Origin of the sequence: Dickeya oryzae (assembly GCF_020406815.2) — a bacterium.
Taxonomy (GTDB): domain Bacteria; phylum Pseudomonadota; class Gammaproteobacteria; order Enterobacterales; family Enterobacteriaceae; genus Dickeya; species Dickeya oryzae.
The window spans coordinates 576,715-634,385 of the sequence record NZ_CP162670.1; the positions used below are offsets into that span (position 1 = coordinate 576,715).

A 57,671-nucleotide genomic window follows, 5' to 3' on the forward strand; every position below is an offset into this window, starting at 1 on the left:
CCTCCTTTACCTGGAAGGTTAGCGATGGCACGGTGTTGTCCGGCAATACCGGGACGATGACCCTTAACGTCACGCCGGTTAACGACGCGCCGGTCATCAGCAATACGTCGGTCAGCAAAACCTTCAATGAGGATAACGCCCAGACCTTTAGCGCCGCGGATTTTGGTTTTAGCGACGTGGACAGCGGCGACACCCTGCAATCCATTACCATCGTCACCGGGCCGAGCGCCGGTGAGTTGTTTATTGACGCCAACAACGACGGTGTACGTGGCGGCGGCGATACCTTACTGGGCAATGGATCGGTGGTCAGCGCGGCTGATATCGGCAAACTGACCTTCCGCCCGACGGCGAATGCCAACGGTACGGGTTATGCCTCCTTTACCTGGAAGGTCAGCGATGGCACGGCGTTGTCCGCTAATATGGGAACGATGACCCTCAACGTAACGCCGGTTAACGATGCGCCAACGCTATCCGGCGGTGCGACCGTTACTCTGACATCCACGACGGAGGATGCGACCTCGTCTTCTACCACGGTGTCGTCGTTGCTCAGCAACGCGGGCTATGGGGATGTTGACAGCGGTGCCGCCAGCGGTATCGCCATTACCTCGACGGCAGGGAATGGTGGCTGGCAGTATTCCACCGATAGCGGGGCTAACTGGTTCAATATCGGGACGGTATCCGGCTCATCGGCACTGCTGCTCGGGTCGACGGCGCAGTTGCGTTATGTGCCGGACAGCGCCAATGGTGAAACTGCAACCCTGAGTTTCAGGGCGTGGGATCAAACCAGTGGTAGTGCGACGGCAGGTAGCAGCAAAGGTCTGGCAGACACCTCGACCACTGGCGGCAGCAGTGCGTTCTCCACCAATAGCGCGCAGGCATCGCTGGTGGTAACCAGCGTGAATGATGCACCTACCGTGGGAAGCACGGTCAGTACCCAAAGCGCCACCAAAGACACTGCGTTCAGTTTCACCGTACCTGGCGGTACCTTTGTCGATGTGGATAGCGGCGATACCTTGACGCTGACTGCGACACAGTCAGACGGCTCGGCACTGCCGACCTGGCTGAGCTTTAACCCATCCACCCGTACCTTCTCCGGCACCCCGGGTCACAGCGATGTAGGTAACCTGACGATTCGGGTCACCGCGACGGACAGCAGTAATGCCTCGGTCAGCACCACCTTTGGCTTGACGGTCAATAACAGTAATCTCCCGCCGGTGGTGTCCAACCCGGTAATCGATCAGTCCATCGCACAAAACGGCGGTTTCAGCTTCACTGTTCCGGCCGGGACCTTTACCGACCCGGATACCGGCGACACGCTGACGCTGAGCGCGACACGGGCGGACGGCTCGGCATTGCCGGGCTGGCTGAGCTTTAACCCGGCCACCCGTACCTTCTCCGGTACGCCGGGCAATGGCGATGTCGGTAATCTGACCATTCGCGTGACGGCAACCGACAGCAGCAACGCGTCGGTCAGTACCACCTTCGGGCTGGTCGTCACCAACGTGAATGATGCGCCGGTAGTTTCCGGCACGTTGGGTACCCAAACAGCGACACAAAGCGGCGGTTTCAGCTTCACCGTCCCGGCAGGGGTCTTCACCGACCCGGATAGCGGCGACACGCTGACGCTGAGCGCGACGCAGGCGGATGGCTCGGCACTGCCGGGCTGGCTGAGCTTTAACCCGGCTACCCGCACCTTCTCCGGTACACCGGGCAATAGCGATGTGGCCAATTTGACCATTCGGGTGACGGCAACTGATGGCAGCAACGCGTCGGTCAGCACGACCTTTGGGTTGGTCGTCACTGGCAGCAGTGTGGATAACGGCGATCCGGAATTTAGGATCAATGGCGGCACGACGGCGCAACCTGCCGCGACGCCCGTGCCCGTGGTGACGTTGGCACCTGCCGCACCAGTCACGTTAGGCGCGTTGTTCGCCCCGACATCGCTTGGTGCGCTGAATGCGACCAGCACGGCGGATAACGCTACTGCGGCATCAACCATCTTTCAGGCGGCTCAACGCGCGCCACAAGTCAGTAACGCACCGGTCGGCCAGATAGCCAGTGCGTTTGTTCAGGGGGCCGTTTCCAGCAGTGCCAGTCTGTTTGAAAGTTCGCTGGGGTCATTCCCCAGTTTCAATTCCGGTGGCGCGCTGGGGGGGAGTTCTTCGCTGGCGGGTGTGTTCTCTGGCATGAGTTTGCCTTCTCTGTCGCCGATGGCGGTGTTCACTGGCGGTAGCTGGCGCGACATCAATACCAGCAGTACCAATACCGCTCGGGTGACGACCCCGGTGGGCGGTGTAGCGATGCAGTTTGCCCCCGGTCTGGAACGGCAGTTACAACACATTGGGAACGATACGCAGCAGCGGCTGGCGGCGATTGAGCAGGCATTGCTCGATATCGGCCAGATCACCTACGAACAACAACAAGGGTAATGGTGACCTCGGGGTAAGGTGTTTATGACAATAACAACAAGGGTCAGGAGTGGAATCGTGGTAAAGGGTCGGAAACTTTTCAGTCTTAGCCTCATCGTGGTGGCAATGAGCGGCTGTGCCGTCACCAGTCAGCCCATTTCGAAGGAGCAAGGCGAGCAGCGTATTCGGCAGGATAAGGTCGCGATGTTCAGTAAACAGGAGCCGGTGACGGCACCGATCACACTGTACGATGCGATGGCCAGAGCGCTTAAATATAACCTGGAAGCCCGGCTGAAAGTGATGGAGCAGGCGTTATCGCAACAGCAACTGGAGCTGGCCCGCTATGACATGTTGCCGCAGATGGCGATGTCGGCAGGGTATGTCGGGCGCAGCAACACCAGTGCATCCAGTAGTCGTAGTATTCAAACCGGGCGGCAATCACTGGAGCCTTCCACCTCGCTTGACCAAAACCGTGATGTCGCCGACCTGACGATGGTCTGGAACGTGCTGGATTTCGGTGTCAGTTATGTCAACGCCAAACAGAGAGCCGACCAACGCTGGATTGCTGATGAACGCAAACGCAAGGTCGTCCACACCATCATTCAGGATGTGCGTTCCGCGTACTGGCGTGCGGTAGCCGCTGAGCGGCTGTTGGGCCGTATCGACAGCCTGATCGATAGGGTAAATCAGGCGCGCGAAGCCAGCGAACACATGAGTACGCAGCAAGTGGGTGACCCGGTGGAGGCGCTCAGTTATCGCCGTGCGTTGATTGATGCTGTGCGCCAACTGGAAGAGCAACGCCGGGCGTTGTCATTGGCGAAGACCGAACTGGCGACATTGATGAACCTGCCGCTGGATACCCCGTATACGCTGGCACTGCCGGATAATCGCGAGATGCCGGTGCCGCAACTGAATGTCGACTTCACTACCCTGGAGCAGACGGCGCTGCTGAGCCGCCCGGAACTGAAAGAGCAGGATTATCAGGTGCGCATTCATGCCGCAGAAACCCGCAAGTCGTTGCTGCGTATGCTGCCGGGGCTGGAGGTGAGCGCCGGTGGTCACTACGACAGCAACTCTTTTATGGTGAACCAAAGCTGGGCGGATGTGGGCGTGAAGGTGACCTGGAACCTGTTTAATCTGCTATCAGGTCCTGCGGCGTATAAAACGGCACAGGCGAATGAAAGCGTGTCGGAAGTGCAGCGTCAGGCCATGTCGCTGGCTATCATGGCGCAGTTGTACATTGCACGGGCCAACTTCAATGAAGCGGTGCGTCAGTATAAAACCAGTGTTGAACTGCGCGATCTCGATGGTCAGATTGCCGAGCAACTCAGAAACCGTTACAAGGCGAACAGTATCGGCGAGCTGCAACTGATTCAAGGGGAGCTTAATGCCCTGAACGCCAACCTGCGTCAGGATCTGGCTTATGCGGAATTGCGTAACAGCTATGGCCAAATCCTCTCAACCGTTGGGCTGGATTTGCTGCCAAAAACGCTGCCATCCGATCGGCTGGCGGATATCAGTCAGGCGTTACGCCAGTCTGAGACCAACTGGCAGCAGGGTAAGATAAGCGCATTACAGTCATTCTAATCCATCCTATGCAAGCAGCATGCTGATGGTCTTCTGATAACGCTGGTGCCTGTGATGCAGGCACCAGGCACCAGATATATCAGCCTCCTGAATGCTGACAGTTGCTATGCTCAGTCCCTGACCGTGCTCTTCGGCTTTTACTCACTCTACCGTGATGCTATTCCCATCCTGATGTGTTATTCGAAGTGTTGTCCCCGTAATAGCCATCTGCACCGCCTGACGGATAGTCAGGGTGCCGACCACCGGATGAGGCTGAATTGCGCCGGTTTTGCTGGTATCGGTAATCACAACGCAGCCGGTGGCGTGGGCAAGCTGCTGCGCGGTTTCGTCGAATCGGTTGAAATACAGGTGATAAGTCCCGACCTTATCGCACTTGCCATCGGGCACTGAACGATAGGGCGATGATGTGGTGTCAGGCTCCGTTGTCGTGTCGGGTTCCATTGTGGTGTGGGAGCACCCTGCCAGCAGCAACACACCGGACAAACACAGGCAGGAGAACCATGCACGCGTTGACAGCAAGACGGCGAAAACGGGGTTGGATAGCATCATAATACCTCCGAAGACAGGTCAGCCCGTCTGCGTCAATAACGCGGGGCGGTGTCGCATAGGGTTGCGGGAACCTTCATCGTATTGCTGCGGGATGTAAAAGATCGCTGGTCGGGTGTAACAAGCGTGCTGATTGCGGTGAGCATCCGTTTCCGGTCGCCTCGTGTGGCGGAAAATCAGCCCGCCGTCGGTGGCGGGCTGGGAAAAGCGTTGCGTTGAAGGGTGAAAGTGCGCCTTAACGTGGCGCGGCGAGCGCCATCGGCATCGGGTTGTTATCGTCCAGATTGAAGAAGGTCATGGTGTCATCCAGATGTCTGGCCTGTTCGTGTAGCGAAGAGCTGGCGGAGGCGGATTCTTCAACCAGCGCCGCGTTTTGCTGGGAGGCTTGCTCAAGCTGCGTGATAGCGGCGTTAACCTGTTCGATACCTTTAGCCTGCTCTGACGACGCGATAGAGATATCCGACATAAATTCGTTTACACGTTTAATCTCATCCATCAGTCGCGCCATATCTTGTGTGGAGAGTGACGCCACTTTTTCTCCCTGAGCAATTTCATCGGCGGTTTTTTCGATCAACTCTTTGATTTCTCGTGCCGAACCGGCGCTGCGTTGTGCCAGACTGCGCACTTCCGAAGCGACCACCGCGAAACCTTTACCTGCTTCACCTGCACGGGCGGCTTCCACCGCCGCGTTCAGCGCCAGAATGTTGGTCTGGAAAGCGATGCCATCCATGATGCTGATGATATCGTTGATTTTGTTCGAACTATCAGAAATATACTGAATCCGTTCGATCATCTGGCTAAAGTTGCTGGCGTTCTTTTCCGCCAGTGCTGCGACAGAATTGGTCAGCGCCATGGCTTTACTGGTGTTGGCGGTATTTTCCTGCACGGACGCGGTGATTTGTTCCATGCTGGCAGCTGTTTGCTCAACGGAGGATGCCTGCGCTTCGGTTCGGGCGGCGAAATCCCGGTTGGCGGCAGAAATCTGTTCTGCGCCTGCGGCGACAGAACTGGCCGACTCTCTGACATCCAACACGATTTTGCGAAATGCCTGCTGCATGTCTTTCAGTGACAGCATCAGGCTCCCCATCTCGGTATTATGCTGTGGCGGAATATCCAGTGTCAGTACACCGTGTTCCATCATGCCGAAATAGGTTCTGACCTTCTGCATCGGGTGCAGCACTACGTTACGGATGAACTTCAGGGTAATCAGACTTAAGATCAGCGCAACTATCAGCGTAGCGATAAGGATAGTTAATGTGCGTTGATAGAAGTTATCCGCCTGCGTGATCTCCTCATTACCAACCCCTTTGGCTAACGTCACAAACTGCTCCAGCTTTTTACGGAACACTGCGCCTTTTTCCAGTGCGCTGGGTGCCAGTTTGGAATAGAAGTTATCGAGATTTCGTTCTCGCAGTACCGTGAGCATGGGGGCGACGGTGTTGTTCATATAATCATTGAAGGTGTCATCAAGATCATTGCGAAGCGCCTGGCCTTGCGGTGTTTGTGCCGGAATACGACGCAGTTCCGCCATGGTGCTGTTGGCGGAGGCGATGTAACTGTTCAGTCGCTCCAGACCGGTCCGAATCGTCGCGTCATCTTTTTTGTCTTCAATCGCCAGCGCGATGTTGAAACCGGCCAGTCTGGCATTGAGCATTTCTGAATAGGCCAAATAAAGGGGAACAAGCTGCTCGCCCTCAATCCCGTTGACGTTGCGGATAGACTTGTTGCTTTGTATGGAGGAATACAAACTAAAAGTACAAATAGACAGTAGCAATAGTGCGAATACAGCGAGTACGCAGTAAAGCCCATTTCTGATTTTGATTTTTTCTAACATCCCCATCTCCTTTGAAGTACTGATTTTCCCTACCTGCCGCTATTGATGCCACCAGTCTTGCAGACATCAGCCAATATCAGTAAGGCAACGAGTATACCCGTCATACTTCACGTTGCAGGTTGTTGCCCTGAAACCCGAATATTGAGGGTATATGCTGTGTTTATCATCAGACGGTACACCGGCCCGATTGCGGGAACAGACTAATAGTTTTATCGCGAATGGTTGTTGATGTAGGTCAGGCTGAGTCTCGCAATGATTCACACTCAGCAAGCTGATAACTCAACCCTTTGTCTGTCGTGGCGCGACTCTCGCATCGATCTCCTTTATCGATCAATTTCTCCTTGTTGATGTGCGTGTTGCGTTTCAGGGATGATATCAATAAACGCGGTGGAGTGATGTGTCTTAAGTAATGTTTATGTAATATTGTCAGTACTCAGGCCGTGGTTTCATCAAAAAAATGGGTAACGTGTTGTCGTTCGGCCGCTCAGGCACGATGATGTGACAAACGATCTGCACCCTGTCATACATTCTTTCCGTTCTCTTATGTCTTTGCGCGGTCTAATCCGGGAAAAAGTCATTTTATCGCGTTAATCAACGTGGAAATGGTTGGTAAAAAGCATCGTCTTTCATCACAAAATCGAGTAATTAATGGGAGAGTTATCCTGAGAAAATATCATTTTCCTCACAAAAAATACGCTCTGTGTTTTTATTTTTAATCAATTCATAACCTGTTTTTTCGCATCATGAATTATTCAACGAAATGCTTGAGAGATATTTTGAATTCCATAATAACCAGGGTGTGATAATCTAATATCGTATTGTTCTTTATTGTCATGCCTTTTTTGTTTTTTTAATATAATTTTTTATTATCTTAATGCAGTTGAGTAAAGAAAAAGAATGTTAAGCCGATATAGGTTTCATGCTGTACATTATTCCTGCCGTATCCCCGATGAGTGTTAGGTTTCAGGTGAGTTCTCTACTTATTTCATGAGCCATCATGTGATAAGCGAAGTTGTGTTGTTCAAATTAACAGCATGTTTTCTGCGGCCCGGGTTATTTCAGGGATGACAGGGTATTGCCCAAATAATTCGGGGCTCAGTGCTGAAGGGCTGTGTCATGCAGCCAGTACATCTATAGCCAAGTATGAAGGTTATAAAAAAGTATGTTAGCTATACCCTAAATAATTCAAGTTGCAGGAAGGCGGCAAGTGAGTGAGTCCCGATGAACTTACTCAGGTAAGTGATTCGGGTGAGCGAGCGCAGCCAACACACCTGCAGCTTGAAGTATGACAGGTATAAACGGGTACTATTTAATACAAGCCCATAAGAGAAAGTGAAATGCATTTTTATTTTAGAGGTGTTAAATGAGTCTAATTCGTAACATCAGGATTAAAATTATGATGTTGGCCATTCTGGCCATATTTACCTTGTTGTGGGGCGGGGTGGGCATTTTCTCCCTCTACTCGTTAAATAATCTGACAGATGAGATTAGCCTGACGAATGTACAGCAAACGAATGGCGATATTATCAATGGTGCCAGTGATCGTTACTATAAAGTTAAATTATCGATGGATGAAGCGATAGCGGCAGGAAATAGCAGCGATCGTGGACGAAATTTACTGAATGACGCTACCGCAGATGTGGAATTCCTGAAAAATGGCCTGGCGCAGTTCAAGGTAACGGATCATGCCAATATCAGCAGCACATCTATTGATGATATTTACAATAGTTCCTATCAGCTGTTTAGCGAAGCGGTTGTGCCGATGTTGGACGCCGCCAGACAAGGTAATCATGATGCTTATGTGAAACTCGTTACGGAGAAATACAACCCGTTGCGGATGAAATTCACCACAGCCATCAGCCACTACAACCAGATTATTAACAATCTGAAAACCGAAGCGCAGGCGCGCATTGCTGCCTGGGTGTACTGGAGCAAAGTGGCGCTGATCGCCGCCATGATTATTGGGTTAGGCGTGGTGGTATTTACCGATCGTTATCTTGCCATTCAGATGGGGCGCCCGCTGGAGCAAGTGAAAGCGCATTTGCAAATCTTGTCGAATGGGCAACTCGATACCACGATTGACGACATGGGGCGTAACGAGGTGGGGCAACTCATCCCGTTCGTCAATACCATGCAGCAGAGCTGGATAAAAACGGTGGCGGATATTCGCCGTAGCGCCAGCGAAATTTATCACGGCAGCAGCGAAATCGCCGCCGGTAACAGCGACCTGTCTTCACGGACTGAAGAACAGGCAGCGGTACTGAGTGAAACGGCTGCCAGCATGGAGCAACTGAGCGCTGTGGTGAAACAGAACGCCGATAACGCCCAACAGGCCAGTCTGCTTGCCAGAGAGGCGTCAACCGCTGCCAACAATGGTGGCGAGGTGGTGCAGTCGGTCAGTCACAGTATGCAAAGTATTACCCATAGCTCGCAGAAAATCGCCGATATTATCAACGTGATCGACGGTATTGCCTTCCAAACCAATATTCTGGCGCTGAACGCGGCGGTGGAAGCGGCGCGTGCCGGTGAAGCCGGGCGGGGATTCGCGGTGGTGGCGAGTGAGGTCAGAAATCTGGCTCAGCGCAGTGCGCAGGCGGCGAAAGAAATCAAAACCCTGATTGACGAGTCGGTCGATAATGTCAAAAACGGTTACGAGCAGGTGTCGCAGGCTAGCAAGTCGATGGACGATATTCTGAAGTCGGTCACCAACGTGACGGATATCATGGGTGAAATCGCGTCAGCCTCCAGCGAGCAGAGCAAAGGGATTTCCCAGGTGGGTACCGCCATCACGCAAATGGATAGCGTAACGCAGCAGAATGCGGCGTTGGTTGAGCAGTCTTCGGCGACGTCCTCGTCACTGGAAGAGCAGGCACACCACCTGAACGAAATTGTCGCGGTGTTCAAACTGCCCGGTGTGGCGGATGCATCGACGGCACGTCGGAAACAACAGCCCGCCGGGAAAATGACGGCACTGGCGAACCCGAACTCCGCTTCACGGCAGGAAAAAACCAACGACGATTGGACCTCATTCTGACCCTGATGTCTCAGGGTTACGCGAGTCAATAACTCGCGTTGACAGGCGCGGTAACGAGCAGGTTACCGCGCTTTTTTTATCTCAGTGAGTCGTATTCGGTCGGAGGCTGTCCCTGTTGGCATCCGGAGGCGGGCGGACTCATCCATCCACCCATCCATCCGCATTACTGGCAATACAGCCGAAAGAGTTTGGCGAGTTTGGCGAGTTGGGCGCACATCGGCGAGAGCATGGTGTCTTTACGTTGGATCAGGTAGAAGGTGGCCTTGGGCAGTGGCTGCTCCAGTTCCTGAATGGATTTTGTTGTTTGTTATATCAATAGATTAACTTTTTCTTTTTCACTCTCGTCAATGTTTAATCTAAATCGCTTGCTATTTAATTTTGAGCGATATAGAGTAGCAAACATGAACAGAAACGATAGCGATACCAAACCGATGCTGAGTGATGACGCCTTCCGGCTGGATGGCCAACTTTGTTTCGCGCTCTACTCGGCGAATCTGGCGATGAACAAGTTATATCGTCGTTTGCTGACCGAGCTTAACCTCACGTACCCACAGTATCTGGTGATGCTGGTGTTGTGGGAACGCGATGGGGTAACGGTTTCTGAACTGGGTGAGCGACTGTTTCTGGATTCTGCCACGCTGACGCCGCTGCTTAAGCGTCTGCAAACCGCGGGGTTGGTGACGCGCCGCCGTGGCACGCAAGACGAACGCCAGGTGCTGATTGAGCTCACCGACGACGGGCGTGCATTGCAGACCAAAGCGAAGGCCGTACCAGAAGGGGTGTTCTGCGCGTCAGAATGCAATATCGAGCAGTTGCGTGCTATCAAGCATGATTTGGAAACGCTGCGAGCCAGCCTCATCAGGCATATTTGATGAGTCGATATGATGTAACGCGTGCTGATTGGCCGCGTTTTTTTACCACCTACTAAGTAGTGTGCGATTTAATATCTAACGATTTAAATCGCGAATATAATCCACTCAAAGGAGTCACATGATGTCTATTGAAAAAGTTCTCTACGTTGCACATGCGCAAGCGACCGGCGGTCGTGATGGTCGTGCGGTTTCTTCTGACCAGCAGTTGGATGTCAAATTGACCACGCCGCGTGAACTGGGTGGTGCAGGTGGTGAAGGGACCAACCCGGAACAGCTGTTTGCTGCGGGTTACTCCGCCTGTTTCCTGGGGGCACTGAAGTTCGTCGGCGCACGTGACAAAGTCTCGATTCCGGCGGGGACGACCATTAATGGCAGCGTGGGCATCGGTGCCATCCCGAACGGCTTTGGCATTGAAGTTGAACTGAAAATCACCCTGCCGGGTGTAGACCGTGCGGTAGCGGAAGACCTGGTACAGAAAGCACACATCGTCTGCCCGTACTCCAACGCAACGCGTGGCAACATTGATGTGAAACTGACAGTGATTTGAGTCAGATAGAAATAAGAAAAAAATAACTCATTAAAAAGTAAATGTTTTCACTTAACACCAGGGTAATCCATCATGAGAAAAAGTCTTGTCGCAGCCTTACTGGTTGCTACAGCGGGGAATGCCGCAGCGGTGGACAACAAGGCACCGTATGCTGAACGTCATGTGCAGGCATTTCTGGATAAACTGAATGCGGGTGGCGGGAAGCCGCTCGAACAGCTGTCACCAGCAGATGCGCGCAACGTGCTGGTTGCTGCACAAGCGGGGGCGAGCCTGCCTGCGGCTGACGTCACCCAGAAAACCATTACCGTTGATGGTCAGAACATCCCATTGACCATCGTTAAACCGGCTGGTAGCACCGGGGTTCTGCCGGTGTTCATGTTCTTCCATGGCGGTGGCTGGATTCTGGGAGATTACCCAACGCACGAACGCTTCGTGCGCGATCTGGTCGTACAGTCCGGTGCGGCGGCAGTCTTTGTCAATTATTCGCCGTCGCCGGAAGCGCATTATCCAGTGGCGATTCACCAGGCGTATGCGGCGACCCGCTGGGTAGCGGAGCACGGTAACGAGATCGGCGTAGATGGTTCACGGCTGGCACTGGCGGGTAACAGTGTGGGCGGCAACATGGTGGCAGCGGTAGCGCAACAGGCTAAACAGGCGGGGACGCCGCACATTCGCTATCAGGTGATGTTCTGGCCAGTGACTGATGCCGATTTTAATACTGCCTCTTACCAGCAGTTTCAGAAGGGGTATTTCCTGAGCCGCAACATGATGAAATGGTTCTGGGATGCTTACACCACGGACAGTGCGCAACGTCGGGATATTTTGGCTTCTCCTTTGCGGGCCACCCGTGAACAATTGAAAGGGTTACCACCGGCGTTGATTCAAACCGCTGAGCTGGATGTACTACGTGATGAAGGCGAAGCCTATGGTCGTAAGCTGGATGAGGCCGGGGTAGATGTCACCGTCACGCGCTACAACGGCATGATCCACGACTTCGGTCTGCTCAATGCGTTAAGCAATGTACCGGCCACTCGCGCCGCGCTGTTGCAGGCGTCAACTGAACTGCGTGAACGATTGAAGTAACACTTTCATTCCCCGCACGGTGTCGGGGAATGAAAACATCGCTTAGAGCACCTTATTCAAAAAACTGGCGGTGCGTGGATGGGCAGGATGATTCAGCACCTGATACGCATCGCCGCTTTCCACGATTCTGCCGTCCACCATGAACACCACCCGATCTGCCACTTCGCGCGCAAAGCCAATCTCATGGGTAACGATCACCATAGTGACGCCCGATCGTGCCAGATCCTTGATGACGTCCAGTACTTCGCCCACCAGTTCCGGGTCTAACGCCGAGGTTGGTTCGTCAAACAGCATCACCTTGGGGTTGAGCGCCAACGCACGGGCAATGGCGATACGTTGTTGCTGCCCGCCGGACAGGTGGCGCGGATAAGCATTCGCTTTGTGGCGTAACCCGACCCGGTCCAGCAGCGCCAGTGCCACGCTCTGTGCCTGGGCGCGGTGGTATACCGGTGTACTCGTGGCGCTTCAATAATGTTCTCCAGTACCGTCAGGTGTGGAAACAGGTTGAAGTTCTGGAATACATAGCCAACGCCGATGCGCTGGCGCAGAATCTCCCGTTCTTTTAGCTCGTACAGTGCGTCACCTTCACGGCGATAGCCAATGTAGTCGCCGTCGATACGGATGGTGCCCTCGTCCACCCGCTCCAGGTGGTTGATGGTTCGCAGTAGCGTAGATTTGCCTGAGCCTGACGGCCCAATTATCACCGTCACTGATCCGGGCGGCAGCGTCAGGTTAATATTATCCAGCGCCCGATGCGCACCGAACCATTTGCCTACCCCCTGAATATCGATCCGACCTTTTTCAGCTACGGTGCCTGATACGGTATGTGGGATTGAATAAAGATCAATAGCTTCAGACATGGTATTTCCCTCTGAATATCAGTGCGGTCAGGTGCCGGAAAAGACGTCGTAACGGATGTGTCGGTATTTCCCGTACTGCGCCGCGGGCGACGTAGCGTTCTACAAAATATTGCAGTACCGACAGTACGCTGGTGATCACCAGATACCAGACGGTCGCGACCATCAACAGTGGAATGACTTGCTGAGTGCGGTTGTAAATCACCTGCACGGTGTAAAACAGTTCCGGCAGTGCCAGCACGTACACCACCGAGGTGCCCTTGGCCAGGCTAATGATTTCGTTGAAGCCGGTAGGCAGAATGGAACGCAATGCCTGCGGCAGAATAATTCGCCAGGTACGGCGATAACCCGGTAAGCCGAGCGCGGCGGCAGCTTCGAATTGTCCGGCGTCAACACCAAGGATACCGCCACGGATAATTTCGGCGGTGTAGGCCGATTGCACCAGTGTGAGTCCCAGCACGGCGACAGAGAAGGGGCTGAGTACATCAATGGTGGGGTAGCGGAAAAACTCCACTGCCGTGAAAGGGATACCCAATGCCAATGTGTCGTACAGGTACGAAAAATTGTAGAGGATTATCAGCACCAGAATCAGCGGCAGTGATCGAAATAACCAGATATACAGCCAGGACAGCGTACTGAGTAAGGTCGACGATGACAGCCGTGCCAACGCCAGCCCGGTACCGACGATCACGCTGAACAAGGTGCCAAGCAGCGTCAGCAACAGGGTACGCCCTAGTCCTTCCAGAATGACGGGATTAAAAAAATAGCTGGCGAACACGGACCATTCCCAGCGGCTGTTGAGTGCCACCGACTCGGCAATACCGGCGAAAATAAATAGCGAAAACACGGTGCCAGCGATACGTAGTGGGTAACGCGCCGGTACCACGCGTAAGGTTGTCGCAGGGGCATCCGTTGGATGCAGTGCGGGGGGGATTGAGTGTGTCATCAGTGTGTCCTTATTACCCGATAGCCCGTTCCTGTTGAGTCACCCGTTCAGACAATGGCCCATACAGCGGTTTACGAAACGGTAACCGACCATCGTGCGGCGGCAGGCTGTAATATTCCGGGTCGAGTTGAGTATCGAACTGTGGTTGATAACCTTCGCTCAGGTATAACCCTACGGCTTCCGGCTGGCGAAAACCGGTTGTCAGAAACAGATCCCGATAGCCCAGCCGACGGGCATGGCGCTCCAGTTCGAGCAGTACTCGTTTGGCGAGTCCCTGACGTCGCAGGGTTCTGTCAGTCCAGATGCGTTTAAGCTCGGCGGTGGTGGCGTTGTAGCGTTTGAACGCGCCAGTGGCGATGGGGCGCTCATCGCGCATCAACACGATAAAAATACCGTCCGGCGGTAGGTAGAGCCCCTGTGGTTCCGGATCCTGATGAGCGAAGTAGTCGCCGTAACGCTGACGGTATTCAGCAAATAAACCGTCCAGCACCGGCGCAATGCGTTCGTCTTCCGGGTAGGTGACAATGAAATGTTCCTCAGACATAGCGTTCTCCCTGTGCAACTGGATGCGGATTACAACGGCGTGTCGCCCAGACCCAGCGGGTTGATCTCTGAGCGGTTGATTCGCTCCACACCTTCTCCCCAGCGGTTCAGTACCTGGTCGTATTCGCCGCCCTGAATCACGCCATTGAGCGCGGTATTGAGTGCGACCACCAGTCCGTTACCTTTGCGGGTGGTGACCGCGATGTGTGCCACCTGAGGCCAACCGCCGTTGACGGTTCCCACCAGGCGAGTCTGCCCATTCAGTGCTGCTTTATAGGCACCGGTGACATTCGGGTCGAATGTGGCGTCGGCGCGACCAGACTGAATACTCAGGTTTGCCGCGGCCGCATCGGTAACATAGACCGGCTGAAATGGCGGCAAGCCGACTGCACGGTTTTGCTTGTCCCAGTCAAGCAGGATGGCTTCCTGATTGGTGCCGGAACCGACGATAATCCGCAGCCCGGCAATATCTTTGGCATTGTGGATAGCGGTTATCTTGCTGCTGGATTTCACGTAGAAGCCCAGTGTATCGGCACGGTAGGTGGCAAAGTCAAAACGTTCTTTACGCGCTTTGGTGACGGTCACGTTGGTGATGGCGACATCGTACTTACCGGAGGATACGCCCAGCGGCCAGTCTTCCCATGAGGTTGATACCAGATTCAATTCCAACCCGAGGCTATCGGCTACCAGCCGGGCGATGTCCGGTTCGCTGCCGATGAGGGTTTTGTTGTCGTCGGCCAGAAAGGCCAGCGGCGGCGAGGAGCCTAATGCCGCAACGGCGACGGTCAGTTTTCCTGGCTCGACAAACCGGAATCCCGCCGGGATCTGCGCGATGGCTTGCGGGTTTTTGGGCGCGTGGATCGGCTGTTGGTTAGCGTTGAGGTCAATGCCGGCAGCTTGTGCGCTGCCGAGTAATAACCAGCCGCCAAATAGCGTCGCGGCCAGGTGATAAAATGGACGAACGGCGAGAGTCTGCATAGCGTATTCCTTGAAGATAAATTTATCAGCGGGGAGGACGAGTTGAGTTATTCGTCCAATCCGCGTGGATTGACGTCGGAGCGTGTGACTTTTTCGTCATTCTCACCCCAACGATCCAGCACCTGCGCGTATTGCCCGCCAGCGATGACGCCATTGAGCGCGGTACTAATCGGTTGTGCCAGTCCGTTACCCTTGCGGGTGGTCACGGCAACCGGTGCCACGGTAGGGCCAATACCCACCATCTTTGTCTGTCCTGTTAGTGCTGCCTTATACGCCCCGATGGAGTGCGGGCCGAAAAAGACATCCACCCGGCCGGACTGGATGCTCAGGTTGGCCGCCGCGTCGTCGGTAACGTAAATCGGCTGTACCGGCGCTAAGCCCTGAGCACGATTCTGGCGATCCCAGCCCAGCAGGATGTTTTCCTGATTGGTGCCAGAACCGACGATCACCTTGAGCCCTGCGACATCTGCCGCTCCCCGAATTGCCTGAATACGGCTGGTGGATTTGACGTAAAAACCCAGCGTATCGACCCGATAGGTGGCGAAATCGAATTTCTCCTTACGTGCTTTGGTGACCGCGATATTGAGGATGGCGGCGTCATAGCGACCAGAAGCGATGCCTGGCGGCCAGTCTTCCCAGGCGGTCGGTACCAGTTTGAGCTTTAACCCCAGTGCGTCGGCAAGCAAACGGGCGATGTCCGGGTCGCTGCCGATGGGTGTTTTATTGTCGTCCGCCAGCAGTGCCAGCGGGGGCGAGCTGTGACTGGCGATCGCCACGGTGAGTGTGCCGGGTTCGGCAAAACTAAACCCGGCAGGGATTGCAGCGATCGCTTGTGGGTTAGCGGGTGCATGTACCGGTAATTGGTTGGCTTTCAGGTCGATCCGACCGATGCTCACTGATTCGGCATGCCCACCCGCGCTGAGCAGTAGTGTGGTCAGCAGCAGTGTGGCGTAGTCGCGTGCGTTCATGGTGTCGTTTCCTCGGTGAGGTGACGGGCGGCGGTGTAACGGTTAGCAGGAAACGCCAGCGCCAGGCTTTCCCGCAGCGTGTAGCCGGGGTACTCCTGGCGGAATAAGCCGCGCTGTTGCAGCAATGGCACCACCTGATCGACAAATCGGGTGAAGTTGTCCGGTGTGGCACTCTGGATGATAAAACCGTCGGCGGCATACTGTTCGAACCACGACTGTAACCCATCTGCCACCTGTTGCGGCGTACCGCTGAATAGCGGGCGGGGCGTCGTGGCTTCCAACGCCACCTGACGCAGGGTTAATCCGCGTTCGCGGGCATTGCGTTTGATTTCGTCGGTGGTGCTGCGAAAACTGTTTTGGCCGAGCGTGCCGATATCCGGGAAGGGGGCATCCAACGGGTGTTGTGAGAAGTCGTAGTGTTCAAAGTAACGGCCGAGGTAATTGAGCGCGTCTTCGATGGTGACCAGTGCGGCAGTGGTTTGATATTGGCGCTCCACATCTTCCGCGCTATCGCCCACCAGCACGCTAACACCCTGAAAGATGTGCAACTGGTTTTCGTGTCGCCCTTGTTCCACCAACTGTTGTTTGACGTCGCGGTAAAACGCCTGCGCCTCCTCCAGTGTGTGCTGGTGGGTGAAAATGGCATCGGCGTGACTGGCAGCCAGTTTCTTGCCGTCATCTGACGCACCGGCCTGGAAGATAATCGGACGACCCTGTGGTGTGCGTCCGATATTCAGTGGCCCGGAAACCGAAAAAAACTCGCCCTGATGGTTCAGCGTATGCAGTTTTTCCGGGTCGAAGAAGCGGCCGCTGGCTTTGTCGCGGATAAACGCATCGTCTTCCCAGGAATCCCATAACCCTTTCACCACCTGCAAAAATTCATCGGCAATGCGGTAGCGCAGGGCGTGTTCTGGGTGTGAGGCGCGGGAAAAATTCTTCGCTGACCCTTCCAGTGGCGAGGTCACTACGTTCCAGCCCGCACGGCCGTTGCTCAGGTGATCGAGGCTGGCGAACTGCCGAGCGGTGGTAAACGGCTCGCTGTAAGAGGTGGACAGCGTACCGACTAAACCGATGTGACGGGTGGAGGCAGCCAGCGCTGAGAGCAGTGTCAGCGGTTCAAAGCGGTTAAGAAAATGGGGGATAGATTTTTCGTTGATATATAAACCATCCGCCACAAAAGCGAAGTCGAATTTCCCTTGCTCGGCTTTTTTCACCGTGTCCAGCACGAAACCAAAATTGATGCTGGCATCCGGTACCACGTTGTTGTGTCGCCAGGCTGACATATTGCCGGCTGCGCCTTGCAATATGACCCCCAGTCTCAACTGACGTTGTGCAGGGCTTGAAGGGTGTTCAGAAGTCGTTTTTTTACTCATTGGCATGCTCCCTACGGTAAATGTTGGTTAAAAACCCCCGCTTCCTGGCTGGGATGAAGTACAGGAAAACGCGTTATGAAAGGGGAATAGAGGGTCAGGGACGTCTGGAAAATACTATTGATGAGAGGATTCGGGATGTAAAACAACAAAATTGACTATGCCAAAGCAAAAAAATATCTCAGGGGGTTTTGTGATTTATTTATTCAGGAAATGAAATAAGTGCCACGGAAAAATAAGCATGCCTTTCGAAGAGTTTCATAGTGAAAAAGTAGCCATGTGGAAATAGCATCCCTATAAAAATAGTATCCTTGTAAAAATAGATAGTTCATTACGCTGATTATTGTGATTCTCATTTACTGATAGTGAGAATTTGTACTATTTAAACGCTGTTTTGTTATTTATGAATTTTTTCTGGCTATGAAAATATGCAGAAAATTCAGGCCAGATCAGAAAAAGGAAATACATGAGCTATCGTATTGGTTTATTAGATCAAAGTCCGATTGCACAAGGGATGACCGCTGCTGACGCATTGGCACAGACGACAGCGTTGGCCAGCTTCGCCGATACATTGGGGTACTCTCGCTTCTGGGTATCAGAACACCACAATTCTGATTCACTGGCAGGCTCATCGCCGGAAGTGCTGATTGCCTGGTTGCTGGCGCATACTCGCCACATCCGCATTGGTTCTGGCGGGGTGATGTTACAGCATTACAGCCCTTATAAAGTGGCAGAGAATTTCCATGTGCTGTCATCGCTGGCACCAGAGCGCGTTGACCTGGGCGTTGGTAAGGCACCGGGCGGATTCCCGCTTGCCACTCGTGCGCTGCAACAGGAGATTGACCCGGCCCGCCAGGTGGCATTTGACGATAAACTGCGGCAACTGCATACATTACTGGAGCCAACGTCGGCACAATCGAACTCCGGGTTGTTCGCCACACCGCTGCCACCGGCGTCGCCATCACGTTTTTTGCTGGGAGCCAGTCCGGCAAGTGCGCGTCTGGCGGCCTCGCTGGGCTGGAATTTTGTCTTTGCCGGGTTCATTCAGCCTAGTGAAAGCCTGCTGACGGAGGCGTTCCTCACCTGGCGCGAGTACCAGCCCGAACATGCACAGGCGCTGTTATCGCTGTCGGTTATCGTAGCGGAAAGTCATGATGAGGCGAAAATGCTGGCGGGCGAGCGGTATAACTACAAGGTCTATATTGACGACCGTGCACCGCTCAACGTGCTGACTCAGGAGCAGGCTGACCTGCTGGTGCAACAGGCTGGCAGTACACAGTTCCGTATCGAAAAACAGGCGCAGAACATTTTGTATGGTACCTCGCTGGAGGTCCATCGCCAGTTGCAGCATTACCATCAGCGTTTCGGTGTCAGCGAGTTCATTATCCATACGCCAGTTAACGACCCGGCTGCACGTCTGACGTCGATACGTGCGCTGGCTGCCGGGATCAAGGGATAGGGTTCTCTGTGGGGGAGAGGATTTCGCGTCTGGCTGCGCCCTGCCTGATGGCAAGCAACATTTCCAACAGGCTGGGGTAATCAAACAAGGCTGAAAAATCCAACGGGTGTGCTCTGTCGCCACTGGGCAGAATGTGACATTGCAATTGCCGTTCGTAGTGGCGCGGGTATTGGGCTTTTTCAATCGCGGGCAATGAACGGTAATTTTTCAATACAGCGGTGAAAAACTGTATTTGCCAGTGTGGGTGGCAATAGTTGAGGCAGGCCTGCGTGACAATATGCTGACGCCAGGCTTGATCCTGCGTGTAGGCTTCGCTCCAGGCCGCCCGGCGTTCATTCAACGTAAACTCGCCGCTGTCATCGTAGATAATCAACGATAATTGATGGTAAGTCAGACCGCTGAATGGGTTTGTTCCTGTGCCGCTGACAAAGGCACTAGCCTGACGGGCACGAGCCAGACGTTCACGAATATCGCCTGCCGGTAACGTTGATCGGCCCTGCTGCGCCCGCTCATCGTCTTCGATGCCGGTGAGCTGATCGAGCAGTGCTCGGGCTTTTTGATGTAATTGCTGTCGGCTCATGGTGGCTTCCCGGATACGGGAACGCTCGGCAGCGTCATGTAATTGCCGTTCGAGCAAAGAAGATAAAAATATATTAATATCTGGCATAAGCGTTCTCTCCAGAAATGAGCCAGCAACCTGCTTTTTAAAACGGCTTTTTAAAAGCCTGAGTAAAAAGAATGAAAATGAAATAGTGGTTGTGGTGTTGTCGAGTAATATACCCGCCAGATATCCGGCTCTCGTTGCCCGGTACAAACACATTGCACCTGGCTTTGCAAACTGAATATTGGGGTATAACGCTATTTGAAACTGGCATTATTATTTTTAGTGTGATGTGCCAGCCGTGGACGTTTTTATTCCGTGTCGGCTTAATTTGCCAGAATGAGAGAGCACACTCAATCAGATTTTATATCTAAAGCCACCAATTTATTTCATTAACGTAATATATGCGCGTTGTTCATCGTTCCCTGTTGGTTTGAGCGTCTCTATGATGGCATGATGTGCAGTTGGCGATATTATAAGCAAACAAAGCAGGGGCGTGAAAAAAGGCTTGCCAGCGCGTGATAACCGGTCCATAATAAGCGCCATTCCAAACGCCTTAAAGTGTTAAAGCCTTTATAATCAGTAGATTACAAAGAATTAGGTGCTTCAAGGCGCTTTGAATAATCCTCCTACGCGGGAATAGCTCAGTTGGTAGAGCACGACCTTGCCAAGGTCGGGGTCGCGAGTTCGAGTCTCGTTTCCCGCTCCAAAATTTCTTTTCTGTCTCAGTCAGTACACTGTTTTCTCAATATTCCAGTTTTGCCCCATCGACCCATAATTCACTGCTATTTGGCGCGATTACGATTTCCTATATCATCGACGTCATGATTGTTCACTGGTGACAACGATGACATCCATTTTGCTGTTGGATTCCCGCGCAGATGAGCTGCGAGACGTTCTGTATGGTAACGCGCCTGAACTGACGCTGGTTATCGGTTCCGGCGAGCCTGATCAGGCAGCGGCGTGCGATATTTGGATCGGCGAGCCGGATAAAGCTGCCCGCCTGCTGTCACAGGGTGTGAAACCTCGCTGGCTGCAATCAACCTGGGCGGGCTATAAGCCGTTGCTGGCCGTGGGGTTACCGCGTGATTATCGGTTAAGCCGAGCTGTCGGTGTGTTTGGTCAGCCGATCGCCGAATATGTCATCGCGTATCTGCTACAGCATGAGCTGCATTTGTCGCAACGCTATCAGAGCCAGCGCGACGGCGAATGGAAGAAGATTTTGCCGGGGTCACTATTCGGACGTCGGGTGCTGATTGTCGGCGCGGGGGATATCGGTCGGGAAGTCGCGACTTTTCTGCAACCCTTTGGTGTGGTGTTGCAGGGTATTGCGCATTCACCACGCGAGATGCCGATGTTTGAACGTGTGGACTCGCTGTCCTCGCTTGAACAGGTGGTGAGCTCAGCCGATTACGTCATCAATATCCTACCGGATACACCCGCGACGACAGATATCTACCATTCCGGGGTGTTTGCCGCGATGAAGCCTTCCGCATTATTCATCAATGTAGGGCGTGGCACCGCGGTAGTGGATGCGGATTTGTGTGCGGCGCTGCGTCAACAACGCATTGCCGGAGCCGTGTTGGATGTCTTCAGGCAGGAACCATTGCCACAGACGCACCCGTTTTGGCAGACGCCGAATCTCACGGTCACCACGCATGTTGCGGGTCCACTGGTGCCTGCCCGGTTGGGGCAGTTGTTTTTAGCTAACCTGCAGCGCTTTCGGCAGGGGGCGTCGATGGCGGGTGAAGTGGATTTCTCGCAGCCTTACTGACGATAACCTATTGGTTTCAAAGGGGAGTGATAAAATTATTTCTTCCCCTCTTGTCAGACGCGGCGGATTGGTTCATAATGCTGCCCTCTTTGCGATACAGCTTTTAAAACGCAATTAAATCAATAAGTTAATTGTGATGTCATAAAAGCAGTGCAAAATATGTCTACGCTGGTTTGCGTTTATCGAAAAAACGTCAATACTTAAGCGTCGCGTGTGCGGGAATAGCTCAGTTGGTAGAGCACGACCTTGCCAAGGTCGGGGTCGCGAGTTCGAGTCTCGTTTCCCGCTCCAGTTTTTGTTCCTCAGTTTCTTCTTGTTTATATCGTTTTCTGCATACATTCATACTTTTCTGAACAGACTTATCCACAGCCTGTAAATGGCTCATGCGCATCCCGAGAAAAGCATCATAGAAAAGAGATTATTTCAATTCATTGAAATAAAAAGAAAAATTTATGATAAAAAACGCTATCCAGATCACTTGTACTTTTTGTGATGCTTGATTGACAACGCTTTTTTAAAATTATCCACAGGCGAAAGGTTCAGAATCATCAACCATTGCAATGAGAAATATCACGCATCGCGTGGCAATCCTTTCTCTATCGCACGAACGAGCCGTCTCTTTTGTGGCATCTGAACGTCAAGGGCGTGTTGCTCACGCCGAATCAGCTGTTGGTTGATGGCCCAGTGAATGTGTTCATCCAGCAAGGCACTTTCTCCCAGTCGGTTTTGCAGCGCCAGCACAATGTTATCTTCATAAGGCGCGTTGCCCAGTGCGACAGCGATATTGCGTAGCCAACGTTCATGACCGATGCGTCGAATGGCGGAGCCTTCCGTCACTCGCAGGAAGCGAGCCTCATCCCAGCCAAACAATTCCAGTAACTCTGGTGCGTGCAACGCGGCGCGTGGGCTGAAATCGGGTTCATCGGTAAGCTGCGAGAAGCGGTTCCAGGGGCAAATCAACTGACAATCGTCACAGCCATAGATCCGATTTCCCATTAACGGTCGCAAGTCTTCAGGAATAGCGCCTTCCAGTTCAATCGTCAGGTAGGAAATGCAGCGCCGGGCATCAACGGTATAAGGCTCTACAATGGCACCTGTCGGGCATGTCGTCATGCACGCGACGCATTTGCCACACTGTTCTTCAACCGGCTGATCTACCGGTAAAGGCAGGTCAATCAGTAACTCCCCCAGAAAGAACCACGAGCCCGCTTCCCGGTTCAATATCAGTGAGTGCTTGCCAACCCAACCAAGCCCAGCTTTAGCAGCCAGCGGTCGTTCCATGATAGGTGCTGAATCGACAAAGGGACGAAACTGTAATTCGCCGCAGTGTGCCTGAATCTGATCACCCAGCTTTTTTAGCCGTTGACGCAATAACTTATGATAATCACGCCCCAGTGCGTAACGGCTGACATATCCAAGGTGTGGATTTTTCAATGTGCTGGCAAACGCGGCTTTGGCTGGCAGGTAATTCATACGCACGCTGATGACACGTAACGTACCGGGCAGCAGTTCATGTGGGCGGGCTCGCATCATGCCATGACGCGCCATCCATTCCATTTCACCGTGATACTGCTTATCGAGCCACGCCTGAAGTCGGGGTTCTTCATCAGACAAATCGGTATCGCAAATCCCTACATGTTGGAAACCCAATTCCTGCCCCCAGAGTTTAATGCGCTGTGCGAGTTCGTTGAGGTCGTAGGGGTATGTCATGCGTAACCATTGGGGGAAAAAACCGGGAAGCCATTTTATCACATTCTCCTCACGTCGTTGGTAGTGAGCAGAGGTTATCGTGTAATAAATAGAAATATTTATTAATACTTTTGCATGACGTGTCGATAACTTGAGCAAACTGGCCATTATTCTAATGACTCCTGGGAGGAACGACGTGGAGACACTAACGCTTTCGGCTTACCGGTTGGTGAATCAGGATGTGAATGTGCGTATTAATCCTGCTCAACCACAGGAAACGACCTTACAATATGCAGCGTCCACGGAAAACGCGTCTGTTGAATACGTTTATATCAGTGACGAGGGGCGGCAACTGGCGCAGGGCGATGTTGTGGACTCACCCGCGCGGTACTATTTCTCTTCTCAGATTGAGAATGGATTGTCAGCGGCGCTGGCTGATCAGCCGGAACAGGTTTCGCAGGCGATATATCGCCTGATTGACGACAAGATAGTGAATGCGGCTGAGTCGAACGACGAGCAACGACAACTGGCGCTGGAACTGGGTTTGTCGCAGGCCAGCTACTTTGCCGAGCAGTATTTAAGCGGCGATAAGAAAGCCGCATTTATGGAAAGTATCAATCTGTTGGCCTCTGTGGTGAAAACACGCCAGGTGGGTGACGATGGTTCAGTTTCTTACCTTTCCCTGCCGGAGCGGGTTCCCGGTACGAATGAATATAAGGTGGATGTTTCCGCGTTCATGAAGGAAAAAGATCCTGAACGTTATCAGGCCTATTTGAGCGCACTGGAAAGTGGGGGCGACTGGTCCACGCCTTACCTCGATTTCGTCAAGCAATTCCCCCAGCACCCTGACTGGATCAGTGAATATCAGACCAACGCGGACCGCGTGTTCCAGTCGATTGCCGACGAGCCGGTAACGACACGTTTTGCTCAGGCGGATATGTCTTCGTCAGTCGCCTGGATAAATGATGTCCGTGAAACGTTACGGATGAGCAGTGACGAACACACCGTGCAGACGCATATTCAGGCATTAAAGCAGTTTGTCGACGTGCTGGAAGGGGCGTCGCGCTAAATGAAATTAAGGCCGGTTGTTATCGTTTTCGGTCTTCCTGCATATGGCGCTTCCCGGCAGACCTTGCTAAGTTGAGGCCCACAATTCTGCTACCGACGGAGGGATGACATGCATCAGAACCAACGCGTGTATCAGCCCGGCGGATCATTACCCGACCTGCCTCATACTGTCTTTTTACCTGAGTGGGTGCGCCGCGAGGAGTCGCATGCGGCGCAGTCAGTCGGCGTTTCATTGTATACGCTCATGCAGCGGGCCGGGGCGGCGGCCTTTCACATCGCCCGGCAACATTATCCTGCCGCCCGACACTGGTTGATTCTGTGCGGGCATGGCAACAATGGTGGCGACGCCTATGTGGTAGCCACGCTGGCACGTGCTGCAGGCATAACGGTAACGGTAGTGGCGGTAAGCGGTGATCGGCCTCTACCGTCGGAGGCACATCTGGCGTGTCAGGCGTGGCATGATGCTGGTGGCAGTGAACAGCATAGCGAGGCACCGTGGCCTGATGATGTGGATTTGATTGTCGATGGCTTGTTGGGAACCGGTCTGGCGTCAGCTCCCCGTGCGCCCTATGACGGCTTGATTGTTCAGGCTAATCGCCATCCGGCACCGATTATCGCGCTGGATATTCCTTCCGGGTTGAGCGCACACACCGGCACTTATGCTGGCGCGGTGATTCATGCTGCGCATACGGTAACTTTTATCGCGCTGAAACCCGGCTTACTAACCGGTCAGGCGAGAGATGTCGTCGGGCAACTTCATCACCATGATTTGGGGCTAGGCGACTGGCTGGCTGAACAGACAGCGCCAGTGAGGCGCTTGACGGCAGACTCGCTCACGCAATGGCTAAAGCCGCGGCGTCCGGGCGCGCACAAAGGGGAAAATGGCCGCTTATTGATTATCGGTGGCGATGAAGGTACCGGTGGTGCGGTTTTTATGGCCGGAGAAGCCGCGCTACGCAGTGGCGCTGGCCTGGTGCGAGTACTTACTCACAAAAACTATCTGGCTGCTTTGCTGGTGGCCCGTCCGGAATTGATGGTGCAGGAACTGACGACAGATTCGGTCAAGGCAGGCATTGAGTGGGCGGATGTGGTGGTTATCGGGCCAGGGTTAGGGCAGCGAGAGTGGGGAAAAAACGCACTGCGAATCGTGGAAAATTGTAACAAATCCATGTTATGGGATGCTGATGCACTCAACCTGCTGGCAATCAGTCCGCATAAACGTCAGAATCGCGTTTTGACGCCTCACCCCGGCGAGGCGGCCCGCCTGTTGAACTGCCGGATTGCCGATATCGAAAGTGATCGCTTACTTGCCGCACAACGTTTGGTGAAACGTTATGGCGGCGTGGTGGTGCTGAAAGGTGCTGGTACGGTGCTGGCCAGTGAGCAGGGCGATGTCGCGATTGCTGATGTCGGGAATCCCGGCATGGCGACCGGTGGCATGGGCGATGTGCTGGCGGGGATGATTGGGGCGATGCTGGCGCAAGGGCTGTCGTTGTACGACGCAACTTGCGCGGGCTGTGTGGCCCACGGTGCGGCAGCAGACTGGCTGGCGCAGCGTCAGGGCACACGCGGGATGTTGGCAACCGATTTGATGGCGGTATTGCCGCAATATGTAAATCCTGAGCGGATATCCTTAGAAAACACAGAATGAAGACGCTTTTGTTACCTTTGCCGGATGAGGCAGCCACGATTGCGCTGGGGGCGGCGTTAGCCAAAGCCTGCGAGCGCGCTACCATTATTTATCTACTGGGTGACCTGGGGGCAGGAAAAACCACACTGAGTCGTGGGTTCCTGCAGGCGCTGGGTCATCAGGGCAATGTGAAAAGCCCAACCTATACGCTGGTGGAGCCTTATGCGCTGTTGCCGCGCCCGGTATATCACTTCGACCTTTATCGACTGGCCGACCCGGAAGAACTGGAGTTCATGGGTATCCGTGATTATTTGTCGCAGGACGCACTCTGTCTGATTGAGTGGCCACAGCAAGGCGCGGGTATTCTGCCGCAGGCGGATATTGAGTTGCTGCTGGACTATCAGGGTGAGGGGCGTCAGGCGAAGATCAACGCGGGAACCCCTGAGGGTGAACGAATTGTGGCGATACTGGCTGCGCAGTCGGAGCAGGAAACGCCATGACGGTGCGGTTGATGAAGGCCCTGTCAGGGCTATTGCTGATGCTATCCTGGCCGCTGTGGGCAAGCAACCTGACTGATATTCGGGTAAATAATGCCGCCAGTGAGGCAGTCGTGACCCTGAGTTTCAGTGGTCAGCCGGTGTACGAGTATTTCTCGCTGGATAACCCGAGCCGGGTGGTTATCGATATTAGTCAGTCAGGGGTGATGAAAGGGTTGCCGCTGACATTTAACGGCCAGAATCTGATCGCGCGTATTCGTTCCAGTAACGCCAGGGACCCGAAAAGTCTGCGTTTGGTGCTGGACCTGACCCAGAAGGTACAGATTAAGGCGGCGAAGGAGGGCAATGGTGCTGTCTTTACGCTGACTGGCGAACGTAAAACGGTGACCCGCAAGACGGTAACGCCGTCGGCGCAACCATCAACGCCGGTTGTTGGACGCAACCCGCTGATGTCCCCGTCGCCGTCGGTTGCCGCCACCCCGACTCGCGTATCGGGAAGGGTAGGAAATGGCGAGAAAATTATTGTCGCGATTGACGCAGGCCACGGTGGTCAGGACCCAGGGGCGACCGGGCCGGGCGGATTGCATGAGAAAAACGTCACTATCTCGATAGCCCGTAAGTTACGCGCCATTATGAGCGCTGACCCGGAGTTCAAACCGGTATTGACCCGCGATGGCGACTACTTTATTTCGGTCATGGGGCGCTCTGACGTGGCGCGTAAGCAAGGAGCTAACCTGCTGGTGTCGATTCACGCGGATGCCGCGCCCAACCGTGGCGCGACCGGTGCATCCGTTTGGGTGTTGTCTAACCGGCGCGCCAACAGTGAAATGGCGAACTGGCTGGAACAGCATGAAAAGCAGTCCGAGTTATTAGGCGGTGCGGGCGATTTGCTGGCTAACAGCGCTGCGGACCCTTACCTGAGCCAGGCGGTGCTGGATTTGCAGTTCGGGCACTCTCAGCGGGTGGGTTACGATGTGGCGGTAAAAGTACTGCATGAATTGCAGCGGGTCGGTCACTTGCATAAGCGTCGACCGGAGCACGCCAGTCTGGGTGTCCTGCGTTCACCGGATATTCCATCATTACTGGTGGAAACTGGGTTTATTTCTAATCCGAGCGAGGAACGGCTGCTAGGCAGCAACGAGTATCAGGAAAAAATCGCTAACGCTATCTACCTTGGGTTGCGTAGCTATTTCCAGACTCATCCGTTACAAAACGTCCCAAAGCAGGAAAACCGTCCGCTCGCCCCACAGACGCAGACGGTGAAAAAAACACAAGTCGCTGAGCCTGTTCAGACAGCGAGCGGGGCAACGGTACGCCATACGGTGGCGACGGGAGAAACCTTATCGGGGATCGCTGCACATTATGGCGTTAGTATGGACGCTATTCGGGACATCAACCGCCTGAAAAAAGACGTAGTCTGGGTAGGGCAGCGGCTGAAGATACCGTCCAGCGCCTCATCGGCGACCAGAACCGCGTCTGCGGCGACGAGCAAGCCTGTTGTGGCTTCATCAGCGCCACGTGTGAAGAAAACCGCAACCGTGATAAAGCACAAGGTGGTGCGGGGCGATACACTGAGTGATATCGCGGCACACTATGGCGTCAGTATGAAAGCTATTCAGCAGGCGAACAACATGTCTTCCGGAACGGTGCAGTTGGGGCAAACGCTGATCATCCCCTCTGCCTGATTCAGGGGAAACGAGGAGAATCCATGTCGATTCAGGTACTGCCCCCCCAGTTGGCGAACCAGATCGCCGCTGGCGAGGTAGTGGAGCGACCCGCTTCTGTCGTCAAAGAACTGGTGGAAAACAGTCTGGATGCCGGTGCGACGCGAATTGATATTGAAATCGAACGCGGCGGCGCGAAGCTGATTCGTATTCGGGATAACGGCTGTGGTATCAGTAAGGCGGATCTGGCGCTGGCGTTAGCTCGTCATGCCACCAGTAAGATCGCTACGCTTGATGATTTAGAGGCGATTGTCAGCCTGGGATTTCGCGGTGAAGCACTGGCCAGTATCAGTTCGGTTTCACGCCTGACGCTGACTTCCCGCACCGACGCGCAGACAGAAGCGTGGCAAGCCTACGCCGAGGGGCGCGAGATGGCGGTGACCGTCAAGCCAGCGGCGCACCCGGTGGGGACGACGCTGGAAGTGCTGGACTTGTTCTACAATACCCCGGCCAGGCGTAAGTTTCTGCGTACCGAAAAGACTGAGTTCATGCACATCGATGAGGTAGTGCGGCGCATTGCGCTGGCGCGTTTCGATGTGGCAATAACGTTGCACCATAATGGTAAATTGATTCGGCAATATCGCGCCGTATCGGAGTCGGCACAGCGTGAACGGCGGCTGGGTAGTATTTGCGGCGCGGCATTTCTACAGCATGCGTTAGCGGTTTCCTGGCAGCATGGTGATCTGAATATTCATGGCTGGGTGGCCGATCCGGCTGGTTCACGCCAGTTACCTGAAATGCAGTACTGCTACGTCAATCAGCGCATGATGCGCGATCGTTTGATTAATCATGCGATTCGTCAGGCGTATCAGGATCAGTTACGTGATGAACAGCAACCGGCTTACGTCCTGTATCTGGAGGTCGACCCCCATCAGGTGGATGTGAATGTGCATCCGGCGAAGCATGAAGTACGCTTTCATCAGGCCCGGTTGGTGCATGACTTTATCTATCAGGCGGTGATGACCGTATTGCAGCAGGCGGCGTCACCGGGCCTGAACGGGGTGGGTGATACGCAGACGGCGTCAACGGTGTGGCAGCCGGAAAACCGTACTGCCGCCGGGGAAAACCATTTTGCCCGACCGGCAGCGCCGACACTGACGTCGGAGCCGCGCTCCTCTGCCTTTACCGCTCGTGAATCCGGTGAGGTGGGGCGTCAAGCGCGTGAGTTGCAGCCAGCCAGAATCCAGACGGCGGGTTACGACAAGAAACAGGGCGAGCTGTACCAGCGCTTGTTGCATAACGAATCGTCACGCCCGCAGACGGTTGCCCGCGAGGCACCGCCAGCGCGGGAGCCAGTGGAGATGCTGCGTGAGGTGGCGGAGAAAACGGCGGTGGCCGATGACCTGCCGCTGGCGAGCCACGCGCTGGGGTTAGGACGAGTGTTGACTGTCTATCCTCCAGCTTATGCATTGGTGGAGTACCGTCAGGGGCTGGCGCTCTTGTCGTTAGTTGTCGCGGAGCGTTATCTGCGTCAGGCGCAATTGACACCGCCAGATAATGGCGAGGGATTGCGCCCGCAGCCACTATTAATTCCGCAGCGGCTGACGCTAAATGCATCCGAACTGGCGGTTGTCCAGCAGCAACAGCCGTTGCTGGCCCTGATGGGCATAGAGGTTGAAGTATCGCCGCCGCGCGCTACGCTGCGGGCGGTACCTTTACCATTGAGACAACAAAATTTACAAAACTTGATTTCTGACCTGCTAGGCTATCTCGCTGATTCTCATGACGTGACGCCTGATGCAGTAGCGGTGTGGATGGCAGGGCAGCTCAGCAGCGAGCGTGAAAGCTGGACGTTGCCACAGGCCGTACAGTTGCTGTCCGATGTCGAGCGTCTGTGCCCTGTGCAAGTGAAAACGCCGCCGTCAGAATTGTTATATGTGATGGATATTGAATCTGCCATCAAGGCGTTGAAGCATGAATGAGTTTGATACGGCGCAATACCCGCCAGCCATTTTTATTATGGGGCCGACGGCTTCCGGGAAAACCGCGCTGGCGATGGCACTGCGCGAGCACCTTCCCGTTGAGTTGATTAGCGTGGATTCGGCGCTGATTTATCGTGGTATGGATATCGGCACAGCAAAGCCCAGTCAGGAAGAGCTGGCGCGGGCTCCACACCGTTTGCTGGATATCCTGGATCCGGCGCAGGCCTATTCAGCCGCCGATTTTCGACGTGATGCGTTGCAGGCGATGGCGGAGGTAACCGCTGCCGGGCGTATTCCGTTGCTGGTAGGCGGCACCATGCTGTATTTCAAAGCACTGCTGGAAGGGTTGTCGCCGTTACCATCGGCAGATGCCAGCATACGGCAAGAGATTGAAGAACGTGCACGTACCGAGGGGTGGGAAGCGTTACATCGCCAGCTCAGTGCCATCGATCCGGTGGCGGCGGCTCGGATTCATCCAAATGATCCGCAGAGACTGTCTCGGGCACTGGAAGTTTTTTTCGTTTCAGGTAACACTTTAACTGAGTTGACAAAGACATCCGGTGAAGCGTTGCCCTATCGTGTTCATCAGTTTGCGATTGCTCCGGCGACACGTGAGTTGTTGCATGAGCGGATAGCGTTACGTTTTCGGCAGATGTTGGAATCAGGTTTTGAAACAGAGGCCCGGGCATTGTTTGCCCGACCAGACCTGAACCCTGCGTTGCCGTCAATTCGTTGTGTCGGATACCGCCAGATGTGGTCATATTTGTCGGGCGAGATCGATTACGATGAGATGGTGTATCGTGGCATCTGCGCTACCCGGCAACTGGCAAAACGCCAGATGACCTGGTTGCGTGGCTGGGAAAGGGTGCGCTGGCTTGACAGCGATCAGCCCGCAGAAGCGTTACGCACGGTGATTCAGGTTGTTAGTGCATAGGTTAGACGATTGTGTACATTAGACGATTGTGTACAATTGCCTGTGTCTACAATTGACTGATTCTCGGCACAAATTTTTATAACGTTATTTTAGGGCCGCAGGGTTCTTTGTTACAAACAACAAGCAAATAAGGAAAATATAGAATGGCTAAGGGGCAATCTTTGCAAGATCCGTTCTTGAACGCTTTGCGTCGTGAACGTGTTCCGGTTTCAATTTATTTGGTTAACGGCATCAAACTGCAAGGCCAGATTGAGTCTTTCGATCAGTTTGTGATTCTGCTGAAAAACACGGTTAGTCAGATGGTGTACAAACACGCCATTTCAACGGTAGTTCCTTCTCGCCCGGTATCGCATCACAGTAATAATCCTGGCTCAAATAACTACCATGCCAACAATCAGGCGGCGCAGCAACAGCCGCAACAGGAAAGTGATGACGCTGAATAACGCGTCCTTACCAGTTTACCACGGCGGGAAAAGTGCTGATTTCAGCGGCTTTCACTGCCGTGGTCGCTTTTTTCTGAGAGGGTGCCCGGTTGTTTGACCGTTATGAAGCCGGTGAACAGGCCATACTAGTTCATATTTATTTTTCGCAAGAGAAAGATACTGAGGACCTGCTGGAGTTCGAGTCTCTGGTGTCTTCAGCCGGAATAGACGCGTTGCAGGTGGTTACCGGCAGCCGTAAAGCGCCGCACTCCAAATATTTTGTCGGCGAAGGCAAGGCGGAGGAAATCGCGCAGGCGGTTAAAGCGACCGGTGCCTTTGTCGTGTTGTTTAATCATGCATTGACGCCAGCGCAAGAGCGTAATCTGGAGCGGCTGTGCGAGTGCCGGGTGATTGACCGTACCGGGTTGATTCTGGATATCTTTGCCCAACGCGCCCGTACCCATGAAGGGAAATTACAGGTTGAGCTGGCGCAATTACGCCATCTGGCGACGCGTCTGGTTCGTGGCTGGACGCACCTTGAGCGCCAGAAAGGCGGTATCGGTCTGCGTGGGCCGGGTGAAACCCAGTTGGAAACCGACCGTCGTTTGTTACGCAACCGCATCAGTCAGATTTTGTCTCGTCTTGAGCGGGTGGAAAAACAGCGCGAGCAGGGACGGCGGGCACGTACGCGTGCTGAAGTGCCGACTGTTTCGTTGGTGGGATACACCAACGCAGGTAAATCAACCCTGTTCAATCGTATGACTGCTGCAGATGTCTATGCCGCAGACCAGTTGTTTGCCACACTGGATCCGACATTGCGCCGTATTGAGGTCGATGATGTTGGTGATACTGTGCTGGCAGATACAGTCGGGTTTATCCGTGATTTGCCGCACGACCTGGTGGCGGCATTCAAGGCGACGTTGCAGGAAACCCGGGAAGCCACCTTATTACTGCACGTGGTCGATGCCTCCGATGCCCGTGTCGATGAAAATATCGATGCTGTCAACGAGGTGTTAGCTGAGATAGAAGCGGATGATATTCCTTTTTTACTGGTCATGAACAAAATTGACCGGCTGGAGAATATTGCACCGCGTATCGACCGTGATGAGGAAAACCGCCCAGTCAGGGTATGGCTTTCTGCTCAAACCGGGGAAGGAATCCCATTATTATTTCAGGCGTTGACCGAACGACTGTCCGGAGAGATTGCACATTATTCGTTGCATCTTCCGGCAGAGGCCGGTCGCCTGAAAAGTCGTTTTTATCAGCTTCAGGCAATAGAAAAAGAGTGGATTGAGGAAGACGGCAGCGTAGGGTTGGTGGTCAGAATGCCCATTATCGACTGGCGGCGCCTGTGTAAACAGGAGCAGAAATTGCAAGATTATATTGTCTCATCGACACAGACAGTCTCGTAACTCTGGGACATTGACCCCAAAAAATACCTATCATAATGAATGGAGCTAAACATGGCGTGGAATCAGCCCGGTAACAACGGACAGGACCGCGACCCGTGGGGGAGCAGCAATAATAATAGCGGCAACTCTGGCGGAAACAATAAAGGTGGACGGGATCAGGGGCCACCTGACCTCGATGATATATTCCGTAAGCTGAGTAAAAAACTCGGCGATCTGGGCGGTAAATCATCAGGTTCCGGTTCTGGTTCTCAGGGCGGCAGCACAAACAGCGGCCGTATTCTGGGCCTGGTCGTGGCGGCAGTCGTGGTGGTATGGGGTGTCAGTGGTTTCTATACCATCAAAGAAGCCGAACGTGGTGTGGTTACCCGCTTTGGCAAATTCAGCCACCTGGTGGGGCCCGGCCTCAACTGGAAACCGACCTTTGTTGATGCAGTCCGTGCCGTCAACGTGGAGTCTGTCCGCGAACTGGCGACATCCGGCGTTATGCTGACATCCGACGAAAATGTGGTGCGGGTGGAAATGAACGTTCAGTACCGCGTCACTCAGCCGGAAAAATACCTGTTTAGCGTCACTAATGCTGACGACAGCTTGCGTCAGGCCACCGATAGCGCGCTGCGTGGCGTTATTGGCAAGTACACGATGGATAAAATCCTGACTGAAGGGCGTACCATTGTGCGTACGGACACCCAGCGAGTGCTGGAAGAGACTATACGCCCATACAATATGGGCATTACCTTGCTGGATGTGAACTTCCAGACTGCCCGTCCGCCTGAAGAAGTCAAAGCCGCATTTGACGATGCGATTGCCGCCCGTGAAAACGAGCAGCAGTACATCCGTGAAGCGGAAGCCTACGCTAATGAAGTCCAGCCGCGTGCCAATGGTCAGGCACAGCGTATTCTGGAAGAATCCCGCGCCTATAAAGACCGTACCGTACTGGAAGCGCAAGGTGAGGTCTCTCGTTTCTCTCGTCTGTTGCCGGAATATAAGGCCGCCCCAGAAATTACCCGTGAGCGTCTCTATATTGAAACCATGGAACGTGTGCTGAGCCACACCAACAAGGTGCTGGTGAGTGACAAGAGCAACAACCTGATGGTGCTGCCGCTCGATCAATTGATGCGAGGTCAGGGGAGTTTCCCGGCAACCGCACCTGCCAACGGCAATGCAGCGAATCCTGCGCCGTTGCGTCTGCCATCGACATCCGGCGGTAGCGGTACCAGCTATGCGCCGCGTTCTTCCAACAACGGTAATATTATGGATCAGCGCCGCGCCAACGCGCAGCGTGACGAGATCAATCGCGTAGGGAGAGAATAATTATGCGTAAGTCAGTCCTCTTTATTCTTGCCCTGTTACTGGTGGTGGTCTATGCCTCGCTGTTTGTGGTGCAGGAAGGCCAGCGCGGCATCGTCATGCGCTTTGGTAAGGTATTGCGCGATAGTGAAAATAAGCCGCAAGTGTATCTGCCCGGTCTGCATGTGAAGATCCCCTTCCTGGAGTCGGTAAAAATGCTGGATGCTCGCATCCAGACGATGGAAAACCAGGCTGATCGCTTCATTACCAAAGAACAGAAAGACCTGATAGTCGACTCGTATATCAAATGGCGTATCAGCGATTTCAGTCGTTACTATCTGGCGACCGGCGGTGGTGATGTCTCTCAGGCGGAAGTGCTGCTCAAGCGTAAATTCAGTGACCGTCTGCGTTCTGAAGTCGGTCGTCTGGATGTTAAAGGTATCGTCACCGATTCCCGCGGTCAGCTGATGTCTGATGTGCGCGAAGCGCTGAATAACGGTACGGGTGAAACCACCGAAGCGGATAACGCGATTGCTTCTGCTGCTGCGCGTGTCGCTCGTGAAACTACTGGCGACATGCCGCGGGTTAACCCGAATAGTATGGCAGCACTCGGGATTGAAGTGATTGATGTGCGTATCAAGCAGATCAACCTGCCGACCGAAGTCTCGGATGCTATCTACCAGCGTATGCGTGCTGAGCGTGAAGCGGTTGCCCGCCGTCACCGTTCTCAAGGCCAGGAGCAGGCAGAGAAGATCAAGGCAACTGCTGATTATGAAGTGACCCGTACACTGGCAGAAGCGGAACGCCAGGGGCGCATCATGCGCGGTGAAGGCGACGCCGAAGCGGCAAAACTGTTTGCGGCTGCATTCAGTCAGGACCCGGAATTCTATGGTTTTATTCGTAGTCTGCGAGCGTATGAGCATAGCTTCAACAGTTCCAATCAGGATGTACTGGTGTTGAGCCCTGACAGCGATTTCTTCCGCTATATGAAATCGCCTGAAAAGAGCCTCCCGGCGCGTTAAGGTTGTCTGTCGCTACACTATCAAGCCCGTGTTTACGGGCTTTTTTCTGTCTGGAGTTTTTTATGAATGTGAGCATCTGGCTGGCGCTGGGGTTAGTGCTGATTATGGAAGGGTTGGGGCCCTTGCTGTTTCCCCGTATCTGGCGTCGGATGATCCTGACGATGGCGCAGCTACCCGATAATATTTTGCGTCGGTTTGGTGGTGGTATTGTGGTTGCTGGGTGTGTGATCTACTACATGTTGCGTAGTCGAACTGGCGGCTGAAATTTCCACTAAAAATGTGCGCAATCGTGTGCTAAAACTACTGAAAGCCGAAAGATGAGATGCTAGAATCCTTTTTTAACCAATCTGGTGATTCTTGAGATGGGTAAGAACGTTGTCGTACTGGGCACCCAATGGGGTGACGAAGGTAAAGGCAAGGTCGTAGACCTGCTGACTGAACGGGCCAAATATGTTGTGCGCTACCAGGGTGGCCACAATGCTGGTCACACGCTAGTTATCAACGGTGAAAAAACCGTTCTCCATTTAATTCCCTCCGGTATTCTGCGTGAGAATGTCATCAGCATCATCGGTAACGGTGTTGTGTTGGCACCGGATGCGCTTCTGAAGGAAATGACCGCACTCGAAGCACGTGGCGTGCCGGTGCGTGAACGTCTGTTGCTTTCCGAAGCCTGCCCGCTGATTCTGCCGTACCATGTTGCGCTGGATAATGCCCGCGAAAAAGCGCGTGGCGCGAAAGCTATCGGTACGACTGGCCGTGGTATCGGTCCGGCGTATGAAGACAAGGTTGCACGTCGTGGTTTGCGCGTTGGCGATCTGTTCGATCAGGAAAGTTTTGCCATCAAACTGAAAGAAATTATGGAATACCATAACTTCCAGTTGGTGCATTACTACAAAGCCGAACCGGTGGATTTCCAGAAAACGCTGGATGATGTGTTGGCAGTCGCTGACATTCTGACTGGCATGGTCGTAGACGTATCCGATTTGTTGTTCAAAGCGCATCAGCGTGGCGATTTCGTCATGTTCGAAGGGGCGCAGGGTACCTTGCTGGATATCGACCACGGTACCTATCCGTATGTGACCTCCTCCAATACCACCGCAGGTGGTGTAGCGACCGGTTCTGGTCTGGGGCCGCGTTACGTGGATTATGTCTTGGGTATCGTTAAAGCTTACTCCACACGTGTTGGTGCAGGTCCATTCCCGACTGAGCTGTTCGATGATGTTGGCGAACACCTGTCGCAGAAAGGTAATGAGTTCGGTGCAACTACCGGTCGTCGCCGTCGTACTGGCTGGCTGGATGCGGTTGCTGTACGCCGTGCGGTGCAGATTAACTCCCTGTCCGGTTTCTGCCTGACCAAACTGGATGTGCTGGATGGTCTGAGTGAAGTGAAAATCTGCGTCGGTTACCGCATGCCTGATGGCAGCAACGTGGATGTCACTCCGTTGGCTGCAGACGGCTGGGAAGGTATCGAGCCGATTTATGAATCATTGCCGGGTTGGTCTGAAAGCACCTTTGGTGTGAAAGAGCGCAGCAAATTGCCGCAGGCAGCGCTGAACTACATTAAGCGCATCGAAGAAGTAACGGGTGTACCGGTGGATATCATTTCCACGGGGCCAGACCGCGAAGAAACCATGATTCTGCGCGATCCTTTCGACGCATAATTTCAGTGGTTGCTGCATGAAAAAGGACGGGCTTAGCCCGTCCTTTTTGCTTGTCTATAGAAAACCCCCAGCTAGGCTGGGGGTTCCGTAAAGCTTCCAGCTTTGGGGCGGATATAAAAACCCCTTTTGATTTGTTAAAACACCTTGCGGTCTGGCAACTGCAATGGTCAAACAAGAAATCAAAAGGGGGTCCCAATGGGGGACGAAAAGAGCTTAGCGCACACTCGCTGGAACTGTAAATATCACATAGTTTTCGCACCCAAATACCGAAGACAGGTCTTCTACGGTGAGAAACGGCGTGTAGTAGGGAGTATCTTAAGAAAGCTGTGTGAATGGAAAAATGTGCAGATTCTGGAAGCAGAGTGCTGTGCTGATCACATACATATGCTTGTGGAGATCCCGCCGAAGATGAGTGTATCGAGCTTCATGGGGTATCTGAAAGGCAAAAGTAGCCTGATGCTCTATGAACAATTTGGTGATCTGAAATTCAAATATAGGAACAGGGAGTTTTGGTGCCGAGGGTATTATGTAGATACGGTGGGTAAAAATACATCGAAGATCCGGGACTACATAAAGCACCAACTGGAGCAGGATAAACTGGGCGAGCAGTTATCAATCCCGTATCCAGGTAGCCCGTTTACGGGCCGTAAGTAACGGATTTGGATGCAAATGTCAGATTGCGATGCGCCTGTTAGGGCGCGGCTGGTAACAGAGCCTTATAGGCGCATATGAAAAACCTCCGGCTATGCCGGAGGATATTTATTTTTGCCTTTTAATATCTGCCTTTACCTTTCCACTCTTGTCTGCTCGCCGACAAGCGGGTTGTCGGCGACAGGCATCGTATCGTGGCAGTCTCAGTCAATCTTCGTTGTGCGTCGCCTGAGCTTTGGTATTCAGGGCATCCAGCAGTTTGTTGTGAATATTGCCGAAACCACCGTTGCTCATCACCAGAATATGATCGCCCGGCTGCGCGACTTTGCAGACCATCTCCACCAACGTATCGATATCGGCACTCCAGTAGGCGGGCTGAACACAGGCGTCAGCCACTTCAGAGACCTGCCAGGGGATATGTTGGGGCTGGAACAGGAATACGCCATCAGCACGCCCCAGAGAAGGAGCTAACTCGTTTTTGCAATGACCCATCTTCATGGTGTTGGAGCGGGGTTCCAGCACGGCGAGAATGCGTGCGGTCCCACCCACTTTGCTGCGTAACGCAGCCAGTGTTGCCAGAATGGCTGTCGGATGGTGAGCAAAATCGTCATACACCGACACGCCGTGCGCGGTACCGCGTAGTTCCAGTCGACGGCGGGCATTAATGAAACCGCCCAGCGCCCGGCAGGCTTCTGCTGGTGTGACACCGACATGACGCGCTGCCGCGATAGCCATCAGGCCGTTATGCATGTTGTGTTCACCCACCAGATTCCAGGTGACTTCCCCAACCAGTTGATCATCGAGGTATACCTGAAACACGCTGGCGTCGGTGGTGACTTTTTTCGCCTTCCAGATCCCTTCTTCACCCACCAGTTCTTGTTCGCTCCAGCATCCCATGCTCATCACCTGCTTCAGGTGCAGGTCGTGCGATGGAACGATGATACGACCTTTGCCCGGCACCAGACGTACCAGATGGTGGAACTGCTTCTGAATGGCTTTGAGGTCATCAAAGATATCGGCGTGGTCAAATTCCAGATTATTCAGAATGAGTGTCCGCGGGCTGTAGTGAACGAACTTGGAACGCTTGTCGAAGAAGGCACAGTCGTATTCGTCGGCTTCTACCACGAAAAATGGGCTGTCGCCCAGACGGGCGGAAACGGTGAAGTTGCCCGGTACGCCGCCGATGACGAACCCCGGTTGGTAGCCGCAATCCTCCAGAATCCAGGTTACCATACCGGCAGTGGTGGTTTTGCCGTGGGTCCCGGCAACAGCGATGACCCAGCGCTCGCGCAGAACATGGTCATGAAGCCATTGCGGGCCGGACATATACGGGATATTTTGTTCCAGTACCGCCTCAACGCAGGGGTTGCCACGGGTCATGGCATTGCCAATGATGACCAGATCCGGTGCCGGATCCAACTGTGCGGGGTCGTAACCCTGGATAAGGGTAATCCCTTGCTCTTCCAGTAAGGTACTCATTGGCGGATAGACGTTAGCATCCGAACCGGTTACCTGATGTCCTTGTGATCGGGCCAGCAACGCCAGTCCTCCCATGAAGGTGCCACAGATTCCTAAAATATGAATACGCATACATTTTCCATCTATATTCAGAGAGTCTGCCGTCCATTCTAACGCCTGGAATACGTCATAAGAAATGGATTTGCTAGGTACTCGCTTTCTCTTTGGGCTACACTGCAGACGCAAACGCTGGCGGTACAAAAATAAAACCGCTTTTCATTCGTAGATTCTGGAATAGTGTTATGAAAACGTTAGGCGAATTTATCGTCGAAAAACAGCACGATTTCTCTCACGCCACTGGTGAGCTGACGGCTCTGCTTTCTGCCATCAAACTGGGTGCGAAGATTATTCACCGTGACATTAACAAAGCCGGTCTGGTGGATATTCTGGGCACCAGCGGCGTGTCCAACGTTCAGGGCGAAGTGCAGATGAAACTCGATCTGTACGCCAATGAAAAGCTGAAAGCGGCGCTAAAAGCCCGTGGCGAGGTGGCAGGGATTGCTTCCGAAGAAGAAGACGAAATCGTTATCTTCGACGGTGAGCGCGCTGAAAATGCCAAATACGTGGTATTGATGGACCCGTTGGACGGTTCTTCCAATATTGACGTGAATGTCTCTGTCGGTACCATTTTTTCGATTTATCGCCGTATCACTCCGCTGGGAATGCCGGTGCGCGAGGAGGATTTCCTCCAGCCTGGTCACAAGCAGGTTGCCGCGGGTTATATCGTTTACGGGTCTTCGACCATGCTGGTATATACCACCGGTCATGGCGTGCATGCCTTCACGTATGACCCATCGCTGGGGGTGTTCTGCCTGTCTCACGAACGCGTGCGTTTCCCGGAGAAAGGCAATATGTACTCCATCAACGAAGGGAACTACATCAAATTCCCGCAGGGTGTGAAGAAGTACATTAAGTACTGTCAGGAACAGGATGAAGCGACACAGCGTCCGTATACCACCCGTTATATCGGTTCACTGGTGGCGGATTTCCACCGTAACTTGTTGAAGGGCGGCATTTACCTCTATCCAAGTACTGCCAGCTATCCAGAAGGGAAACTGCGCTTGCTGTACGAATGTAATCCGATGGCGTTTTTGGCTGAGCAGGCGGGCGGTAAAGCCAGTGATGGTAAAAACCGCATTCTGGATCTTGTCCCGCAGAAATTGCATCAGCGTGCGCCGTTCTTTGTCGGTAACACCTCAATGGTGGAAGACCTGGAAGGGTTCCTGCGCGACTACCCAGACGAGTAATCCCCGTCAGTTGTTGTGCACGACATATTTCACTCAGGCTCGCTTTGGCGGGCCTGAATTGTTTATATCAGTAAGAAAAATCTTGATAACAAAGGTAAGGACGACATGGCCTGCCGGGGCCGATTTACTGCGGCTGGGTAAATTGCTGCTCGAACCAACTTTCCAGAATAATTACCGCGGAGGTCGCGTCGACGCTGCCTTTATCCAGCGCCCGGAATCCACCTCGTTCGAACAAATCTGCGCGTGCTTCCACGGTACTGAGCCGCTCATCATGCAACTCAACGGTGACGCCGAAACGGCCATGCAGGCGCTGGGCAAATTTACGAGCCCGCGCGGTCAGCGGTTGTTCGGTACCATCCATATTCAGCGGAAGGCCGACGATGATTAACGCGGGCTGCCACTCGTTGAGCAGTTTCTCTACTTTCTGCCAGTCAGGTATGCCATCCTGCGCTTTCAGCGATGTCAACGGGCGGGCCGTCCCGGTGATTTCCTGACCGATAGCAACGCCAATACTGCGGGTGCCAAAGTCGAAGGCCAGTAATGTTCGGTTTCCCATCAGGCATGCCCCGCTTCGGCTGCGATATTATGAATGTCCACACCCAGTTTTTTGGCAGCCGCACGCCAGCGCTCAGCAATCGGTGTATGGAATAACAGATGGTGGTCCGCCGGTACGGTCAGCCAGGCGTTCTCCAACAGTTCGCTCTCTAATTGGCCCCCTTGCCAGGCTGAATAACCCAACGCGACCAATGTATTGCGCGGCTGCTCCGGCGTCCCCAACGTTTCCAGCACATCTTTTGACGTGGTGATCATGGTTTCGTCGGAAATACTGATGCTGGAGGCAAAACCCTCACAAGGGGTATGCAGGATAAAGCCGCGATCGTCTGCCAGCGGGCCACCGGAAAACACCGGCTTGTCGAGACGGATAGTCGTATCCCGACGATCAGGCGTAATCTTCAGCTTTTTGAGGATATTCTCGACGGTGAACTGTTCCATTGGTTTGTTGATGATAAGACCCATGGCGCCGTCTTCATTGTGTTCGCAGATATAAATCACCGTCCGCCTGAACACCGAGTCCTGCAGAGAGGGCATCGCAATCAGAAAATGGTGCTGTAAATTCATCGTCTTTATTATCGCTTCTCTGTCGGAGTGAATGTTTCCGGTTCGCCGCCGGGCAGCGAACCGGGTGGGGCTCTACATCACCGACCGGGATACGGTCCGTGTATCGTTAACGCTGAGCCAGCCTGCGGTCAATCGCGTCCATCAGCATGCCAGTAATAGAGACATCCGGATAGGCGGCTTCGATTTCACGCACACAGGTAGGACTGGTGACGTTAATTTCGGTCAGGCGATCGCCAATGATGTCCAGCCCGACGAAGATCAAGCCTTTCTGTTTCAGTACCGGTGCGACGGTACGGGCAATCTGCCAGTCGCTTTCGCTGAGCGGGCGTGCTTCGCCCCGACCACCAGCAGCCAGATTCCCACGGGTTTCACCGCTTTTCGGAATGCGTGCCAGGCAGTAAGGCACGGGTTCGCCATCGACCACCAGTACGCGTTTATCGCCGTCTTTAATGGCAGGCAGGTAGTTTTGCGCCATGCAGTAACGGCTACCGTGTTCGGTCAGCGTTTCGATAATGACCGATACGTTAGCATCCTCTGGCTTCAGGCGGAAAATCGACGCGCCGCCCATGCCATCGAGTGGTTTTAAGATGACGTCGCTGTGGTGCTGATGGAACGCCCGCAGCCGATCGGCATTGCGGGTGACCAGCGTATCTGGCGTTAACTGCGGGAACCAGGCAGTGAACAGTTTCTCGTTACAATCGCGCAGGCTTTGCGGTTTGTTAACGATGAGCGTCCCTTTCTCTTCCGCCCGCTCCAGAATATAGGTGGCGTAGATGAATTCGGTGTCAAACGGCGGGTCTTTGCGCATCAACACCACATCTAATTCATGCAGGGCGATGTCCTGCGTCGCACCGAAGTCATACCAATGGTTGTAATCGTATTGAACGCTCAGCGTGCGGGTGGTGGCCCGGGCTTCACCGGCGTGCAGGTAGAGGTCGCCCATTTCCATATAGTGCAGTTCCCAGCCACGACGCTGGGCTTCCTGCAACATCGCAAAGCTGGTGTCTTTCTTGATATTGATGGACGAAATCGGGTCCATCACGATACCGAGTTTTCTCATTATTCTCTCCTTTACCCCAAATCGCCGAATCGCACCTGAAGCGCGGTGATTGCGGTGAGCGCGGTGGTTTCTGTACGCAGAACGCGAGGCCCCAGCAGGATATCAGTAAATCCCTGGGTTGCGGTCATGGCGATTTCGTCTGCTGATAATCCGCCTTCCGGGCCAATCAACAACCGGATGCGTGATACCGGCAACGGCAATGTATTGATGTGTTGCGATGCCCGCGGATGCAGGTTCAGTTTTAACCCATTGTCCGATTCCGCGCACCAGCTTTCCAACGTCTGGACTGGACGAATATCCGGTATCCGGTTTCTGCCGCACTGTTCGCAGGCCGCAATGGCGATTTTTTGCCACTGCGCGATTTTCTTCTCCAGCCGTTCACCATCCAGTTTTACGCCGCAACGTTCGGATAGCAGCGGAGTGATGATATTAACACCCAGCTCGATGGATTTTTGGATAGTGAATTCCATTTTTTCGCCACGTGACATCACCTGGCCCAAATGCAGGTGCAAGGGCGATTCCCGGTCTTCCGTTTGACCGGCGGCATAACGGACCCGCACGTTTTTTTTCCCGGCCTGCACAATCTCGGCCTCGAAAACCTGATTACTGCCGTCAAACAGTTGCAGCGCCTGCCCGGCGCTCATGCGAAGTACCCGGCCCACATGGTTGGCGGCGTCTTCGCTCAGATCGGTTTCTCCCCCTTGTGGGGCAAGCGTATCGGGATGAAAAATGCGCGGTATTCGCATGAATAATCTGGCCTTAGGTGGTAGTTAATCGAAGGGGCAAAGCCTGACAGACCCCGGCCACCGTTATAGCAACGGTGGCGACGGCGGCGCTTATTATAAGAGACAAGCTGTTATAGTAGGGAGCAGCATCAGGGCTGGCAAGCCTCTTGCACATAGGGGTTAGGGTTGCCTTGTATCGCTGCGATGCGTTTTTCACGGGTACATTCCCACGCGGTGACCGGGTATTGTTTGCTCCAGACATCAAACAGTTGGGTCTGCTGGCGGGACAGGTTCAGATGGTAGCGATCACGCATATAGAAGTAGGTGCGGGCGATAGCACCGCGTGCTCGTTCGGGCGGTTCTGCCAGTTGGTTTTTAAAATCAATCTTCATCTCGCACTGGCCATATTGACGCTCGCCACCATTCCACTGGCTGTACATGAAGTTGCCGCGATCGCCGTTCACTTCACCAATTGACGGTTGCAGGTTGTGCAGATCGGTTTCCATCTGGCGGTAAACATCGTCTTTGGTGCAGTTCTTGCGGCCACCGTCTTGCCAGCACTGGCGCTGATTACCAAATTGCCATGCAGGCACGACGTGTTCCCACTCAATACGATGAGCGCGGTTGGCGTCTTTGCGAACCTGATAGCCGCAGGAGGCCAGGTCCGGCGTCCCTTTTTTACCCTGCCAGTTAATGGTACAGCCGCAGTAGAAGGTACCGGGGGCATCCTGATGGATTTTCACGGCGGCGGCTTTGGCTTGCGTGAAATTATTGATGTTCTGACCGGCTACGGCCAGCGTTGTCAGGCCTGTGCCCAACACCACGAAAATGACAGCATTGCGAAGCATATTCCAACGTCACCTGCAGGGTTAAAAACGGGCAGCGTACCTGAGGAAGACCGTACAGGCAAACTCAAAAAATACAGTATTAAATGCCGGCTATTTTTGTTTAAACAGGTTTTGTTACAAGAGCGCGTAACCGTTCGCCGCAAGAGCGACAACGGTATTCTGATTCGCCCTTTATCACCCGGTTATGCCGACGCAGTGTGAGTTCATGGCGGCGACAGGCGCATTCATAAGGGACGGTTTTCCCCTGGACTGATGCTGTCGCAAACTGATGGGTACGACGGGCGGGGACGTTCAACACGCTTTCCATCATCCAACGCCATTGCTGACCGTGTGGCGCGGTTTTACCAAAACGGGCGTAGACCAGCAGGTGCGCCAGTTCGTGCGGCACGACTTCGTCAATGAACGGCTGCTGGTTTTCCAGTAATAACACCGGGTTGAGGCGGATTTCCCACTCTTTGAGCCAGGCGCTGCCTGCTGTGGAACCGCGTTGCTGGTAGTTGATGATCGGTTCAGGATAATCGCTGCCTAATACGGTATTGGCCTGCTGAAGTTTTTCTCGCAGACAACGCATGACCGCTTGTTGCAGGGCGATAGGAAGGCGTGGTGTGTTCATGCTGGCAGCTTACGGGCTGGGCGAGCCGGATGCAATCATGGCTGCAGACATAATCATGCCCACAGGCTTCGGCAATAAAAAACGGCGAAGCGCTGCTTCGCCGTTGGCATGTCAGAAAAGCGGATTATTTCAGGCCTGCGGCATCGCGCAGTTTTTCTGCCACGTCGGTTTTTTCCCACGGGAATTCTTCACGGCCAAAGTGACCGTAAGCTGCGGTTTTCTGGTAGATCGGATGCAGCAAGTCCAGCATCTGAATCAAACCGTAAGGGCGCAGATCGAAGAACTGACGAACCAGATCAACCAGGCGATCGCTGGAGACTTTCTCCGTACCGAAGGTTTCCACCATGATGGAGGTCGGTTCTGCAACGCCGATAGCGTAAGACACCTGGATCTCACAACGATCTGCCAGACCGGCGGCCACGATGTTTTTCGCGACATAACGGGCGGCGTAGGCAGCGGAGCGGTCCACTTTGGACGGATCCTTACCAGAGAATGCACCACCACCGTGGCGTGCGGCACCGCCGTAAGTATCAACGATGATTTTACGACCCGTCAGACCGCAGTCACCCATTGGGCCACCGATAACGAAACGGCCAGTCGGGTTGATGAAGTATTTGGTATTGGCAGAGAGCCATTCAGACGGCAGAACCGGCTTGATGATCTCTTCCATCACCGCTTCCTGCAGGTCTTTCTGCCCGATGGATTCTGAATGCTGGGTAGACAATACAACGGCGTCGATACCGACGATTTTGCCGTTGTCGTAAGCAAAGGTCACCTGGCTCTTGGCATCGGGACGCAGCCACGGCAGGGTGCCGTTTTTGCGCACTTCAGACTGACGTTGCACCAGACGGTGTGCATAGGTGATCGGTGCTGGCATCAGCACGTCGGTTTCGTTGGTGGCATAGCCGAACATCAGACCCTGGTCGCCTGCGCCTTGCTCCAGCGGGTCTTTACGGTCAACGCCCTGGTTGATGTCCGGAGACTGCTTGCCGATGGCGCTCAGTACTGCACAAGAATTGGCGTCAAAACCCATTTCTGAGTTGACGTAGCCAATTTCGCGGACGGTGCGACGTGTGATTTCTTCGATATCCACCCAGGCGCTGGTAGTGATTTCACCACCAACTAACACCATACCGGTTTTTACGTAAGTTTCGCAGGCAACCCGCGCTTTGGGGTCCTGCTCCAGAATCGCGTCAAGGACGGCGTCGGAAATCTGGTCAGCGATTTTATCAGGATGTCCTTCGGAGACCGACTCGGACGTAAAAAGGTGTTTAGCCATGAGTTTCTTTACCTTATAAGCTAAAGCCATTAATCAATAATTCAGTTAATCAGTAGTATAGATGGATTAACATCTGGATGGCTATTCTAGGCCACACGATAGCCCCATGCCAGCAGTTTTTGTACCGCGTCGATGGATTGAATATGTTCATCGGCCATTTTTGCCAATGATAGGTTTTTTTACCATTTTCATTTTGCTTTTCCGGGGACGGATAGGTATAAACGGCGGGCGGTTTTGTTGTCCGTCATTCGGGGCCTCAAAATGTGGCGCGACGCTTGTTCTAAGAGAGCAATTCTGAGAGACCAGCGAGTGCTGCGACAAGACGCTTGCCGATACTGTTTGACCGTTTTCCTGATGGTTGTCGTGATAGCCTGACCGCATCATCTGCGGCGAGCGTGGAGGTGATAGGATTAATGATCCGTTGTTTATTGAGTGAGTTGCGCCTGCCGCGCTTTTCTTCTGACGCCACTGCGTCACTGACTCAATCCTTTCCGCCATTTGCCCGAAGTTGCCTGTCCCGCAGCGCAACGCAGGACTCCCGAGCTGGCTAACCTGCTTTTTTCTCCGCGCCAGTGAATGCATGTGCGTTCTTCCTGGCGGTGTTTTCCCTGGTTTTCACCGACCCGAATCTCGGAGTCTGACATCGTGTTTTACACTAATAAGAGTCATAAAACGACGGCATACTACTGCCCGTCGGTTTTTTCACTGCCAGCGATGCACGCTTTTGCTATGTCGCCGGTATTTGTTGCGGGAAAAAATGTGATTATTCATCTAGAAGTGGAAGAAGGGGATCGCCATGTCTGACGATATGATTCAACCGTACTCGTCAGCGGCGGGTAAACACGATCATCTGCGCTCCATGCAGGAGGTAGCCATGAATGACCGCGACGCCAGCGAGATGCTGAGAACTTATAATATTGCCTGGTGGGGCAATAATTACTACGACGTCAACGAACTGGGCCACATCAGCGTGTGCCCGGATCCGGACGTGCCAGAGGCGCGTGTCGACCTGGCCAAACTGGTAAAAAACCGCCAGCAGGATAATCAGCGTCTGCCTGCGCTGTTCTGCTTCCCGCAGATTTTGCAACACCGCCTGCGTTCCATTAATGCCGCGTTCAAACGCGCGCGTGAGTCTTTCGGTTATGAAGGCGGCTATTTTCTGGTTTATCCCATCAAAGTTAACCAGCATCGCCGCGTCATTGAATCCCTGATCAATTCTGGTGAGCCGTTGGGGTTGGAAGCGGGCTCCAAAGCGGAATTGATGGCGGTATTGGGCCACGCGGGTATGACCCGTACCGTTATCGTCTGTAACGGTTATAAAGACCGTGAATATATCCGACTGGCCTTGATCGGCGAAAAGCTGGGTCACAAGGTCTATCTGGTCATTGAAAAGATGTCGGAAATCAAGTTGGTGCTGGAAGAGGCCGAGCGTCTGAACGTGGTACCGCGTTTGGGCGTGCGTGCGCGCCTGGCATCGCAGGGTTCCGGCAAGTGGCAGTCGAGCGGTGGTGAAAAGTCCAAATTCGGCCTGGCCGCGACACAGGTACTGCAACTGGTGGAACTGCTGCGTAACGCCAACCGTCTCGATAGCCTGCAACTGCTGCATTTCCACTTAGGTTCACAACTGGCGAACATTCGTGATATCGCCACCGGCGTACGTGAATCGGCGCGTTTTTACGTTGAACTGCATAAGCTGGGCGTCAATATTCAGTGTTTTGACGTAGGCGGTGGATTGGGCGTTGATTACGAAGGCACTCGTTCGCAGTCTGATTGTTCGGTCAATTACGGCCTGAACGAATACGCCAATAACGTTATCTGGGGGATTGGCGACGCCTGTAACGAACACGGCTTGCCGCATCCGATGGTGATAACCGAGTCCGGGCGTGCGGTGACCGCGCATCACACCGTGCTGGTATCCAATATCATCGGGGTAGAGCGTAACGAATTCAGCGAGCCGACGGCACCGGATGAAGACGCACCGCGTGCGCTGGAAAGCTTGTGGAGCACCTGGCAGGAAATTCAGGAACCGGGCAACCGCCGTTCGCTGCGTGAATGGCTGCACGACAGCCAGATGGACCTGAATGATGTCCACACCCAGTACACCCACGGTATGCTGGATTTGACCCAGCGGGCACAGGCGGAACAGCTTTATCTGAATATCTGCCAGCGCCTTCAGCAGCAGCTTGACCCGAGTAACCGCGCGCACCGGCCGATTATTGATGAACTGCAGGAACGTATGGCGGATAAGCTGTATGTCAACTTCTCGCTGTTCCAGTCGATGCCAGATGCCTGGGGGATCGATCAGTTATTCCCGGTGTTACCGCTCGAAGGGCTGGACAAGCCGCCGCAGCGTCGTGCGGTTCTGCTGGATATCACCTGCGATTCTGACGGTACTATTGATCACTATGTGGATGGCGATGGCGTTGCCACAACGATGCCGATGCCGCCTTACGACCCGGAAAATCCACCGTTGCTGGGATTTTTCATGGTGGGAGCGTATCAGGAAATCCTCGGCAATATGCACAACCTGTTTGGCGACACCTCGACCGTGGACGTGTTCGTATTCCAGGATGGGACGGTTGAGCTGGAAGAGTCGGATGAAGGCAACACCGTGGCCGATATGCTGGAATATGTGCAGCTTGACCCGGATGTGTTGATGTCTCGCTTCCGCGATCAGGTGAAGGGAGCCAATCTGGCACCGGAACTGCAGGCACAGTTCCTTGATGAGTTTGAAACCGGGTTATACGGTTACACTTATCTGGAAGACGAATAATCTCTCGTCAGAAAAGGTTGAGTGCTGATAAGGCACTCAACCTTTTTCTTTTTCGGGCGTGGCAGCCATACTGACTGCTGTACGGTATGTCTGCGTTTATTACACTGTACGTCAGTTTTTTATTAAATAGCACGTCTGGTTGTGTGTAGTACGGCGTGTAGTAAGGCGGATTAACGCTTTCCGGTTAGCATGCCGTTTTGTGTGTGCGGCCTGGCAATACTTTGATGACAACGTTGTGGCGCAACGTCGATACCAGAATCGGGTATCGCCTGCGCTTTTCCTATTTGATGACAGGAAGGATATATGTCTGATCTCAATCGTCAGCGGTTATTTTTTACCAGCTGCTTTTCTTATGCGCTGACCGGTGCGCTGGTTATCGTCACGGGCATGGTCATGGGCGATATTGCCCAGTACTTCAATGTCCCGATAGCCAATATGAGTAATACCTTTACGTTTCTGAATGCCGGTATTTTGCTGTCCATTTTCCTGAATGTCTGGCTGATGGATATTTTCCCGCTGAAGAAACAGCTGGTCTTCGGTTTTATACTGATTGTCCTGTCGGTTGTCGGGTTGTTCGTGGGTAAATCGCTGGCGGTGTTTTCTGCCTGTATGTTTACGCTGGGCGTGGTCAGCGGCATCACCATGTCGATCGGTACCTTTCTGATTACCCAGCTCTACTCCGGGCGTCAGCGTGGTGCCCGCTTGCTGTTTACCGATTCCTTTTTCAGTATGGCCGGTATGATTTTCCCGATTGTGGCGGCGGCGTTGTTGTCCCGTCATTTCGGCTGGTACTGGATTTACGCTTGCATCGGGCTGTTGTACGTGGCGATTCTGGTTCTGACACTGCTGTCTGATTTTCCCGCTATCGGCACGGAAAAAGCCAACCCCCAGAGCGCGCCTGCCGAGGCGGAAAAATGGGGCATGGGCGTGGTATTCCTGTCTATCGCGGCGCTGTGCTATATCCTGGGGCAACTGGCGTTTATTCAGTGGGTGCCGGAATACGTGACCAAATCCTTTGGTATGAGCATTGGCGATGCTGGGGAACTGGTCAGTAGCTTCTGGACGTCGTACATGATTGGTATGTGGGTGTTCAGCGTTGTGCTCAAGTTCTTTGACTTGCAGCGCGTAGTGACTGTGCTGGCTGTGCTGGCTACCGGGGCGATGTACCTGTTTGTCAGCAGCGATCAGCCTCATCTGCTGAAATACTTCATTTTTGGTTTGGGCTTCATTTCCAGCGCTATCTATACCACGCTGATTACTCTGGGCTCCCAGCAGACCAAGGTGCCGTCGCCGAAGCTGGTAAACTTCATTCTGACCTGCGGAACGGTGGGGACCATGCTGACCTTTATCGTCACAGGGCCGATCGTGCAGCACTTCGGCGTACATGCTGCGCTGGTGACCGCGAACGGGCTCTATTTTGTGGTATTCGTCATGTGCTTCCTGTTAGGGATGGTGACCCGTCACCGTTTGCATGGGCATGAGGCTGCCGCGCATTAATCGGCACTGACTTACCGTCGTGGATCTTTTCGCTAATGAGCCACGTTACAAAGGCATCCTGACCGGATGCCTTTTTTATCGGTGCCTCTTCAAAGAAGGCCGTGCAGATGGCATCTCGATGGTGTTATGGTGGCGAAAACGGGCGGGCGTAAACAGGTAAAGCTGCTACATCGTGTGAGCTAAGGCAGATAAAACCGCCCCGATGAAAAGGAAAGCCTGCTATACGGTCTGCATGTCAGCAGATTCGTGCGTCTTTTCCGCTTGCTGTTCCATGTGCAATCGGCTGGGTTTTCATGTACATTTGTGAATATCTTTTCTTTGCCTTTTTGAGATAATACATTGATTCATATGTGTTATGTTCGACAGGCAACTGTTCAATCCGATCTGGAGTAAAGCATGTCCTCTCGTAAAGAACTTGCCAATGCTATCCGTGCGTTGAGTATGGATGGCGTGCAGAAGGCCAAATCAGGTCATCCCGGCGCACCAATGGGTATGGCTGATATCGCTGAAGTCTTGTGGCGTGACCATCTGAACCATAACCCGGCCAACCCGCACTGGGCTAACCGCGATCGCTTCGTGCTGTCCAACGGTCATGCCTCCATGCTGATCTACAGCCTGTTGCATCTGACGGGTTATGATTTGCCGATTGAAGAACTGAAAAACTTCCGCCAGTTGCATTCCAGAACGCCGGGTCACCCGGAAGTGGGTTATACACCGGGCGTGGAAACCACCACTGGGCCGTTAGGGCAGGGTATCGCTAACGCAGTCGGTATGGCGATTGCCGAGCGTACACTGGCTGCGCAGTTCAACCGTCCGGGACATGACATCGTTGACCATCACACCTATGTCTTCCTGGGTGATGGTTGCATGATGGAAGGGATCTCTCATGAGGTCTGTTCACTGGCGGGTACCCTGAAGCTGGGTAAACTGGTTGCGTTTTACGATGACAACGGTATTTCCATCGACGGCCACATCGAAGGCTGGTTCACGGATGATACTGCTGCCCGTTTTGAATCCTATGGCTGGCACGTGATTCGTGGCATCGATGGTCATGATGCTGATGCCATCCAGCGCGCTATCAAAGAAGCGCAGAGCGTCACTGACAAACCGTCGCTGCTGCTGTGCAAAACCGTGATTGGTTTCGGTTCTCCGAACAAAGCCGGTACCCATGATTCCCACGGCGCACCGTTGGGTGATGCCGAAGTCGCTGCGACCCGCGAGCAATTGGGCTGGAAATACGGTCCGTTTGAAATCCCGGCTGATATCTATGCCGCCTGGGATGCTCGCAAAGCTGGTGAAAGCAAAGAAGCTGCCTGGCAACAGGCGTTCAATGCCTATGCCAGCGCCTATCCGGAACTGGCTGCTGAATTCACTCGTCGCGTAAACGGCGAACTGCCGGCTAACTGGCAGGCCGAGTCGACTAAAGTTGTCGAACAACTGCAGGCTAACCCGGCCAAGATTGCCAGCCGTAAAGCCTCGCAGAATGCGCTGGAAGCCTATGGCAAGCTGCTGCCGGAATTCCTGGGCGGTTCTGCCGACCTGGCACCGAGCAACCTGACGATTTGGTCTGGTTCTAAAGCGCTGAATGAAGACCCGGCTGGTAACTACATCCACTACGGGGTGCGTGAATTTGGCATGACTGCCATTGCCAACGGTATTTCGCTGCACGGCGGTTTTGTACCGTACACCGCAACGTTCCTGATGTTTGTGGAATACGCCCGTAATGCGGTGCGTATGGCAGCACTGATGAAAGTGCGCAGCATCTATGTCTACACCCATGACTCCATCGGTCTGGGCGAAGATGGCCCGACCCATCAGCCGGTAGAGCAACTGGCCAGCCTGCGTGTGACGCCAAACATGAGTACCTGGCGCCCGGCGGATCAGGTTGAAACCGCGGTAGCCTGGAAATACGCCATTGAGCGTAAAGACGGCCCGACAGCGTTGATTCTGTCTCGTCAGAATCTGGCGCAGCAGGAACGTACCGCTCAGCAGTTGGCTGATGTCGCTAAAGGGGCTTACGTGCTGAAAGACAGCGGCGGCCAGCCGCAGCTGATTCTTATCGCTACCGGTTCTGAAGTCGAACTGGCCGTTGCTGCCTGGCAGAAACTGAGCGAAGAAGGCGTCAAAGCGCGCGTGGTGTCCATGCCGTCTACCGATGCATTCGACAAACAGGATGCGGCCTATCGTGAAGCGGTGCTGCCGTCAGCTGTGAGCGCCCGTGTGGCGATCGAAGCGGGTATTGCTGACTACTGGTATAAGTATGTTGGCCTCAATGGCGCGATTGTTGGTATGGAAAGCTTTGGCGAATCCGCACCGGCAGAAAAACTGTTCGACGTATTTGGCTTCACTACCGATAACGTGGTGGCGAAGGCGAAAGCGCTGCTGAAATAACGCTGTTCTGCAGTTAGCAGTTCTTGTAAGGCCGGGATGGTTTCCCGGCCTTTTTTGTCTATAGAAAACCCCCAGCTAGGCTGGGGGTTCCGTAAAGCTTCCAGCTTTGGGGCGGATATAAAAACCCCTTTTGATTTGTTAAAACACCTTGCGGTCTGGCAACTGCAATGGTCAAACAAGAAATCAAAAGGGGGTCCCAATGGGGGACGAAAAGAGCTTAGCGCACACTCGCTGGAACTGTAAATATCACATAGTTTTCGCACCCAAATACCGAAGACAGGTCTTCTACGGTGAGAAACGGCGTGTAGTAGGGAGTATCTTAAGAAAGCTGTGTGAATGGAAAAATGTGCAGATTCTGGAAGCAGAGTGCTGTGCTGATCACATACATATGCTTGTGGAGATCCCGCCGAAGATGAGTGTATCGAGCTTCATGGGGTATCTGAAAGGCAAAAGTAGCCTGATGCTCTATGAACAATTTGGTGATCTGAAATTCAAATATAGGAACAGGGAGTTTTGGTGCCGAGGGTATTATGTAGATACGGTGGGTAAAAATACATCGAAGATCCGGGACTACATAAAGCACCAACTGGAGCAGGATAAACTGGGCGAGCAGTTATCAATCCCATATCCAGGTAGCCCGTTTACGGGCCGTAAGTAACGGATTTGGATGCAAATGTCAGATTGCGATGCGCCTGTTAGGGCGCGGCTGGTAACAGAGCCTTATAGGCGCATATGAAAAACCTCCGGCTATGCCGGAGGATATTTATTGATCCCGCTAGTCTGGGGTTAACACCTGGGTTGAACAAACTGTGCGGTAATTATTTGATGCGGATCACTCTTCTGGCATCCTCCCTGCCGCCATATTTCTTTTGCCAGGCAATTCGTTTATGCTAGCTGAAGCGTTTCAGTTGTTGGTGTGACAGCGTTTGGCAACAACGTTATCAGCAGGCTTTACGTGGTGACACGTCCTGTGCAACGAGCGGTTTATACCCCAATAATTCGAGTTGCAGGAAGGCGGCAAGAGAGTGAATCCCGATGAGCTTACTGAGGTAAGTGATTCGGGTAAACGAACGCCGCCAACACACCTGCAACTTGAAGTATGGCGGGTATATTTCTGGTGGCGTACTGATTATCCTATAACGCGCAATGCTTTTATCACTACACAGGGAATTTCATGACAATCCGTATTGCGATAAATGGCTTTGGTCGTATAGGTCGCAGTGTTCTGCGTGCGTTGTATGAATCCGGGCGGCGAGCCGAAATCACGGTGGTGGCGATTAATGAGCTGGCCAATGCCGAAGGGATTGCCCATCTGCTCAAGTACGATAGCAGCCATGGCCGTTTTTCGTGGGATGTCCGTCAGGAGTGCGATCGCTTATTGGTAGGGGATGACACTATTCGCCTGTTGCATGAGCCGGATCTCCGCTCCCTGCCGTGGGGCGAGCTGGGTGTTGATATCGTGCTGGATTGCAGCGGTGCGTACGGTAGCCGTGCCGATGGTGAAGCCCATCTGGCGGCAGGCGCGAAAAAAGTGCTGTTCTCCCACCCCGGTGCGCCAGATCTTGATGCCACCATTGTGTATGGCGTTAATCATCAGGATCTACTCTCGGCTCACCGTCTGGTATCCAACGCCTCCTGCACCACCAACTGTATTATTCCGATTATTAAACTGCTGGACGATGCATATGGCATCGAGAGCGGTACCGTGACGACGATCCATGCGTCGATGAACGACCAACCGGTGATCGATGCGTATCACCATGACCTGCGGCGTACCCGTGCTGCCAGTCAATCGATCATCCCGGTGGACACCAAGCTGGCGGTGGGTATTACCCGCTTCTTTCCGAAATTCGAAGACCGTTTTGAGGCGATTTCGGTGCGGGTGCCGACTATCAATGTCACGGCCATTGATCTTAGCGTCAGCGTGAAAAACGCGGTAAACGTAAGTGAAATCAATACGCTGTTTCGCCAGTCAGCGCAGAATACATTTCGTGGTATAGTTGATTATACCGATTTGCCGTTGGTCTCAGTGGACTTCAACCACGACCCGCACAGCGCGATAGTGGATGGGACGCAAACCCGGGTCAGCGGGGGGCATCTGATCAAGACGCTGGTCTGGTGCGATAACGAATGGGGCTTTGCCAATCGGATGTTGGATACAACATGGGCGATGGCGGCCTGCGGTTTCTGATAGGCGGTGCCGGGAAACCGACACCTCACTCAAGCAACTTTAAAGAGAATCAACAAGAGGATTCACCATGGCTGTAATTAAGATGACCGACCTGGATTTGGCTGGCAAACGCGTGCTGATCCGTGCGGATCTGAACGTGCCGGTTAAAGATGGCAAAGTGACGTCTGACGCCCGCATCCGCGCATCCCTACCGACCATTGAAATCGCCCTGAAGCAGGGTGCCCGCGTGATGGTGACATCCCATCTGGGCCGCCCGACCGAAGGCGAGTACAACGAAGAATTCTCCCTGCTGCCGGTAGTGAACTACCTGAAAGACCATCTGTCTGCGCCGGTGCGTCTGGCGAAAGATTACCTGGACGGCGTTGATGTGGCCGAAGGTGAGCTGGTCGTACTGGAAAACGTCCGCTTTAACAAGGGCGAGAAGAAAGACGACGAAGTGCTGTCCAAAAAATATGCCGCACTGTGCGATGTGTTTGTCATGGATGCGTTCGGTACTGCACACCGCGCGCAGGCTTCAACCCACGGTGTCGGCAAATTCGCCCCGATCGCCTGTGCCGGTCCGCTGCTGTCTGATGAACTGGAAGCACTGGGTAAAGCATTGAGTAACCCGGCTCGTCCGATGGTGGCTATCGTCGGTGGTTCCAAAGTGTCTACCAAGCTGACGGTGCTGGATTCACTGTCTAAAATTGCTGACCAGCTGATCGTCGGTGGTGGTATCGCCAATACCTTCGTTGCTGCCCAAGGCCATAACGTCGGTAAATCGCTGTACGAAGCGGAACTGATTCCAGAAGCGAAGAAACTGCTGGAAACCTGCGATATTCCGGTACCGAGCGATGTACGTGTTGCAACAGAATTCTCCGAAACTGCCAGCGCGACGTTGAAATCCGTGGCCGCCATTAAAGATGATGAACAGATTCTGGACCTGGGCGACGTTTCTGCCGAGCGTTTGGCTGACATCCTGAAAAACGCCAAGACGATTCTGTGGAACGGCCCGGTTGGTGTATTCGAATTCCCGAACTTCCGTAAAGGGACGGAGATTGTGGCGAATGCTATCGCCAACAGCGATGCTTTCTCCATCGCAGGTGGCGGTGATACGCTGGCGGCAATCGATCTGTTCGGCATTGCCGATAAGATCTCCTATATTTCTACCGGCGGCGGCGCTTTCCTTGAGTTTGTGGAAGGCAAAAAACTGCCGGCAGTGGTGATGCTGGAAGAACGCGCTCGTCAGTAAGCGTTTTTCGTCAGTCATTTGAGGTGGGAGAATATCTCGCCTCCTGGTAACCCGGTGAACGCCGGGCTACCGGTAGCAATACCAGCAGCAACAAATGGTAGTCGTGTCGGCAGTCACGGTATTGCCGACGATAATGCAGTAACAGACAAATCTCTAACCCTCCACGGCCAACGAAACAGGACACGTGACATGTCTAAAATCTTTGATTTCGTAAAACCTGGTGTCATCACTGGTGATGACGTTCAGAAAGTATTCGCCATTGCCAAAGAAAATAACTTTGCACTGCCGGCGGTTAACTGTGTCGGTACCGACTCCATTAACGCCGTTCTTGAAGCCGCAGCCAAAGTGCGCGCGCCGGTAATCGTTCAGTTCTCCAACGGCGGTGCTGCATTTACTGCCGGTAAAGGCCTGAAAGCTGAAGGTCAGCAGGCGGCAATTCTGGGTGCGATTTCTGGCGCTCATCATGTACACCAGATGGCAGAACACTATGGTATTCCGGTGATTTTGCACACCGACCATTGCGCGAAGAAACTGCTGCCATGGCTTGACGGTCTGCTGGATGCCGGTGAGAAACACTACGCCGCGACCGGTAAACCGCTGTTCTCTTCCCACATGATCGACCTGTCGGAAGAGTCGCTGGAAGAAAACATCGAGATTTGCAGCAAGTATCTGGCGCGTATGGCCAAACTGGACATGACGCTTGAAATCGAACTGGGCTGCACCGGTGGTGAAGAAGACGGCGTGGACAATAGCCATCTGGACAACTCTGCGCTGTATACCCAGCCAGAAGATGTGGCGTATGCCTACGAAAAACTGAACGCTATCAGCCCTCGTTTCACCATCGCGGCCTCTTTCGGTAACGTACACGGCGTGTATAAGCCGGGTAACGTGCAACTGACGCCGAAAATCCTGCGTAACTCTCAGGAATATGTCTCCAAGAAATTCAACCTGCCGCACAACAGCCTGGACTTCGTGTTCCACGGCGGTTCCGGTTCTTCCGCAGCAGAAATCGCCGAAGCAGTCAGCTACGGTGTGGTGAAGATGAATATCGATACCGACACCCAGTGGGCGACCTGGGAAGGCATCCTGAATTACTACAAGAAAAACGAAGGCTATCTGCAGGGCCAACTGGGTAACCCGGAAGGCGACGACAAGCCGAACAAGAAATACTATGACCCGCGTGCCTGGCTGCGTGCTGGTCAGGTGACCATGGTGGCGCGTCTGGAACAAGCGTTTAAAGAACTGAACGCGGTTAACGTGCTGTAATTATCAAACCGGTTGTTATGATTGAACCGGTTGTAATTATCGACGTAATAATTTGACTAAGGCTCCTACGGGAGCCTTAATTTTATCTGCATACCGATAATGCACATGATGCTAACAGGAGCGAACAAATGGAAGAACTCAACGTAGCTGAAAGCATGGGACGCCTGCAGAGCTGGCTGGTGAATAATCAACATATTCTGTTGCAGTATGCGGTGAATGTCGTCGCCTCCCTGGTGATTTTGTGTGTTGGGATGCTGATTGCTCGCATGATGTCGAACACGCTAAACCGGCTGATGGTCACTCGTGGTATTGACGTCACGGTGGCGGATTTTTTGTCTGCGCTGGTGCGCTACGGCATTATCGCTTTCACTCTGATAGCGGCGCTAAGTCGGGTGGGGGTACAAACCACATCGGTCATTGCGGTGTTGGGTGCCGCCGGTCTGGCGGTTGGTCTGGCTTTACAAGGTTCGCTATCGAATTTTGCTGCCGGGGTACTGCTGGTGATGTTCCGGCCTTTTCGCACCGGGGAGTCGGTGGATTTGGGCGGCATTGCGGGCACGGTGACTCAGGTACAAATTTTTTCCACC

The 57,671-nt window shown here is 53.6% G+C and carries 48 protein-coding genes, 2 tRNA genes and 2 pseudogenes (2 of these 52 only partly in view); 33 read left to right on the forward strand and 19 right to left on the reverse strand.

Going from position 1 to position 57,671, the window contains the following annotated elements; all coding sequences use genetic code 11:
- Together LF929_RS02430 and LF929_RS02435 are read left to right on the forward strand one after the other, a co-directional pair.
- A protein-coding gene (locus LF929_RS02430; protein ID WP_226093253.1) for a putative Ig domain-containing protein crosses the window boundary here: on the forward strand, nt 1–2,429 show its 3' end. It extends 3,094 nt beyond the left edge of the window; the window shows 2,429 of its 5,523 coding nt (coding positions 3,095–5,523); its start codon lies beyond the left edge, outside the window; the stop codon is at nt 2,427–2,429.
- 57 nt (nt 2,430–2,486) lie between these two features.
- Entirely contained in the window at nt 2,487–3,995 is a 1,509-nt protein-coding gene (locus tag LF929_RS02435) for a TolC family protein (protein WP_038905769.1), read from the forward strand.
- Between the two features lie 141 nt (nt 3,996–4,136).
- On the opposite strand, the gene LF929_RS02440 is transcribed toward LF929_RS02435, so the two are convergent.
- Nucleotides 4,137–4,544 carry a hypothetical protein gene (locus tag LF929_RS02440; protein ID WP_080649117.1) on the reverse strand — a complete coding sequence of 136 codons (408 nt, stop codon included), beginning with the start codon at nt 4,542–4,544 and terminating at the stop codon, nt 4,137–4,139.
- A 48-nt stretch (nt 4,545–4,592) separates the two neighbouring features.
- Between LF929_RS02440 and LF929_RS02445 the strand changes: the two genes are divergently transcribed.
- Nucleotides 4,593–4,760: a hypothetical protein gene (locus tag LF929_RS02445; protein ID WP_168366542.1), complete on the forward strand. Its 168-nt coding sequence runs from the start codon at nt 4,593–4,595 to the stop codon at nt 4,758–4,760.
- A gap of 16 nt (nt 4,761–4,776) precedes the next feature.
- Here the strand turns inward: LF929_RS02445 and LF929_RS02450 are convergent, their stop codons facing one another.
- Complete coding sequence (locus LF929_RS02450) at nt 4,777–6,375, reverse strand: methyl-accepting chemotaxis protein (protein WP_038909100.1); 1,599 nt, start codon at nt 6,373–6,375, stop codon at nt 4,777–4,779.
- A 1,363-nt stretch (nt 6,376–7,738) separates the two neighbouring features.
- Between LF929_RS02450 and LF929_RS02455 the strand changes: the two genes are divergently transcribed.
- A complete protein-coding gene (locus LF929_RS02455) occupies nt 7,739–9,409 on the forward strand; it encodes a methyl-accepting chemotaxis protein (RefSeq protein WP_226093254.1) in 1,671 nt (556 codons plus the stop codon).
- Nucleotides 9,410–9,572: 163 nt separating this feature from the next.
- Here the strand turns inward: LF929_RS02455 and LF929_RS02460 are convergent.
- Nucleotides 9,573–9,695: pseudogene (locus LF929_RS02460) on the reverse strand (LysR family transcriptional regulator); the annotation flags it as partial.
- A gap of 115 nt (nt 9,696–9,810) precedes the next feature.
- Between LF929_RS02460 and LF929_RS02465 the strand changes: the two are divergent.
- The 3 genes from LF929_RS02465 to LF929_RS02475 all read left to right on the forward strand — a co-directional run bounded on the left by LF929_RS02465 (nt 9,811) and on the right by LF929_RS02475 (nt 11,911).
- Nucleotides 9,811–10,281: a MarR family winged helix-turn-helix transcriptional regulator gene (locus LF929_RS02465; protein ID WP_016940723.1), complete on the forward strand. Its 471-nt coding sequence runs from the start codon at nt 9,811–9,813 to the stop codon at nt 10,279–10,281.
- 121 nt (nt 10,282–10,402) lie between these two features.
- Nucleotides 10,403–10,828, forward strand: a complete 426-nt coding sequence (locus LF929_RS02470; RefSeq protein ID WP_026357729.1) for an organic hydroperoxide resistance protein — start codon at nt 10,403–10,405, stop codon at nt 10,826–10,828.
- Nucleotides 10,829–10,900: 72 nt separating this feature from the next.
- Entirely contained in the window at nt 10,901–11,911 is a 1,011-nt protein-coding gene (locus LF929_RS02475) for an alpha/beta hydrolase (RefSeq protein ID WP_226093255.1), read from the forward strand.
- A gap of 42 nt (nt 11,912–11,953) precedes the next feature.
- Here LF929_RS02475 and LF929_RS02480 read toward each other — a convergent pair.
- From LF929_RS02480 to LF929_RS02505, 6 genes and pseudogenes are all read right to left on the reverse strand, one after another.
- Nucleotides 11,954–12,771 (reverse strand): annotated as a pseudogene (locus LF929_RS02480) (amino acid ABC transporter ATP-binding protein).
- On the reverse strand, nt 12,764–13,714 hold the full coding sequence (locus tag LF929_RS02485) for an amino acid ABC transporter permease (protein WP_038909096.1): 951 nt from the start codon (nt 13,712–13,714) through the stop codon (nt 12,764–12,766). Before LF929_RS02485 ends, LF929_RS02480 begins: the two are co-directional and overlap by 8 nt.
- Nucleotides 13,715–13,727: 13 nt before the next feature.
- Nucleotides 13,728–14,258: a GNAT family N-acetyltransferase gene (locus tag LF929_RS02490; protein WP_210176332.1), complete on the reverse strand. Its 531-nt coding sequence runs from the start codon at nt 14,256–14,258 to the stop codon at nt 13,728–13,730.
- A gap of 29 nt (nt 14,259–14,287) precedes the next feature.
- A complete protein-coding gene (locus LF929_RS02495; protein WP_226093256.1) occupies nt 14,288–15,235 on the reverse strand; it encodes an ABC transporter substrate-binding protein in 948 nt (315 codons plus the stop codon).
- A gap of 47 nt (nt 15,236–15,282) precedes the next feature.
- The gene (locus LF929_RS02500) at nt 15,283–16,203 is read right to left on the reverse strand and encodes an ABC transporter substrate-binding protein (RefSeq protein ID WP_226093257.1); all 921 of its coding nucleotides are present in this window, start codon (nt 16,201–16,203) and stop codon (nt 15,283–15,285) included.
- Nucleotides 16,200–17,576, reverse strand: a complete 1,377-nt coding sequence (locus LF929_RS02505; RefSeq protein WP_038909092.1) for an LLM class flavin-dependent oxidoreductase — start codon at nt 17,574–17,576, stop codon at nt 16,200–16,202. Before LF929_RS02505 ends, LF929_RS02500 begins: the two co-directional genes overlap by 4 nt.
- A gap of 463 nt (nt 17,577–18,039) precedes the next feature.
- On the opposite strand from LF929_RS02505, the gene LF929_RS02510 reads away from it, so the two are divergent.
- Complete coding sequence (locus tag LF929_RS02510; protein ID WP_226093258.1) at nt 18,040–19,032, forward strand: LLM class flavin-dependent oxidoreductase; 993 nt, start codon at nt 18,040–18,042, stop codon at nt 19,030–19,032.
- On the opposite strand, the gene LF929_RS02515 is transcribed toward LF929_RS02510, so the two are convergent.
- Complete coding sequence (locus tag LF929_RS02515) at nt 19,022–19,699, reverse strand: hypothetical protein (RefSeq protein WP_210174643.1); 678 nt, start codon at nt 19,697–19,699, stop codon at nt 19,022–19,024. The genes LF929_RS02510 and LF929_RS02515 overlap by 11 nt on opposite strands.
- A gap of 567 nt (nt 19,700–20,266) precedes the next feature.
- Between LF929_RS02515 and LF929_RS02520 the strand changes: the two genes are divergently transcribed.
- The 3 genes from LF929_RS02520 (at nt 20,267) to LF929_RS02530 (ending at nt 21,698) form a co-directional block, all read left to right on the forward strand.
- Nucleotides 20,267–20,342 (forward strand) — tRNA-Gly (locus LF929_RS02520).
- A gap of 138 nt (nt 20,343–20,480) precedes the next feature.
- Nucleotides 20,481–21,407 (forward strand): D-2-hydroxyacid dehydrogenase, encoded by a 927-nt coding sequence (locus tag LF929_RS02525; protein WP_210174642.1) that lies wholly within the window; start codon nt 20,481–20,483, stop codon nt 21,405–21,407.
- 215 nt (nt 21,408–21,622) lie between these two features.
- Nucleotides 21,623–21,698, forward strand: a tRNA-Gly gene (locus LF929_RS02530).
- A 279-nt stretch (nt 21,699–21,977) separates the two neighbouring features.
- On the opposite strand, the gene queG is transcribed toward LF929_RS02530, so the two are convergent.
- Nucleotides 21,978–23,117 (reverse strand): tRNA epoxyqueuosine(34) reductase QueG, encoded by a 1,140-nt coding sequence (gene queG, locus LF929_RS02535; protein WP_038909089.1) that lies wholly within the window; start codon nt 23,115–23,117, stop codon nt 21,978–21,980.
- Nucleotides 23,118–23,292: 175 nt separating this feature from the next.
- Between queG and LF929_RS02540 the strand changes: the two genes are divergently transcribed.
- The 13 genes from LF929_RS02540 (at nt 23,293) to tnpA (LF929_RS02600) (ending at nt 37,329) form a co-directional block, all read left to right on the forward strand.
- Nucleotides 23,293–24,165, forward strand: a complete 873-nt coding sequence (locus LF929_RS02540; RefSeq protein ID WP_226093259.1) for a hypothetical protein — start codon at nt 23,293–23,295, stop codon at nt 24,163–24,165.
- A 108-nt stretch (nt 24,166–24,273) separates the two neighbouring features.
- Entirely contained in the window at nt 24,274–25,815 is a 1,542-nt protein-coding gene (nnr, locus tag LF929_RS02545) for a bifunctional ADP-dependent NAD(P)H-hydrate dehydratase/NAD(P)H-hydrate epimerase (protein WP_226093260.1), read from the forward strand.
- The gene (tsaE, locus tag LF929_RS02550) at nt 25,812–26,294 is read left to right on the forward strand and encodes a tRNA (adenosine(37)-N6)-threonylcarbamoyltransferase complex ATPase subunit type 1 TsaE (protein ID WP_168366529.1); all 483 of its coding nucleotides are present in this window, start codon (nt 25,812–25,814) and stop codon (nt 26,292–26,294) included. The genes nnr and tsaE overlap by 4 nt, the downstream gene beginning before the upstream one ends.
- Complete coding sequence (gene amiB / locus LF929_RS02555; RefSeq protein WP_210176323.1) at nt 26,291–27,976, forward strand: N-acetylmuramoyl-L-alanine amidase AmiB; 1,686 nt, start codon at nt 26,291–26,293, stop codon at nt 27,974–27,976. The genes tsaE and amiB overlap by 4 nt, the downstream gene beginning before the upstream one ends.
- Nucleotides 27,977–27,999: 23 nt before the next feature.
- Nucleotides 28,000–29,937 (forward strand): DNA mismatch repair endonuclease MutL, encoded by a 1,938-nt coding sequence (mutL, locus tag LF929_RS02560; protein ID WP_226093261.1) that lies wholly within the window; start codon nt 28,000–28,002, stop codon nt 29,935–29,937.
- Entirely contained in the window at nt 29,930–30,871 is a 942-nt protein-coding gene (miaA, locus tag LF929_RS02565) for a tRNA (adenosine(37)-N6)-dimethylallyltransferase MiaA (RefSeq protein ID WP_226093262.1), read from the forward strand. Before mutL ends, miaA begins: the two co-directional genes overlap by 8 nt.
- Nucleotides 30,872–31,014: 143 nt before the next feature.
- Nucleotides 31,015–31,314, forward strand: a complete 300-nt coding sequence (gene hfq / locus LF929_RS02570) for an RNA chaperone Hfq (RefSeq protein ID WP_012886271.1) — start codon at nt 31,015–31,017, stop codon at nt 31,312–31,314.
- A gap of 89 nt (nt 31,315–31,403) precedes the next feature.
- Nucleotides 31,404–32,705, forward strand: coding sequence for a ribosome rescue GTPase HflX (gene hflX, locus LF929_RS02575; RefSeq protein WP_226093263.1), 1,302 nt, complete (start codon nt 31,404–31,406; stop codon nt 32,703–32,705).
- 51 nt (nt 32,706–32,756) lie between these two features.
- Nucleotides 32,757–34,016, forward strand: a complete 1,260-nt coding sequence (hflK, locus tag LF929_RS02580) for an FtsH protease activity modulator HflK (protein WP_038909081.1) — start codon at nt 32,757–32,759, stop codon at nt 34,014–34,016.
- Between the two features lie 2 nt (nt 34,017–34,018).
- A complete protein-coding gene (gene hflC, locus LF929_RS02585; RefSeq protein ID WP_038909080.1) occupies nt 34,019–35,014 on the forward strand; it encodes a protease modulator HflC in 996 nt (331 codons plus the stop codon).
- A 62-nt stretch (nt 35,015–35,076) separates the two neighbouring features.
- Nucleotides 35,077–35,277 (forward strand): DUF2065 domain-containing protein, encoded by a 201-nt coding sequence (locus LF929_RS02590; RefSeq protein WP_012886267.1) that lies wholly within the window; start codon nt 35,077–35,079, stop codon nt 35,275–35,277.
- A gap of 99 nt (nt 35,278–35,376) precedes the next feature.
- On the forward strand, nt 35,377–36,675 hold the full coding sequence (locus LF929_RS02595; RefSeq protein ID WP_016940702.1) for an adenylosuccinate synthase: 1,299 nt from the start codon (nt 35,377–35,379) through the stop codon (nt 36,673–36,675).
- A gap of 195 nt (nt 36,676–36,870) precedes the next feature.
- A complete protein-coding gene (gene tnpA, locus LF929_RS02600) occupies nt 36,871–37,329 on the forward strand; it encodes an IS200/IS605-like element IS1541D family transposase (protein WP_033570971.1) in 459 nt (152 codons plus the stop codon).
- Between the two features lie 204 nt (nt 37,330–37,533).
- On the opposite strand, the gene mpl is transcribed toward tnpA (LF929_RS02600), so the two are convergent.
- Nucleotides 37,534–38,916 (reverse strand): UDP-N-acetylmuramate:L-alanyl-gamma-D-glutamyl-meso-diaminopimelate ligase, encoded by a 1,383-nt coding sequence (gene mpl / locus LF929_RS02605; RefSeq protein ID WP_038909079.1) that lies wholly within the window; start codon nt 38,914–38,916, stop codon nt 37,534–37,536.
- Nucleotides 38,917–39,086: 170 nt separating this feature from the next.
- Between mpl and fbp the strand changes: the two genes are divergently transcribed.
- Nucleotides 39,087–40,091, forward strand: coding sequence for a class 1 fructose-bisphosphatase (gene fbp / locus LF929_RS02610; protein WP_016940700.1), 1,005 nt, complete (start codon nt 39,087–39,089; stop codon nt 40,089–40,091).
- A gap of 124 nt (nt 40,092–40,215) precedes the next feature.
- Here fbp and ruvX read toward each other — a convergent pair whose 3' ends face one another.
- From ruvX to metK, 7 genes are all read right to left on the reverse strand, one after another.
- Nucleotides 40,216–40,647 (reverse strand): Holliday junction resolvase RuvX, encoded by a 432-nt coding sequence (gene ruvX, locus LF929_RS02615; RefSeq protein ID WP_038905740.1) that lies wholly within the window; start codon nt 40,645–40,647, stop codon nt 40,216–40,218.
- Nucleotides 40,647–41,210 carry a YqgE/AlgH family protein gene (locus tag LF929_RS02620; RefSeq protein ID WP_226093630.1) on the reverse strand — a complete coding sequence of 188 codons (564 nt, stop codon included), beginning with the start codon at nt 41,208–41,210 and terminating at the stop codon, nt 40,647–40,649. Before LF929_RS02620 ends, ruvX begins: the two co-directional genes overlap by 1 nt.
- A gap of 106 nt (nt 41,211–41,316) precedes the next feature.
- A complete protein-coding gene (gene gshB, locus LF929_RS02625; protein WP_019843316.1) occupies nt 41,317–42,270 on the reverse strand; it encodes a glutathione synthase in 954 nt (317 codons plus the stop codon).
- Between the two features lie 11 nt (nt 42,271–42,281).
- The gene (gene rsmE / locus LF929_RS02630; protein WP_016940696.1) at nt 42,282–43,016 is read right to left on the reverse strand and encodes a 16S rRNA (uracil(1498)-N(3))-methyltransferase; all 735 of its coding nucleotides are present in this window, start codon (nt 43,014–43,016) and stop codon (nt 42,282–42,284) included.
- A 128-nt stretch (nt 43,017–43,144) separates the two neighbouring features.
- Entirely contained in the window at nt 43,145–43,843 is a 699-nt protein-coding gene (gene endA / locus LF929_RS02635; protein ID WP_210174634.1) for a deoxyribonuclease I, read from the reverse strand.
- A gap of 100 nt (nt 43,844–43,943) precedes the next feature.
- Nucleotides 43,944–44,456, reverse strand: a complete 513-nt coding sequence (locus tag LF929_RS02640) for a SprT family zinc-dependent metalloprotease (RefSeq protein WP_210174633.1) — start codon at nt 44,454–44,456, stop codon at nt 43,944–43,946.
- A gap of 124 nt (nt 44,457–44,580) precedes the next feature.
- Entirely contained in the window at nt 44,581–45,735 is a 1,155-nt protein-coding gene (gene metK / locus LF929_RS02645) for a methionine adenosyltransferase (RefSeq protein WP_016940693.1), read from the reverse strand.
- Nucleotides 45,736–46,531: 796 nt separating this feature from the next.
- Here metK and speA point away from each other — a divergent pair.
- The 8 genes from speA to mscS all read left to right on the forward strand — a co-directional run.
- Entirely contained in the window at nt 46,532–48,508 is a 1,977-nt protein-coding gene (speA, locus tag LF929_RS02650) for a biosynthetic arginine decarboxylase (RefSeq protein WP_210174632.1), read from the forward strand.
- 303 nt (nt 48,509–48,811) lie between these two features.
- On the forward strand, nt 48,812–50,005 hold the full coding sequence (gene tsgA, locus LF929_RS02655; protein WP_210174631.1) for an MFS transporter TsgA: 1,194 nt from the start codon (nt 48,812–48,814) through the stop codon (nt 50,003–50,005).
- A 396-nt stretch (nt 50,006–50,401) separates the two neighbouring features.
- Nucleotides 50,402–52,396: a transketolase gene (tkt, locus tag LF929_RS02660; RefSeq protein WP_038905730.1), complete on the forward strand. Its 1,995-nt coding sequence runs from the start codon at nt 50,402–50,404 to the stop codon at nt 52,394–52,396.
- 199 nt (nt 52,397–52,595) lie between these two features.
- The gene (tnpA, locus tag LF929_RS02665) at nt 52,596–53,054 is read left to right on the forward strand and encodes an IS200/IS605-like element IS1541D family transposase (protein WP_033570971.1); all 459 of its coding nucleotides are present in this window, start codon (nt 52,596–52,598) and stop codon (nt 53,052–53,054) included.
- A 516-nt stretch (nt 53,055–53,570) separates the two neighbouring features.
- Entirely contained in the window at nt 53,571–54,587 is a 1,017-nt protein-coding gene (gene epd / locus LF929_RS02670) for an erythrose-4-phosphate dehydrogenase (RefSeq protein ID WP_226093027.1), read from the forward strand.
- A 67-nt stretch (nt 54,588–54,654) separates the two neighbouring features.
- Nucleotides 54,655–55,818, forward strand: a complete 1,164-nt coding sequence (pgk, locus tag LF929_RS02675; protein ID WP_016940687.1) for a phosphoglycerate kinase — start codon at nt 54,655–54,657, stop codon at nt 55,816–55,818.
- Nucleotides 55,819–56,007: 189 nt separating this feature from the next.
- Complete coding sequence (gene fbaA / locus LF929_RS02680; protein ID WP_226093028.1) at nt 56,008–57,084, forward strand: class II fructose-bisphosphate aldolase; 1,077 nt, start codon at nt 56,008–56,010, stop codon at nt 57,082–57,084.
- Nucleotides 57,085–57,212: 128 nt separating this feature from the next.
- Nucleotides 57,213–57,671, forward strand: partial view of a small-conductance mechanosensitive channel MscS gene (mscS, locus tag LF929_RS02685; protein WP_226093029.1) — the 5' portion only. The gene runs 423 nt beyond the window's last position; only the first 459 of its 882 coding nucleotides appear in the window; the start codon lies at nt 57,213–57,215; its stop codon lies off the right edge, out of view.

What these genes read in the sequence shown, in the direction of transcription:
- LF929_RS02440 (WP_080649117.1), bottom strand. Translation starts at nt 4,544, where the DNA reads ATGATGCTATCCAACCCCGTTTTCGCCGTCTTGCTGTCAACGCGTGCA.
- LF929_RS02450 (WP_038909100.1), bottom strand. Translation starts at nt 6,375, where the DNA reads ATGTTAGAAAAAATCAAAATCAGAAATGGGCTTTACTGCGTACTCGCT.
- LF929_RS02455 (WP_226093254.1), top strand. Translation starts at nt 7,739, where the DNA reads ATGAGTCTAATTCGTAACATCAGGATTAAAATTATGATGTTGGCCATT.
- LF929_RS02465 (WP_016940723.1), top strand. Translation starts at nt 9,811, where the DNA reads ATGAACAGAAACGATAGCGATACCAAACCGATGCTGAGTGATGACGCC.
- LF929_RS02470 (WP_026357729.1), top strand. Translation starts at nt 10,403, where the DNA reads ATGTCTATTGAAAAAGTTCTCTACGTTGCACATGCGCAAGCGACCGGC.
- LF929_RS02475 (WP_226093255.1), top strand. Translation starts at nt 10,901, where the DNA reads ATGAGAAAAAGTCTTGTCGCAGCCTTACTGGTTGCTACAGCGGGGAAT.
- LF929_RS02485 (WP_038909096.1), bottom strand. Translation starts at nt 13,714, where the DNA reads ATGACACACTCAATCCCCCCCGCACTGCATCCAACGGATGCCCCTGCG.
- LF929_RS02490 (WP_210176332.1), bottom strand. Translation starts at nt 14,258, where the DNA reads ATGTCTGAGGAACATTTCATTGTCACCTACCCGGAAGACGAACGCATT.
- LF929_RS02495 (WP_226093256.1), bottom strand. Translation starts at nt 15,235, where the DNA reads ATGCAGACTCTCGCCGTTCGTCCATTTTATCACCTGGCCGCGACGCTA.
- LF929_RS02500 (WP_226093257.1), bottom strand. Translation starts at nt 16,203, where the DNA reads ATGAACGCACGCGACTACGCCACACTGCTGCTGACCACACTACTGCTC.
- LF929_RS02505 (WP_038909092.1), bottom strand. Translation starts at nt 17,576, where the DNA reads ATGAGTAAAAAAACGACTTCTGAACACCCTTCAAGCCCTGCACAACGT.
- LF929_RS02510 (WP_226093258.1), top strand. Translation starts at nt 18,040, where the DNA reads ATGAGCTATCGTATTGGTTTATTAGATCAAAGTCCGATTGCACAAGGG.
- LF929_RS02515 (WP_210174643.1), bottom strand. Translation starts at nt 19,699, where the DNA reads ATGCCAGATATTAATATATTTTTATCTTCTTTGCTCGAACGGCAATTA.
- LF929_RS02525 (WP_210174642.1), top strand. Translation starts at nt 20,481, where the DNA reads ATGACATCCATTTTGCTGTTGGATTCCCGCGCAGATGAGCTGCGAGAC.
- queG (WP_038909089.1), bottom strand. Translation starts at nt 23,117, where the DNA reads ATGACATACCCCTACGACCTCAACGAACTCGCACAGCGCATTAAACTC.
- nnr (WP_226093260.1), top strand. Translation starts at nt 24,274, where the DNA reads ATGCATCAGAACCAACGCGTGTATCAGCCCGGCGGATCATTACCCGAC.
- tsaE (WP_168366529.1), top strand. Translation starts at nt 25,812, where the DNA reads ATGAAGACGCTTTTGTTACCTTTGCCGGATGAGGCAGCCACGATTGCG.
- amiB (WP_210176323.1), top strand. Translation starts at nt 26,291, where the DNA reads ATGACGGTGCGGTTGATGAAGGCCCTGTCAGGGCTATTGCTGATGCTA.
- mutL (WP_226093261.1), top strand. Translation starts at nt 28,000, where the DNA reads ATGTCGATTCAGGTACTGCCCCCCCAGTTGGCGAACCAGATCGCCGCT.
- miaA (WP_226093262.1), top strand. Translation starts at nt 29,930, where the DNA reads ATGAATGAGTTTGATACGGCGCAATACCCGCCAGCCATTTTTATTATG.
- hfq (WP_012886271.1), top strand. Translation starts at nt 31,015, where the DNA reads ATGGCTAAGGGGCAATCTTTGCAAGATCCGTTCTTGAACGCTTTGCGT.
- hflK (WP_038909081.1), top strand. Translation starts at nt 32,757, where the DNA reads ATGGCGTGGAATCAGCCCGGTAACAACGGACAGGACCGCGACCCGTGG.
- hflC (WP_038909080.1), top strand. Translation starts at nt 34,019, where the DNA reads ATGCGTAAGTCAGTCCTCTTTATTCTTGCCCTGTTACTGGTGGTGGTC.
- LF929_RS02590 (WP_012886267.1), top strand. Translation starts at nt 35,077, where the DNA reads ATGAATGTGAGCATCTGGCTGGCGCTGGGGTTAGTGCTGATTATGGAA.
- LF929_RS02595 (WP_016940702.1), top strand. Translation starts at nt 35,377, where the DNA reads ATGGGTAAGAACGTTGTCGTACTGGGCACCCAATGGGGTGACGAAGGT.
- tnpA (WP_033570971.1), top strand. Translation starts at nt 36,871, where the DNA reads ATGGGGGACGAAAAGAGCTTAGCGCACACTCGCTGGAACTGTAAATAT.
- mpl (WP_038909079.1), bottom strand. Translation starts at nt 38,916, where the DNA reads ATGCGTATTCATATTTTAGGAATCTGTGGCACCTTCATGGGAGGACTG.
- fbp (WP_016940700.1), top strand. Translation starts at nt 39,087, where the DNA reads ATGAAAACGTTAGGCGAATTTATCGTCGAAAAACAGCACGATTTCTCT.
- ruvX (WP_038905740.1), bottom strand. Translation starts at nt 40,647, where the DNA reads ATGGGAAACCGAACATTACTGGCCTTCGACTTTGGCACCCGCAGTATT.
- LF929_RS02620 (WP_226093630.1), bottom strand. Translation starts at nt 41,210, where the DNA reads ATGAATTTACAGCACCATTTTCTGATTGCGATGCCCTCTCTGCAGGAC.
- gshB (WP_019843316.1), bottom strand. Translation starts at nt 42,270, where the DNA reads ATGAGAAAACTCGGTATCGTGATGGACCCGATTTCGTCCATCAATATC.
- rsmE (WP_016940696.1), bottom strand. Translation starts at nt 43,016, where the DNA reads ATGCGAATACCGCGCATTTTTCATCCCGATACGCTTGCCCCACAAGGG.
- endA (WP_210174634.1), bottom strand. Translation starts at nt 43,843, where the DNA reads ATGCTTCGCAATGCTGTCATTTTCGTGGTGTTGGGCACAGGCCTGACA.
- LF929_RS02640 (WP_210174633.1), bottom strand. Translation starts at nt 44,456, where the DNA reads ATGAACACACCACGCCTTCCTATCGCCCTGCAACAAGCGGTCATGCGT.
- metK (WP_016940693.1), bottom strand. Translation starts at nt 45,735, where the DNA reads ATGGCTAAACACCTTTTTACGTCCGAGTCGGTCTCCGAAGGACATCCT.
- speA (WP_210174632.1), top strand. Translation starts at nt 46,532, where the DNA reads ATGTCTGACGATATGATTCAACCGTACTCGTCAGCGGCGGGTAAACAC.
- tsgA (WP_210174631.1), top strand. Translation starts at nt 48,812, where the DNA reads ATGTCTGATCTCAATCGTCAGCGGTTATTTTTTACCAGCTGCTTTTCT.
- tkt (WP_038905730.1), top strand. Translation starts at nt 50,402, where the DNA reads ATGTCCTCTCGTAAAGAACTTGCCAATGCTATCCGTGCGTTGAGTATG.
- tnpA (WP_033570971.1), top strand. Translation starts at nt 52,596, where the DNA reads ATGGGGGACGAAAAGAGCTTAGCGCACACTCGCTGGAACTGTAAATAT.
- epd (WP_226093027.1), top strand. Translation starts at nt 53,571, where the DNA reads ATGACAATCCGTATTGCGATAAATGGCTTTGGTCGTATAGGTCGCAGT.
- pgk (WP_016940687.1), top strand. Translation starts at nt 54,655, where the DNA reads ATGGCTGTAATTAAGATGACCGACCTGGATTTGGCTGGCAAACGCGTG.
- fbaA (WP_226093028.1), top strand. Translation starts at nt 56,008, where the DNA reads ATGTCTAAAATCTTTGATTTCGTAAAACCTGGTGTCATCACTGGTGAT.